Annotated in this window: 54 protein-coding genes (1 of these 54 only partly in view); 25 read left to right on the top strand and 29 right to left on the bottom strand. The window is 71.6% G+C overall.

The window, feature by feature from the left end; all coding sequences use genetic code 11:
• Window positions 1-37: 37 nt before the first annotated feature.
• The 5 genes from ACFPYL_RS01030 to dnaA all read right to left on the bottom strand — a co-directional run bounded on the left by ACFPYL_RS01030 (window position 38) and on the right by dnaA (window position 5628).
• Entirely contained in the window at window positions 38-577 is a 540-nt protein-coding gene (locus ACFPYL_RS01030) for a DUF721 domain-containing protein (protein ID WP_379149460.1), read from the bottom strand.
• The gene (recF, locus tag ACFPYL_RS01025) at window positions 567-1721 is read right to left on the bottom strand and encodes a DNA replication/repair protein RecF (RefSeq protein ID WP_379149458.1); all 1155 of its coding nucleotides are present in this window, start codon (window positions 1719-1721) and stop codon (window positions 567-569) included. The genes ACFPYL_RS01030 and recF overlap by 11 nt, the downstream gene beginning before the upstream one ends.
• A gap of 12 nt (window positions 1722-1733) precedes the next feature.
• Window positions 1734-2642: a phosphogluconate dehydrogenase (NAD(+)-dependent, decarboxylating) gene (gene gnd, locus ACFPYL_RS01020; RefSeq protein ID WP_379149456.1), complete on the bottom strand. Its 909-nt coding sequence runs from the start codon at window positions 2640-2642 to the stop codon at window positions 1734-1736.
• A 23-nt stretch (window positions 2643-2665) separates the two neighbouring features.
• On the bottom strand, window positions 2666-3802 hold the full coding sequence (dnaN, locus tag ACFPYL_RS01015) for a DNA polymerase III subunit beta (protein ID WP_379149454.1): 1137 nt from the start codon (window positions 3800-3802) through the stop codon (window positions 2666-2668).
• A 371-nt stretch (window positions 3803-4173) separates the two neighbouring features.
• Window positions 4174-5628 carry a chromosomal replication initiator protein DnaA gene (dnaA, locus tag ACFPYL_RS01010; protein WP_379150144.1) on the bottom strand — a complete coding sequence of 485 codons (1455 nt, stop codon included), beginning with the start codon at window positions 5626-5628 and terminating at the stop codon, window positions 4174-4176.
• A 501-nt stretch (window positions 5629-6129) separates the two neighbouring features.
• Here dnaA and rpmH point away from each other — a divergent pair.
• From rpmH to ACFPYL_RS00970, 8 genes are all read left to right on the top strand, one after another.
• Window positions 6130-6267: a 50S ribosomal protein L34 gene (gene rpmH / locus ACFPYL_RS01005; RefSeq protein ID WP_056156542.1), complete on the top strand. Its 138-nt coding sequence runs from the start codon at window positions 6130-6132 to the stop codon at window positions 6265-6267.
• Between the two features lie 30 nt (window positions 6268-6297).
• Window positions 6298-6654 carry a ribonuclease P protein component gene (gene rnpA, locus ACFPYL_RS01000; RefSeq protein ID WP_379149452.1) on the top strand — a complete coding sequence of 119 codons (357 nt, stop codon included), beginning with the start codon at window positions 6298-6300 and terminating at the stop codon, window positions 6652-6654.
• Complete coding sequence (gene yidD / locus ACFPYL_RS00995; RefSeq protein WP_379149450.1) at window positions 6651-6917, top strand: membrane protein insertion efficiency factor YidD; 267 nt, start codon at window positions 6651-6653, stop codon at window positions 6915-6917. The genes rnpA and yidD overlap by 4 nt, the downstream gene beginning before the upstream one ends.
• Before the next feature lie 36 nt (window positions 6918-6953).
• Window positions 6954-7919: a membrane protein insertase YidC gene (yidC, locus tag ACFPYL_RS00990; RefSeq protein ID WP_379150142.1), complete on the top strand. Its 966-nt coding sequence runs from the start codon at window positions 6954-6956 to the stop codon at window positions 7917-7919.
• Window positions 7912-8460 (top strand): Jag family protein, encoded by a 549-nt coding sequence (locus tag ACFPYL_RS00985; RefSeq protein WP_379149448.1) that lies wholly within the window; start codon window positions 7912-7914, stop codon window positions 8458-8460. The genes yidC and ACFPYL_RS00985 overlap by 8 nt, the downstream gene beginning before the upstream one ends.
• A 2-nt stretch (window positions 8461-8462) precedes the next feature.
• Window positions 8463-9206 (top strand): 16S rRNA (guanine(527)-N(7))-methyltransferase RsmG, encoded by a 744-nt coding sequence (gene rsmG / locus ACFPYL_RS00980; protein ID WP_379149446.1) that lies wholly within the window; start codon window positions 8463-8465, stop codon window positions 9204-9206.
• A 293-nt stretch (window positions 9207-9499) separates the two neighbouring features.
• Complete coding sequence (locus ACFPYL_RS00975; RefSeq protein WP_379149444.1) at window positions 9500-10330, top strand: ParA family protein; 831 nt, start codon at window positions 9500-9502, stop codon at window positions 10328-10330.
• Window positions 10327-11295, top strand: coding sequence for a ParB/RepB/Spo0J family partition protein (locus ACFPYL_RS00970; RefSeq protein WP_379149442.1), 969 nt, complete (start codon window positions 10327-10329; stop codon window positions 11293-11295). The genes ACFPYL_RS00975 and ACFPYL_RS00970 overlap by 4 nt, the downstream gene beginning before the upstream one ends.
• 47 nt (window positions 11296-11342) lie before the next feature.
• On the opposite strand, the gene ACFPYL_RS00965 is transcribed toward ACFPYL_RS00970, so the two are convergent.
• Window positions 11343-12107 carry a lysophospholipid acyltransferase family protein gene (locus tag ACFPYL_RS00965; RefSeq protein ID WP_379149440.1) on the bottom strand — a complete coding sequence of 255 codons (765 nt, stop codon included), beginning with the start codon at window positions 12105-12107 and terminating at the stop codon, window positions 11343-11345.
• A 13-nt stretch (window positions 12108-12120) separates the two neighbouring features.
• Window positions 12121-13335: a pyridoxal phosphate-dependent aminotransferase gene (locus ACFPYL_RS00960; protein ID WP_379149438.1), complete on the bottom strand. Its 1215-nt coding sequence runs from the start codon at window positions 13333-13335 to the stop codon at window positions 12121-12123.
• Between the two features lie 61 nt (window positions 13336-13396).
• Here ACFPYL_RS00960 and ACFPYL_RS00955 point away from each other — a divergent pair, with 61 nt between their 5' ends.
• A complete protein-coding gene (locus ACFPYL_RS00955) occupies window positions 13397-14038 on the top strand; it encodes a GNAT family N-acetyltransferase (protein WP_379149436.1) in 642 nt (213 codons plus the stop codon).
• Between the two features lie 5 nt (window positions 14039-14043).
• On the opposite strand, the gene trxA is transcribed toward ACFPYL_RS00955, so the two are convergent.
• The 7 genes from trxA to ACFPYL_RS00920 form a co-directional block, all read right to left on the bottom strand.
• Window positions 14044-14370 (bottom strand): thioredoxin, encoded by a 327-nt coding sequence (gene trxA, locus ACFPYL_RS00950; protein ID WP_345521479.1) that lies wholly within the window; start codon window positions 14368-14370, stop codon window positions 14044-14046.
• Between the two features lie 87 nt (window positions 14371-14457).
• Window positions 14458-15453, bottom strand: a complete 996-nt coding sequence (gene trxB, locus ACFPYL_RS00945; protein WP_379149433.1) for a thioredoxin-disulfide reductase — start codon at window positions 15451-15453, stop codon at window positions 14458-14460.
• A gap of 91 nt (window positions 15454-15544) precedes the next feature.
• Window positions 15545-16219: a hypothetical protein gene (locus ACFPYL_RS00940; RefSeq protein ID WP_379149431.1), complete on the bottom strand. Its 675-nt coding sequence runs from the start codon at window positions 16217-16219 to the stop codon at window positions 15545-15547.
• A 54-nt stretch (window positions 16220-16273) separates the two neighbouring features.
• Window positions 16274-16975, bottom strand: a complete 702-nt coding sequence (gene sigM / locus ACFPYL_RS00935; RefSeq protein WP_379149429.1) for an RNA polymerase sigma factor SigM — start codon at window positions 16973-16975, stop codon at window positions 16274-16276.
• Entirely contained in the window at window positions 16972-18855 is a 1884-nt protein-coding gene (locus ACFPYL_RS00930; protein WP_379149427.1) for a protein kinase family protein, read from the bottom strand. The genes sigM and ACFPYL_RS00930 overlap by 4 nt, the downstream gene beginning before the upstream one ends.
• A gap of 70 nt (window positions 18856-18925) precedes the next feature.
• Window positions 18926-20623, bottom strand: coding sequence for a murein biosynthesis integral membrane protein MurJ (murJ, locus tag ACFPYL_RS00925; protein WP_379149425.1), 1698 nt, complete (start codon window positions 20621-20623; stop codon window positions 18926-18928).
• A 7-nt stretch (window positions 20624-20630) separates the two neighbouring features.
• Entirely contained in the window at window positions 20631-22787 is a 2157-nt protein-coding gene (locus ACFPYL_RS00920) for a DUF6049 family protein (protein WP_379149423.1), read from the bottom strand.
• 69 nt (window positions 22788-22856) lie between these two features.
• Here ACFPYL_RS00920 and ACFPYL_RS00915 point away from each other — a divergent pair, with 69 nt between their 5' ends.
• Both ACFPYL_RS00915 and ACFPYL_RS00910 read left to right on the top strand, forming a co-directional pair.
• Window positions 22857-24314 carry a CCA tRNA nucleotidyltransferase gene (locus ACFPYL_RS00915; protein WP_379149421.1) on the top strand — a complete coding sequence of 486 codons (1458 nt, stop codon included), beginning with the start codon at window positions 22857-22859 and terminating at the stop codon, window positions 24312-24314.
• Window positions 24311-25264, top strand: a complete 954-nt coding sequence (locus ACFPYL_RS00910) for a pyridoxal-phosphate dependent enzyme (protein WP_379149419.1) — start codon at window positions 24311-24313, stop codon at window positions 25262-25264. Before ACFPYL_RS00915 ends, ACFPYL_RS00910 begins: the two co-directional genes overlap by 4 nt.
• Window positions 25265-25267: 3 nt before the next feature.
• Here ACFPYL_RS00910 and ACFPYL_RS00905 read toward each other — a convergent pair whose 3' ends face one another.
• The 3 genes from ACFPYL_RS00905 to ACFPYL_RS00895 all read right to left on the bottom strand — a co-directional run bounded on the left by ACFPYL_RS00905 (window position 25268) and on the right by ACFPYL_RS00895 (window position 30906).
• Window positions 25268-28894, bottom strand: a complete 3627-nt coding sequence (locus ACFPYL_RS00905) for a PKD domain-containing protein (protein WP_379149417.1) — start codon at window positions 28892-28894, stop codon at window positions 25268-25270.
• 270 nt (window positions 28895-29164) lie between these two features.
• Complete coding sequence (locus ACFPYL_RS00900; RefSeq protein ID WP_379149415.1) at window positions 29165-30250, bottom strand: inositol-3-phosphate synthase; 1086 nt, start codon at window positions 30248-30250, stop codon at window positions 29165-29167.
• A gap of 14 nt (window positions 30251-30264) precedes the next feature.
• Window positions 30265-30906: a PadR family transcriptional regulator gene (locus tag ACFPYL_RS00895; protein ID WP_379149414.1), complete on the bottom strand. Its 642-nt coding sequence runs from the start codon at window positions 30904-30906 to the stop codon at window positions 30265-30267.
• Window positions 30907-31079: 173 nt separating this feature from the next.
• Between ACFPYL_RS00895 and ACFPYL_RS00890 the strand changes: the two genes are divergently transcribed.
• Both ACFPYL_RS00890 and ACFPYL_RS00885 read left to right on the top strand, forming a co-directional pair.
• On the top strand, window positions 31080-33389 hold the full coding sequence (locus tag ACFPYL_RS00890; protein ID WP_379149412.1) for a transglycosylase domain-containing protein: 2310 nt from the start codon (window positions 31080-31082) through the stop codon (window positions 33387-33389).
• Between the two features lie 29 nt (window positions 33390-33418).
• Window positions 33419-34831 (top strand): glycosyltransferase family 87 protein, encoded by a 1413-nt coding sequence (locus tag ACFPYL_RS00885; RefSeq protein WP_379149410.1) that lies wholly within the window; start codon window positions 33419-33421, stop codon window positions 34829-34831.
• On the opposite strand, the gene ACFPYL_RS00880 is transcribed toward ACFPYL_RS00885, so the two are convergent.
• The 4 genes from ACFPYL_RS00880 to ACFPYL_RS00865 are packed head-to-tail and all read right to left on the bottom strand — an operon-like array spanning window position 34792 to window position 38155.
• Window positions 34792-35847 (bottom strand): alanine racemase, encoded by a 1056-nt coding sequence (locus tag ACFPYL_RS00880; RefSeq protein WP_379149408.1) that lies wholly within the window; start codon window positions 35845-35847, stop codon window positions 34792-34794. The genes ACFPYL_RS00885 and ACFPYL_RS00880 overlap by 40 nt on opposite strands.
• A complete protein-coding gene (locus ACFPYL_RS00875) occupies window positions 35847-36995 on the bottom strand; it encodes a lipid II:glycine glycyltransferase FemX (RefSeq protein WP_379149406.1) in 1149 nt (382 codons plus the stop codon). Before ACFPYL_RS00875 ends, ACFPYL_RS00880 begins: the two co-directional genes overlap by 1 nt.
• A 33-nt stretch (window positions 36996-37028) precedes the next feature.
• On the bottom strand, window positions 37029-37811 hold the full coding sequence (locus tag ACFPYL_RS00870; protein WP_379149404.1) for a hypothetical protein: 783 nt from the start codon (window positions 37809-37811) through the stop codon (window positions 37029-37031).
• A 20-nt stretch (window positions 37812-37831) separates the two neighbouring features.
• Entirely contained in the window at window positions 37832-38155 is a 324-nt protein-coding gene (locus ACFPYL_RS00865) for a hypothetical protein (RefSeq protein ID WP_379149402.1), read from the bottom strand.
• A gap of 204 nt (window positions 38156-38359) precedes the next feature.
• Between ACFPYL_RS00865 and ACFPYL_RS00860 the strand changes: the two genes are divergently transcribed.
• From ACFPYL_RS00860 to ACFPYL_RS00840, 5 genes are all read left to right on the top strand, one after another.
• A complete protein-coding gene (locus ACFPYL_RS00860) occupies window positions 38360-38974 on the top strand; it encodes a sigma-70 family RNA polymerase sigma factor (RefSeq protein ID WP_379149400.1) in 615 nt (204 codons plus the stop codon).
• Window position 38975: 1 nt separating this feature from the next.
• On the top strand, window positions 38976-39437 hold the full coding sequence (locus tag ACFPYL_RS00855; protein ID WP_379149398.1) for a hypothetical protein: 462 nt from the start codon (window positions 38976-38978) through the stop codon (window positions 39435-39437).
• Between the two features lie 6 nt (window positions 39438-39443).
• Window positions 39444-41072, top strand: a complete 1629-nt coding sequence (locus tag ACFPYL_RS00850) for a S8 family peptidase (RefSeq protein WP_379149396.1) — start codon at window positions 39444-39446, stop codon at window positions 41070-41072.
• A 4-nt stretch (window positions 41073-41076) separates the two neighbouring features.
• Window positions 41077-43527, top strand: a complete 2451-nt coding sequence (locus tag ACFPYL_RS00845) for a CHAT domain-containing protein (RefSeq protein WP_379149394.1) — start codon at window positions 41077-41079, stop codon at window positions 43525-43527.
• 89 nt (window positions 43528-43616) lie between these two features.
• A complete protein-coding gene (locus tag ACFPYL_RS00840; protein ID WP_156391139.1) occupies window positions 43617-43931 on the top strand; it encodes a hypothetical protein in 315 nt (104 codons plus the stop codon).
• Between the two features lie 3 nt (window positions 43932-43934).
• Here the strand turns inward: ACFPYL_RS00840 and ACFPYL_RS00835 are convergent, their stop codons facing one another.
• From ACFPYL_RS00835 to ACFPYL_RS00820, 4 genes are all read right to left on the bottom strand, one after another.
• Entirely contained in the window at window positions 43935-45161 is a 1227-nt protein-coding gene (locus tag ACFPYL_RS00835) for a glycosyltransferase (RefSeq protein WP_379149392.1), read from the bottom strand.
• On the bottom strand, window positions 45158-47161 hold the full coding sequence (locus tag ACFPYL_RS00830) for an ArnT family glycosyltransferase (protein WP_379149390.1): 2004 nt from the start codon (window positions 47159-47161) through the stop codon (window positions 45158-45160). Before ACFPYL_RS00830 ends, ACFPYL_RS00835 begins: the two co-directional genes overlap by 4 nt.
• A gap of 63 nt (window positions 47162-47224) precedes the next feature.
• Entirely contained in the window at window positions 47225-48016 is a 792-nt protein-coding gene (locus ACFPYL_RS00825) for a deoxyribonuclease IV (protein WP_379149388.1), read from the bottom strand.
• Between the two features lie 9 nt (window positions 48017-48025).
• Window positions 48026-48409: a DUF4406 domain-containing protein gene (locus tag ACFPYL_RS00820; protein ID WP_379149386.1), complete on the bottom strand. Its 384-nt coding sequence runs from the start codon at window positions 48407-48409 to the stop codon at window positions 48026-48028.
• 68 nt (window positions 48410-48477) lie between these two features.
• Between ACFPYL_RS00820 and ACFPYL_RS00815 the strand changes: the two genes are divergently transcribed.
• A complete protein-coding gene (locus ACFPYL_RS00815; RefSeq protein ID WP_379149384.1) occupies window positions 48478-49236 on the top strand; it encodes a DeoR/GlpR family DNA-binding transcription regulator in 759 nt (252 codons plus the stop codon).
• A gap of 6 nt (window positions 49237-49242) precedes the next feature.
• On the opposite strand, the gene ACFPYL_RS00810 is transcribed toward ACFPYL_RS00815, so the two are convergent.
• Entirely contained in the window at window positions 49243-50163 is a 921-nt protein-coding gene (locus ACFPYL_RS00810; RefSeq protein ID WP_379149382.1) for a serine/threonine-protein kinase, read from the bottom strand.
• 169 nt (window positions 50164-50332) lie between these two features.
• Here ACFPYL_RS00810 and rpsF point away from each other — a divergent pair, with 169 nt between their 5' ends.
• The 4 genes from rpsF to rplI all read left to right on the top strand — a co-directional run bounded on the left by rpsF (window position 50333) and on the right by rplI (window position 52179).
• Window positions 50333-50623 carry a 30S ribosomal protein S6 gene (gene rpsF, locus ACFPYL_RS00805; RefSeq protein WP_028643766.1) on the top strand — a complete coding sequence of 97 codons (291 nt, stop codon included), beginning with the start codon at window positions 50333-50335 and terminating at the stop codon, window positions 50621-50623.
• A gap of 111 nt (window positions 50624-50734) precedes the next feature.
• The gene (locus ACFPYL_RS00800) at window positions 50735-51286 is read left to right on the top strand and encodes a single-stranded DNA-binding protein (RefSeq protein ID WP_379149380.1); all 552 of its coding nucleotides are present in this window, start codon (window positions 50735-50737) and stop codon (window positions 51284-51286) included.
• 195 nt (window positions 51287-51481) lie between these two features.
• Window positions 51482-51718, top strand: coding sequence for a 30S ribosomal protein S18 (rpsR, locus tag ACFPYL_RS00795; protein ID WP_008355445.1), 237 nt, complete (start codon window positions 51482-51484; stop codon window positions 51716-51718).
• Window positions 51719-51732: 14 nt separating this feature from the next.
• The gene (rplI, locus tag ACFPYL_RS00790; protein ID WP_379149378.1) at window positions 51733-52179 is read left to right on the top strand and encodes a 50S ribosomal protein L9; all 447 of its coding nucleotides are present in this window, start codon (window positions 51733-51735) and stop codon (window positions 52177-52179) included.
• A 70-nt stretch (window positions 52180-52249) separates the two neighbouring features.
• On the opposite strand, the gene ACFPYL_RS00785 is transcribed toward rplI, so the two are convergent.
• Window positions 52250-53581 (bottom strand): MATE family efflux transporter, encoded by a 1332-nt coding sequence (locus ACFPYL_RS00785; protein ID WP_379149376.1) that lies wholly within the window; start codon window positions 53579-53581, stop codon window positions 52250-52252.
• Window positions 53582-54070: 489 nt separating this feature from the next.
• On the opposite strand from ACFPYL_RS00785, the gene dnaB reads away from it, so the two are divergent.
• Complete coding sequence (dnaB, locus tag ACFPYL_RS00780) at window positions 54071-55444, top strand: replicative DNA helicase (RefSeq protein ID WP_056156552.1); 1374 nt, start codon at window positions 54071-54073, stop codon at window positions 55442-55444.
• A 10-nt stretch (window positions 55445-55454) separates the two neighbouring features.
• On the opposite strand, the gene ACFPYL_RS00775 is transcribed toward dnaB, so the two are convergent.
• Window positions 55455-55586, bottom strand: a complete 132-nt coding sequence (locus ACFPYL_RS00775; protein WP_379149374.1) for a hypothetical protein — start codon at window positions 55584-55586, stop codon at window positions 55455-55457.
• A 59-nt stretch (window positions 55587-55645) separates the two neighbouring features.
• Here ACFPYL_RS00775 and ACFPYL_RS00770 point away from each other — a divergent pair, with 59 nt between their 5' ends.
• Complete coding sequence (locus ACFPYL_RS00770) at window positions 55646-56296, top strand: GNAT family N-acetyltransferase (protein ID WP_379149372.1); 651 nt, start codon at window positions 55646-55648, stop codon at window positions 56294-56296.
• Here ACFPYL_RS00770 and ACFPYL_RS00765 read toward each other — a convergent pair.
• Window positions 56293-56660: the 3' portion of a GNAT family N-acetyltransferase gene (locus ACFPYL_RS00765; RefSeq protein ID WP_379149370.1), read on the bottom strand. It continues 217 nt past the right edge of the window; the window shows 368 of its 585 coding nt (coding positions 218-585); the start codon falls outside the window, past its right edge — the gene reads right to left on this strand; it ends in the stop codon at window positions 56293-56295. The two genes, ACFPYL_RS00770 and ACFPYL_RS00765, sit on opposite strands and share 4 nt — an antisense overlap.

Here is a 56660-nt window from a genome sequence, read left to right as displayed (position 1 = left end):
GGCCCGCCAGATCGTCCCTGGACGAGTCCTGGGCGCGTCAGCCGTAGGTGTCGCGCGGGCCGCGGCCGTCGCGGACGGACCGGGGGCCCTTCTTCCAGGTCGGCCCGTGCGGGCCGAGCACCTCGATGACGGTCACGGTGCCGTGCCCGAGCTCCTCGTTGAGCCGGCGGACCACGGTCGGCGCCAGCAGCCGGAGCTGGGTCGCCCAGGCGGTCGAGGCGGTCCGCACGACCAGCCGTCCGTCGTCGAAGCTCTCCGGCGTGCAGTGCTCGGCGACCTCGGCGCCGACCAGCTCGGCCCAGCGCCCGAAGACCCCCTGGACCCGCAGGTCGAGGTCCCACCCGTGGTCGGCGACCAGGCGCGAGAGCGTGTCGTCGAGCAGCTGCGGATCCCGGTCGTCGGGGTGCGACCCGGTGACGCGGCTCCGGTTCCACTTCGAGTCCTGGCGCTTGGGCTTGCGTGCCTTCGGCGTCGACTTCGCCGTCGCCCGGGTCAGTGCCCGGGCGAGGTCGAGCCCATCCGGGTCGTGGTCCGGCGGTGCGTCCGGCCGGGCGTCCGGCGGCGGCTCACTGCTCACGGACGACCTCGCCACCGCCGACGGCGTACCGCACGCCGGCCAGCGCCTCGGGCACGTCGGCGCCGACGGCCGCGGTGACGAGCACCTGCTCGGCACCGGCGACGAGCTCCGCCAGCTGGGCACGCCGCTCCGTGTCGAGCTCGGCGAAGACGTCGTCGAGGATCAGGATCGGGTCGTCACCGTCGGCACGCAGCAGGTCGTACGACGCGAGCCGCATCGCGAGCGCGAAGGACCAGGACTCCCCGTGGGACGCGTAGCCCTTGACCGGCAGGCGGTCCTGGTCGGGACCGTGGCCGAGGCTGAGCAGCAGCTCGTCGCGGTGCGGCCCCACCAGCGAGATCCCGCGGTCCAGCTCGTCCTTGCGGCGCCGCTCCACCTCGGCGAGCAGCGCCTCGGTGAGCTCCTCGCGACCGGTACGGCCCTCGAGGTCGAACGACGGGCGGTACTCGAGGTCCGCGTCGTCGCGGCTCGCGCCGCGGGCCACGGTCTCGTACGCCTTGCCGACGTACGGCCGCAGCGCCTCGACCAGGGCGATCCGCTCGGCGAGCAGCTCCGCGCCGACGCGGGACAGGTGGTCGTCCCAGACGCCGAGCGTGGAGAGGGCGCCCTCCTGGCTGGAGGACCCGCGCCGCGCGGCGCCGGCGGTCTTCAGCAGGGAGTTGCGCTGCTTGAGGATCCGGTCGTAGTCCGAGCGGACGCCGGCGAGGCGCGGCGTGCGCAGCACGAGGAGGTCGTCGAGGAACTTCCGGCGGTCGGACGGGTCGCCCTTCACCAGCGTCAGGTCCTCGGGGGAGAAGACGACGGTGCGCACCAGGCCCACCAGCTCGCGGGCCCGGGGGAGGGGCGACCTGTTCACCCGGGCGCGGTTGGAGCGGCCCGGGTTGATCTCCACCTCGAGCACGGCGGTGCGTCCGTCGCGCACGACCGCGGCACGCACCACGGCCTGCTCGGCACCGGACCGCACCAGCGGCCCGTCGCCGGAGACCCGGTGCGAGGCCAACCGCGAGAGGTAGTCGATCGCCTCGACCAGGTTGGTCTTGCCCTGGCCGTTGCGGCCGATGAACGCCGTGACCCCGGGCCCCAGCTCGACGTCGGCGGTCGCGTAGGACCGGAAGTCGTGGAGCGTGAGGTGGGCGACGTACACGGACGGGGACGGTCAGGCTGGGCCGGCCGCGTCCCCACCGGCCGGCGGCTCGGTGTGGACGGCGTGCCCGCCGAACTGGTTGCGCATCGCGGCGATGGCCTTCATGGCCGGGCTGTCGTCCTGGCGTGAGGTGAAGCGCGCGAAGAGCGAGGCGGCGATGACGTTCATCGGTACGGCGTTCTCGATCGCGGCCTCGACGGTCCACCGGCCCTCGCCGGAGTCCTCGGCGTACCCGGCGATCTTGTCGAGGTGCTCGTCCTCCTCGACGGCGGCGACCAGCAGGTCGAGCAGCCACGAGCGGATCACCGTGCCGGAGCGCCACGAGTCGAAGACCTCGGTGACGTTGTCGACGAGGTCGACCTTCTCGAGCAGCTCCCAACCTTCGGCGTAGCTCTGCATCATGGCGTACTCGATGCCGTTGTGGACCATCTTGGCGAAGTGGCCGGCACCGGGCTTCTTGCCCGCGTGGACGAAGCCGCCCTCCTCGGGCTTGAGGGCGTCGAGCGCCGGCTGCACCTTGGCGACGTCCTCGTCGGAGCCGCCACACATCAGGGCGTAGCCGTTCTGGAGACCCCACACGCCGCCGGAGACGCCGCAGTCGACGAAGCCGATGCCCTTCTTCGCCAGCATCTCGGCGTTGAGCTGGTCGTCGGTCCACTTCGAGTTGCCGCCGTCGACGACCAGGTCACCCTCGCCGAGCAGCTCGCCGAGCTCCTCGATGGTGCCTCGGGTCGGGTCGCCCGCGGGCACCATGACCCACACGACCTTGGGTGACGGGAGCTGCTCGACCATCGCGGCGAGACTGTCCGCGTCGGCGAGGTCCGGGTTGCGGTCGTAGCCGATGACGGTGTGGCCGGCGTCGCGCAGACGGGTGCGCATGTTGCCGCCCATCTTGCCGAGCCCGACGAGTCCGATGTCCATGACCCCAGCCTAGGACCTGTCGCTCAGGACAACAGTCGGCGCGGCATCAGGAGGTAGCGGAACGCGGTCTCCGCCTCGCCCTCCGTCGAGCCGCTGAGCACCACGGGCTTGGAGGCCTGGGTGAAGGCGAGCTCGATGACCTGCTGGTCGATGACGGTGAGCCCGTCGAGCAGGAACTGCGGGTTGAAGCCCGTGGTGATGTCCTCGCCCTGGATGCTCGCCTCGATCGACTCGGACGCCTGGGCCTCGTCGCCCGAGCCGGCGTCGAGCGTGAGCACCCCGTCGCTGAACGCGAGCTGCACGGCGGTGTTGCGCTCGGCGACGAGCGAGACGCGACGGACGGACTCGATGAGCGCGGTCTTGTCGACGAGCGCGGTCGTCAGGTGCTCGGCCGGGAACAGGCTGCGGACCTTGGGGAACTCGCCGTCCAGGAGCCTGGTCGTCGTACGACGGCGGCCGCCGGGGGCATCGCCCTCGAACCCGATGATGCCCTCACCCGTGCCGGTCGTCGCCAGCGCGATGGTGACCTCGCCGCCGGCGGTCAGCGCCTTGGCGGTGTCGCCGAGCACCCGCGCCGGAACCAGCGCGGCGGCCGAGACGTCGGGGGTGTGCGGGCTCCACGCCAGCTCGCGGTGTGCGAGGCGGAAGCGGTCGGTGGCCAGCAGCGAGATCGTCGACCCGTCGATCTCGATGCGGACGCCGGTGAGCACGGGAAGCATGTCGTCACGGCCGGCGGCGGTGACGGCCTGGGCGACGGCGTGGGCGAAGCCCTCGCTGTCGACGGTCCCGGTCGCGGCCGGCATGTCGGGCAGCGCGGGGTAGTCCTCGACCGGCATGGTCTGGAGGCTGAACCGGGCCGAGCCACAGGTCAGCGAGACGCGCGCACCGTCCAGCACCATGTCGACCGGCTTGGCGGGGAGGCTTCGGCAGATGTCCGCGAGCAGCCGGCCGCTGACGAGGGCGCGACCCTCGTCGCTCACCTGGGCGTTGAGCGTCGCCCGGGCCGAGGTCTCGTAGTCGAAGGTGGACAGCACCAGCCCGTCGTCGTTCGCCTCGATGAGCAGGCCCGCGAGGACCGGGACGCTCGGACGGACCGGGAGGCTGCGAGCAGCCCAGGCGACGGCATCGGCGAGCACGTCGCGCTCGACGCGGAACTTCACGATGTGTCCTTCGGGTCGGACGGGTGGGGAGGTGAATCCTGCCATGCACGCACAGCGAGCGGGAGGTTCGGTGGGGATTCTGGGGGTTTGTCCCCAGGACGGGTCCCGGATGGATGTTGACGGGGGATCTCTAGGTCTAGAGGTACGGAGGAGTCATAGCAACGGTGGAAACTGTGGAGAACTCCTGAAGTCCCAGGTCAGGTCCCCAGTTCGAGATGCACAGGGGGTGTGGACGGCGACCGCGGAGCTGGGCGTGGGGTGTGGAGCGACGGCCGGGGTGCACACCGGTGGAGCAGCCGGTCCACAGGCGAGGCGGGTGAATGTCATTTCGACCCACACCTCGTCCACAGGCGGGGAAGCACACGAACCGGTCAGGACTGACGGGCCTGGAGCTTGATCCGGTTGGTCAGCTCGCTGACCTGGTTGAAGACCGCGCGGCGCTCGGCGAGCAGCTGGTTGATCTTGCGGTCGGCGTACATCACGGTCGTGTGGTCGCGGTTGCCGAACTGGGCGCCGATCTTCGGCAGCGACAGGTCGGTGAGCTCGCGGCACAGGTACATCGCGATCTGGCGGGCCATGACCAGGTGCCGGCCGCGGCTGGGACCGGTGAGCTCCTCGATGGAGAGCCCGAAGTACGCCGCGGTCTGCGCGATGATCAGCGCCGCGGTGATCTCGGGCTCGCCGCCCTCGGGGATCAGGTCCTTGAGGACGATCTCGGCCAGGGTCATGTCGACCTCCTGGCGGTTCAGGTTCGCGAACGCCGTGACCCGGATCAGCGCACCCTCGAGCTCGCGGATGTTGGTCTGGATCTTCGAGGCGATGAACTCGAGCACGTCCGGCGGCGCGGTGAGCCGGTCCATCGCGGCCTTCTTGCGCAGGATCGCGATCCGGGTCTCGAGGTCCGGCGGCTGGACGTCGGTGATGAGGCCCCACTCGAACCGGTTGCGCAGCCGGTCCTCGAGCGCCTCCAGCCGCTTCGGTGCGCGGTCGGAGGTGAGGACGATCTGCTTGTTCGCGTTGTGGAGCGTGTTGAAGGTGTGGAAGAACTCTTCCTGCGTCTGGGTCTTGCCCTCGAGGAACTGGATGTCGTCGATGAGCAGGACGTCGACGTCGCGGTAGCGCCGCTTGAACCGGTCCTGACGGTCGTCGCGGATCGCGTTGATGAACTCGTTGGTGAACTCCTCGCTGGACACGTACCGCACGCGGGCGGAGGTGTAGAGCGACCGGACGTAGTGGCCGATCGCGTGCAGGAGGTGGGTCTTGCCGAGGCCGGAGTCGCCGTACACGAGCAACGGGTTGTAGGCCTTGCCCGGCGCCTCGGCCACGGCGACCGCGGCGGCGTGCGGGAAGCGGTTCGACGAACCGATGACGAAGGTCTCGAACGTGTACTTGGGGTTGAGCCGCGTCTCCAGCGAGGTGGGTCGCGGTCCGACGTCGGCGGGCTCGGGAGCGGGCGGCGGCGCGCTGACGGTCGGATTGGTGTCCATCTGTGGATTTATCGACAAGTCACTTTGTGGCTCTGGGATCTCCTCGACGGCCGCCGGGGTCATCTCCGTCTCGAGGGCGGGGTTGACGGTGACGGCGATCCGGATCTCGCGACCGAAGCGGAGGCTCAGGGCGTCCTCGAGCTGCGCGCGCAGCCGGCCCTCGAGCTGGTTGCGGGTGAAGTCGTTGGGCACCGCGACGATGGCGGTGCTCTCGTGGAGCGTCACCGGCTCGCTGGCGCTGAGCCAGGCGCGCTGGTTCGGTTGGAGGTCGTCGACCACGCCCCGCCAGGCGACGCCGAGGTCCGAGGTCTGCTGCTCCACCGCTCCCGCTTTCTTGATGCTGGTCTTCAGGCTCGTGCCCGAGTTGCGTCCACAACTTTGTCCACAGGTTGTGAACCCGACGCTCTCGCTGTGGAGAGAGTAGGCCCGAGACACATCCCAGATCCGGAGAACGTGCTGTTTTCGCAGGTCAGAGGCTCATTGCGCCCAATGTGGCGGGCGTCACACGACCTGCGGGGAAGCTCTGGATCACGGGCGGCGGGGAACCCCGGTGCTCCGGAACGTAACAAGGTTGGGAGGCTGCGGGCAACCCGTCATCCACAGGTAGCGTGGAGACCGGCCCGCGCGGGTTTGACCCTGTGGAATGCCAGCGCGTACCGTTGCTCGGTCACCCGGTGTCGACCGGTGCCGCATGTCCACGAAGAGCAGCTGATCCGACCGGATCGTCGTCGTGGGTGGGCGGTGCCAGCCGAAAGGCGATCCGACCTCCTCGAGGTCGGTGATCGGTACCGACCGTCCCGGCCCGGTGTGGCTGCCCTGAACCACTACGGAGAGAACCTCGTGAGCAAGCGTACGTACCAGCCGAACAACCGCCGCCGTCACAAGGTGCACGGCTTCCGCCTGCGGATGCGCACCCGCGCGGGTCGTTCGATCCTGTCCTCGCGCCGCCGCAAGGGCCGCAAGAGCCTCGCGGTCTGACGGCCGCGTCCCGCCTCCCCAGGCCGGCACGTGCTGCCGTCGGAGAACCGTCTCACTGACGGCGCTTCCTTCCGGCAGACCGTGCGCAGCGGTCGGCGGGCCGGAAGCCGGACCGTGGTGGTCCACCTCGTCGAGGTGGACCCCGCGCTCGACGGCTCCGGTCCCCGGATCGGCTTCGTGGTCAGCAAGGCGGTGGGCAATGCCGTGGTCCGCAACCGCGTGAAACGTCGACTCCGACACCTCGCCCGGGAGCACGTCTCGTCGCTCCCGGGCTCTGCTGTGCTCGTGGTCCGTGCGCTGCCGGCCTCAGCCGGTGCGCCGGCGCGGGAACTCGCGGCCGACCTGAGCCGTTGTCTTGCTCGGGTCCAGCCGGAGGTGACCGCGTGAGGTACGACCCGCTGCGGTGGCTGTTGATCGGGTTCCTGCGGACCTATCGGCTGCTGATCAGCCCGCTCTACGGCCAGGTGTGCCGCTACCACCCGTCCTGCTCGGCGTACGCGCTCGAGTCGGTGACGACCCACGGGAGCCTCCGGGGCACCTGGTTGGCGGTGCGTCGCTTGGGTCGCTGTCATCCTTGGGCCGCCGGTGGGTACGACCCGGTCCCGCCCCGCCATGAAGTTGCACCGCACTCATCCCAGCAAGGAGCCTGATTCGTGGGAGCCATAGGCGATCTCGGCCACCTCATCATGACGCCGCTGTACTACGCGATCTCGGCGGTCCTGGTGGCGTGGCACTGGATGCTCACCACCCTGGGTCTCGACCCCGACGGCGGTGGAACGTGGGTGCTGGCGATCATCGGCCTCACCCTGACCGTCCGGGCGCTGCTGATCCCGTTGTTCGTGAAGCAGATCAAGTCCAGCCGGAACATGCAGCTGATCCAGCCCAAGGTCAAGGAGCTGCAGAAGAAGTACGGCCACGACCGGGAGCGTCTCGCCCAGGAGACGATGAAGCTCTACAAGGACAGCGGGACCAACCCGTTCGCCTCGTGCCTGCCGATCCTGATCCAGATGCCGATCTTCCTGGCTCTGTTCCGGTTGCTCGATCACCACGCGGCGCAGGGCGACGGCATCGCCTTCCTGACCAAGGACATGGCCGAGAGCTTCGGCAACGCGAAGCTGTTCGGCACGATCCCGATCACGGCGACGTTCCTGAAGTCCGACGGCCTGCTGTCGGTGCAGATTCTCGCGGCCGTGCTGGTGGTCGCAATGACCGCGACGACGTTCACCACGCAGCGCCAGCTGATGAGCAAGAACATGCCGGCCGACGCCCTGAGTGGGCCGTACGCGCAGCAGCAGAAGCTGCTGCTCTACGTGCTCCCCGTCGTCTTCGCGGTCGGTGGCATCGCGTTCCCGATCGGCGTCCTCTTCTACTGGACGACGTCGAACCTGTGGACGATGGGCCAGCAGTTCTACGTCATCCGCAACAACCCCGCTCCCGGCACCGCGGCCGCCACGGCCAAGGCGGAGCGTGACCGGGCGAAGGCCGCGAAGCACGGCAAGCCCGTGGAGACCGTGGTCGAGCCCGTCGTCGAGGACGTGAAGCGCCCGCCGACCCGGCAGCAGCCGAAGAAGCAGTCGAAGGCGCAGCGCAAGCAGAGCCCGGGTCAGCGACCCGCCCCGAAGCCGAAGCCCGAAGGAGGCACCGATGAGTGACGAGACCGACGAGACGACCGAGACCGGCCCCGAGCAGGTCGACCAGGTGGAGGGCGACGGGACGACGAAGACCCGGACGTCCCGCCTGGAGGAGCTCGAGCAGGAGGGCGACATCGCCGCCGACTACCTGGAGGAGCTGCTCGACATCGCCGACCTGGACGGTGACCTGGACATGGACGTCGACGGCGACCGCGCCGCCGTGTCGATCGTCGGTGCCGAGCTGTCGCAGCTCGTGGGCGACAACGGCGAGGTGCTCGAGGCGCTGCAGGAGCTGACGCGGCTGGCCGTCTACCGCGAGACCGGTGAGCGGACCCGGCTGATGCTGGACATCTCGGGCTTCCGGGCGCGCAAGCGCGAGGAGCTGATCCGGATCGCCGACGAGTCGGTCGCCAAGGTCCGCGAGTCCGGGGAGCCGCTGTCGCTCTCGGCGATGACGCCGTTCGAGCGCAAGGTCGTCCATGACGCCGTTGCCGCCGCCGGCCTGACGTCGGAGTCGGAGGGCGCCGAGCCCCGCCGGTTCGTCGTGGTGCTGCCGGGCTGACGATGGACCCCGACGTTTCACGTGAAACGCCCTCCACGCCCGAGGTGGCGCGGAGGGCGTTTCCGTCCGACCGTCTGCCCGTCGCGGAGCGGTACGCCGAGCTCCTCGCGAGCGACGGGGTGGTGCGCGGCCTGATCGGGCCGCGCGAGGCCCCGCGCCTGTGGGACCGGCACCTGGTGAACTGCGCGCTCCTCGGTGAGCTGCTGCCGGACGGTGCGAGCGTCTGCGACATCGGTTCGGGCGCCGGCCTGCCCGGCCTGGTGCTGGCGATCGCACGGCCGGACCTGACGATCACCCTCGTCGAACCGCTGCTGCGGCGCACCACCTTCCTGGAGGAGGCCGTAGGCGCTCTGCAGCTGAGCAACGTCGAGGTGCATCGCGCTCGGGCTGATGCCCTGCACGGTGTGCGGACGTTCGACGTGGTGACGTCGCGGGCGGTCGCCCCCCTGGGCCGGCTGCTCGACTGGTCGATGCCCCTGGTGGCACCGACCGGTGCGCTGGTGGCGATGAAGGGCAGCTCGATTGGGGACGAGATCGAGGGCGCCCGCGCCGACCTGCAGCGGTGGGGCTGCGCCGAGCCGGAGGTGCACGTACTGGGTGAGGACTGGCCGGTGTCGCCCACGGTGGCCGTCCGGGTGGCCTGGTCGGACCCGGGCCGGGTATCTTGGCCGCTTGCGTCGAGTCCGGCTGCGCGAGGCACCGCTGGTCGCGGTCGGTCGACAGGAAAGCGGAGGCGGAAGTCGTGACGGAGAGCGCCGATCCCGGGGCCCAGGACTCCACGAGAGCAGAGTTTTCCACCGGGTCGGGGACCCTTGGTGAGCGGGATTATCCACAGTCCTCACCCAGTTCTCCACAGGGTGACCAGGTTTCGCCGCACGCCGATGTTTCACGTGAAACCGGCACCGACGCCCCCGGTCAGCCGTTCCGGGTCCGGACCGCGGAGGACATCGCGGTCGCGGCACCGACCTTCGACGACGACCACGCGACGCCCCTGGCCCGGGCCGCCGAGCACATCGTGCTGGCCCGCCAGGGCGCCCGGATGCGGCCCCCTCTGACGCGTCCCAGCAAGACCCGGATCTTCGTGGTGGCGAACCAGAAGGGTGGGGTCGGCAAGACGACCTCGACCGTGAACGTCGCCGCCGCCCTGGCTCAGCTGGGCCAGCGCGTCCTGGTGATCGACCTGGATCCGCAGGGGAACGCCTCCACCGCCCTCGGTGTCGAGCACCGCCGGGGTGTGCCCTCGACGTACGACGCCCTCGTCGACGGCGAGCCGCTCATCGACGTGATGACCCAGTCCCCCGAGGTCGACAACCTCTGGGCCGTGCCGGCCACCATCGACCTCGCCGGCGCCGAGATCGAGCTCGTGTCGGTGGTCGCCCGTGAGAGCCGACTGCGCAAGGCCGTGCACGGTCACCCCTGGGTGGGCACCGCGGACGAGGCCGGCGAGGACCGGTTCGACTACGTCCTCATCGACTGCCCGCCGTCCCTGGGCCTGCTCACCCTCAACGCCCTGGTGGCCGGGGACGAGATGCTGATCCCGATCCAGGCCGAGTACTACGCGCTCGAGGGGCTCGGTCAGCTGCTCGAGACGGTCGAGATGGTGCGCGCGCACCTCAACCAGGGGCTCGAGGTGTCGACGATCCTGGTCACGATGTACGACGCCCGCACCCGCCTCGCGTCGGGCGTCGCCGAGGAGGTGCGCGAGCACTTCGGCGACCAGGTGCTCAAGACCAGCATCCCGCGGTCCGTCCGCGTCTCGGAGGCCCCGTCCTACGGGCAGACCGTGATGACCTACGATCCGGGTTCGCCGGGTGCGCTCTCCTACCTCGAGGCCGCACGTGAGATCGCCATCCAGGGAGCCAGCAGATGAGTGCGAACCGTCCTCCGCAGCGTCGAGGACTGGGCCGCGGCCTGGGTTCGCTGATCCCGACGGGTCCACCGGCCGACGAGCCCGGCGCCGACGCCACCAGCTCGGAGGCCGAGGACCGCGGGCAGCTCGACGTGGCCGGCCTGGCGCCCGTTGCGGGCGCCTACTTCGCGGAGATCCCGGTCGGGCAGATCCAGCCCAACCGGGTGCAGCCGCGGCAGGTCTTCGACGAGGAGGCGATGGCCGAGCTGGTGCACTCGATCAAGGAGATCGGGGTGCTCCAGCCCGTCGTCGTACGACGGCTCGCGCCGGAGGAGTACGAGCTCGTGATGGGGGAGCGGCGCTGGCGGGCCTCCCAGGAGGCCGGCCTGGAGCTGGTGCCGGCCATCGTCCGGGAGACCGACGACGTCGACATGCTCCGGGATGCGCTCCTGGAGAACCTGCACCGTTCGCAGCTGAACCCCCTCGAGGAGGCAGCTGCCTACGCGCAGATGCTCGACGACTTCGGCTGCACGCACGAGGAGCTGGCCAGCCGGATCGGTCGCTCCCGGCCGCAGATCAGCAACACCCTCCGTCTGCTCAAGCTGACCCCGGCCGTGCAGCGCCGGGTCGCCGCCGGCGTGCTGTCAGCCGGGCACGCCCGCTCGCTGCTGGCCATCGAGGACCCCGAGGTCCAGGACCGGCTCGCGGCTCGGGTGATCGCCGAGGGCATCAGCGTCCGTGCCCTCGAGGAGATCGTCGCCATGCGCGACGTCGACCAGGCGACCCCGCGGGTGGTGCGCAAGAAGCCGGTGGCGCCCGGGCTCGTGGACCTCGCCGAGCGGCTCTCCGACCGGTTCGAGACCCGGGTGAAGGTCGACCTCGGGCGCAGCAAGGGCAAGATCACCGTGGAGTTCGGCTCGATCGACGACCTGCAGCGCATCGTCGACATCATGGATCCGCGCAACCGTGCCGACCGCCCGATCTAGCGACGAACCGCTTCAGCCATAAGTCACTGAAGCAATAAGCCAACAAGTCACTTTGTCGACTTGTTGGCCTTTCGCTCGGCTCGTCGGCGCCGCTCCTCCTCGTCGAGGCGCAGTGCCTCCTCGGGCGTCGGCGCGCTCCCGCCGTACGACGCGGGCAGCCACCAGGAGCCGGGCGGCTGCTCGTCGGCGGGGTAGTCGCGGATGGTGCGGTCCAGCAGCTCGGTCATGGCGGCGCGCAGCGCGGCGGTCTCGGCGACCGGGTCCGCGCCCGTGGGGTGCAGCGGGGCACCGACGCTGATCGAGATCGTCTTGCCGCGGGAGAAGTCGCGCGGGTGGTCCTTGGTCATCATCCGCTGGGTGCCCCACATCGTCACCGGGACGAGCGGGACCCCGGCCTCGGCCGCAATACGGACAGCACCAGTCTTGAACTCCTTGAGCTCCATGGACCGGGAGATGGTGGCTTCGGGGAAGATGCCGACCGCCTCACCCTGGCGCAGGAAGTCGACGGCGGTCCGGAAGGACGCCTCCCCGGCGCCGCGGTCGACCTCGATGTGGTGCAGCGAACGCATCAGCGGCCCGACCAGCTTGTGGTCGAACAGCTCGCGCTTGGCCATGAACCGGACCAGCCGGCCCGACGGGTTGGCCGCGAGGCCGCCGTAGATGAAGTCGACGTAGCCGATGTGGTTGCACGCGAGCAGCACGCCGCCCGAGGTCGGGACGTGCTCGGTCCCCGACATCTGGAAGCGCTGGCCGAGCAACCGGAACGAGGTCTTCGCGGCGACGATGATCGGGGGGTAGGTGATGTCGCGCATGACGCTCCTCGGCTCAGCGGCGGGTCTCGAGGAAGTCGGCGATCCGGCCGATCGCCTCCTCGAGGACGTGCAGGTCGGGAAGGGTCACCAACCGGAAGTGGTCGGGACGGGGCCAGTTGAAGCCGGTCCCGTGCGTCACCAGGATCTTCTTGGCGCGCAGCAGCTCGATGACGAACGCCTCGTCGTCCTCGATCGGGTAGACCTCGGGGTCGAGCCGCGGGAAGCAGTAGAGCGAGCCCTGCGGCTCCACGTTGCTGACGCCGGGGATCTCGTTCAGCAGCCGGCTGGCGGTCTTGCTCTGCTCGTAGAAGCGCCCACCGGGGACGATCAGCTCCTCGATCGACTGGTAGCCGCCGAGCGCGGTCTGGATCGCGTGCTGGGCCGGCACGTTGGCGCACATCCGCATGTTGGCCATCAGGGTCAGGCCCTCGAGGAAGTCCTCCGCGAGCTCCTTGGGGCCGGAGATCATCAGCCAGCCGGCCCGGTAGCCGCACACCCGGTAGGCCTTGGAGAGCCCGCTGAACGTCAGGCAGAGCACGTCGTTGCCGGCGTACGTCGCGGCGTGGTGGTGCACGGCGTCGTCGAAGATGATCTTCTCGTAGATCTCGTCGGTGAAGACGACCAGGTCGTGGCGCCGGGCGATGTCGACGAGGCCCTTGACGACCTCCGCGCTGTAGACGGCACCCGTGGGGTTGTTGGGGTTGATGATCACGAGGCCGTGCGTGTTCTCGGTGATCTTGGCCTCGATGTCGGCGAGGTCGGGGTTCCAGTCGTTGTCCTCGTCGCACTCGTAGTGCACCGCCGTACCACCGGCGAGGGTGACCGCGCCGGTCCACAGCGGGTAGTCGGGCGCCGGGATCAGGATCTCGTTGCCGTCGTCGAGGAAGGCCTGGAGCACCATCGAGATGAGCTCGGAGACGCCGTTGCCGATGAAGACGTCGTCGACGTTGACGTCGCGCAGGCCGCGCGCCTGGTAGTACTGCGCGACGGCCGTGCGGGCCGGGTAGATGCCCTGGCTGTCGCTGTAGCCCTGGGAGTCGGGCAGGTGGTGCACGATGTCGGCCACGATCGCCTCGGGGGCGTCGAAGCCGAACGGTGCGGTGTTGCCGATGTTCAGCTTCAGGATGTGGTGGCCCTCGGCCTCCAGGCGCTGTGCCTCGAGCAGGATCGGACCCCGCACGTCGTAGCGGACGTTCTGCAGCTTGCGGCTCTGTCGGATCTTGCGCACCCCGCCATCCTGACAGGCCGGTGCCTACGATGGTCTCGGGGTTTCATCCGTCGGAGGTGTGATGTCGCGCAAGGTCGTCCGGCTGACGCTCGATCATCTCGAGCAGTTCGACGCGCCCTGCCGCTCCTGCCTCTTCTGGGAGCTCGACCCCGTACGCCGCGACCGGGTCGCCGACGCCTGCCCCGAGAAGGACGCCTGGGTCTCGGAAGTCCTGCGGGAATGGGGGTCCTGCGGCCGCGTGGTGCTGGTCGACGACGTCCCGGCGGCGTACGCCGTCTACGCGCCGGAGGCGTTCGTGCCCGGCGCTGCGGCCTTCCCGACGGCGCCGGTGTCGGCCGACGCGGTGCTGCTGACGACCGTGCACGTCGAGCCGGCGTACCGCGGCGGGGGACTCGGGCGGATGCTCGTGCAGGGGATGGCGCGCGACCTGATCGAACGCGGCGACGCGGGCGCGATCGAGGCCTTCGGCGACCCGGCCGGCCGCGGCGGACGCTGCCTGCTGCCGGTGGAGTTCCTGGGCAGCGTCGGCTTCAAGACCTACCGACCGCATCCCTTGGCGCCGCGGATGCGGATGGAGCTGCGCTCCGCCGTGAGCTGGCGTGACGAGTTCGAGTCGGCGTTCGGCCGGGTCCTCGGCGCGATGCGCCCGAAATCAGCACGAGGCCCGGCGCCGAAAGCGACGCGGGCCTCGCGAGAGAGCTGATCGGGTCAGGCAATGAACTCCGAGAGCTCGTCGAGCAGCTTCGCCTTGGGGCGGGCGCCGACGATGCTCTTCACGACCTCGCCGCCCTGGTAGACGTTGATGGTCGGGATGCCGGTGACCCGGTACGACGACGGCGTGACCGGGTTCTCGTCCACGTTCATCTTGAAGAAGGTGACCTTGTCACCGTGGGCGGTCGCGATCTCGTCGAGGATCGGGGCGACCTGGCGGCACGGGCCGCACCACTCCGCCCAGAAGTCCACGAGGACCGGCTTGTCGGACTTGAGGACCTGCGCCTCGAACTCGGCGTCGGTCACGGCACTGATGTTGCCCACGGATTGATTCCCTTCTAGGTGAACACAGAGGTCTGATCACACTCAACACCACGGTGGGGCCCGATGTTCCCCGCCGCTCCGCAGCGATCAGGCGCCTGCGACGAGCTCCGCGTCCGCGCGGTCCTGGGCGTCCTGCGGTGAGGACGCGACGTGGTCCAGCTCGGCCAGGTAACGCTCGGCGTCGAGGGCCGCTGCGCAGCCGGTGCCGGCGGCCGTGATGGCCTGTCGGTAGTGGTGGTCGACCAGGTCACCGGCCGCGAACACACCCGGCAGGTTGGTCCCCGTGGACGGGTGCTCCACGAGCACGTAGCCGTTGTCGTCGAGGTCGACCTGGCCGGGCAGCAGCTCCGAGCGCGGGTCGTGGCCGATGGCGATGAAGAGGCCGGTCGCGGGCAGGTTGCTGGTCGCGCCCGTGACGGTGTCCTCGAGGGTCAGCGACTCGAGACGGTCGGCACCGTTGATCTCCTGGACCTTGGAGTTCCAGATGATCTCGAGCTTCGGGTCGGCGAACGCGCGCTCCTGCATGATCTTCGAGGCGCGCAGCTCGTCGCGGCGCACGATCAGGGAGACCTTGGAGCCGAAGCGGGTGAGGAAGGTCGCCTCCTCGATGGCGGAGTCGCCGCCGCCGACCACGGCGATGTGCTGGTCGCGGAAGAAGAAGCCGTCGCAGGTCGCGCACCACGAGACGCCGCGGCCGGAGAGCTCGTCCTCGCGCGGCAGCTCGAGCTTCTTGTAGCCCGAACCCATCGCGAGGATCACGGCGCGGGCCTGGTAGGTGTCGGTCGCGGTCTTCACGATCTTCACGTCGCCGGTCAGGTCGACCTCGACGACGTCGTCGGCGACCAGCTCGGCACCGAAGCGCTCGGCCTGGGCCCGCATCTCGTCCATCAGGGCCGGACCCATGATGCCGTCGCGGAAGCCGGGGAAGTTCTCGACCTCGGTGGTGTTCATCAGCGCACCGCCGGCCGTCACCGAGCCCTCGAAGACGAGCGGGTTCAGGTTGGCGCGGGCGGTGTAGAGCCCGGCGGTGTAGCCGGACGGGCCGGAGCCGATGACGATGACGTCACGAACGGTGTCGGACATGGAGTGTGGGTCTCCTCGGGACGAGTGGGTCTGCGACCAGTAGAACCGATCGTAGGCGAGGAAACTTCCCGGGTCCGGGGCGGACCGGGACTCAGCCCGCAGGGACGGTGGTCGAGCGGGTGGGCGTGGTCTCGCCGCAGAGGAAGAGGTCCGCGTCGCGGGAGCCTCCCGAGGGCCGTCGGAGCACCAGGACGCCGGGCTGCCCGTCGTACCGGACGGCGATGCGCAGCCCCCGCCCCCACGCGGGGTCGTTGCACCAGCCAGCCGGAGCGTCGAGGCTGGAGTAGCTGTTCAGGCCGCCGTCGACCTGGTCCTGGGCGCGCTCGGCGAGCGCCGCGAGCTCCGGGCCGGCGCCCAGCCGGTCGAGCTTGCTGTCGAAGTCCTCCGACGTCAGCCGGAGAACCCGGCCGTCAGCCGCGGCGCTGGGTGCGGCGGCCTCCCCGCCGGCGTCGTCGCGCTCCTGGAGCGCGGACGAATCGGCGCTGCCGGAGTCGGCGTCGCCCGAAGCGCCGAGGTCGACCCGGCTGATCCCGACGCCGACGACCACGACGGCCGCGGCGGCGACGAGCACGTTGCGGGCGACATGTCGTCGCCGGCGGGCCGCCAGGTCGACGACGGGGCCCGTCTCCGTCGCCTCCGCGCCGAGGTCGGCGAGCACCCCGTCGAGCCGGGCGGCCACGTCGTCGGGCAGCGGCTGGTCGTGGCGTGCGTCGGCGAGGAGCCGGCGTACCTGCTGCTCCTCGGGGGTCAGGTCGGGGTCGGACACAGGTGTTCACCTCCTCGGCGGTGGGAGTGGGGGTCGTGGGTCGTGGGTCGTGGGTCAACGATCCACGACGGGTGGTGGGCCGCGCGGTGCGTCCGTGGGTTCGACGGGCGACGGTGGGAGCGGGTTCCGTGCGGGCGTGTCGTGCGGGTCACGCTCGGCGGGGTCCAGGAGCGGCGCGAGCAGCTCGGCCAGCCGGGCCCGACCGCGCGAGCAGCGCGACTTCACGGTCCCGACGGCGCAGTCAAGGACCTGCGCGGCCTCCGCGACCGGGTAGCCCTCCATGTCGACCAGCACCAGCGCCGCGCGCTGCTCGTCGGGCAGGGTCCGGAGCGCGTCGAGGACCAGCGTGCGTCGCTCCGTGCGAGCGGCGTGGTCGGCGGGGTCGGTCGTCTCGTCGGTGGCGGAGCGGAGGGATCCGCGGTCGCCGTCGTCCAGGTCGTCGGGCAGCGCGTCGGTACGGCGTACCTTGGCGGCCCGCAGGCGGTCGAGGCACGCGTTGACGACGACCCGGTGCAGCCAGGTGGTGACCGCCGCGTCGCCCCGGAACGTGCCCGCACGTCGGTACGCCGCGACCATGCCGTCCTGGAGACCGTCCGCCGCGTCCTCGCGGTTGCCCGTCGTGCGCAGCGCGACCGCCCAGAGCCGGTCGCGGTGCCGCGCGAACAGCAACCCGAACGCGTCCCGGTCGCCGGCGACGTGGGCGGCGAGCAGCTCCGCGTCGGTGGGCCCGTCGTCGGACCCGTCGACGGCGCTCATCCGCGCACCGTCACCTCGGCGACCTCGCCGCGGAAGTCGGAACCGACCGTGGGCACCGAGGTCAGCCAGACCACGAGGTAGCGGCCCTGCACCGGCTGGTCCAGCGTGATGGGCTGGGTGCCGGTCACGGTCGCGGTCGCCGCCGGGGTGAGCCCGTCGACCGAGGTGGGTGCGGTGTCGGCGAGGTAGAGCGAGACCCCGGTGGCACCGCCGCCCACCGTGACGTCGACCGACGACACGTCCTGCACCGAGTCGAGGTCGAGCAGCAGGCCCACGCCCGACTTGAGCCCGCCGGGCCCGAAGTTCTGCTTGTAGTCCATGGTGTGCCACGACGTGGCCGGGTCGCCGTCGACGGCCAGCGGGGCGAGCTCGGGGTACTCCTCGGGCGGGTCGCCCTCGGGGTCGAAGTCGGTCGCGCGGACGCCGGTGATGGGTCCGGCGGACGCGGAGGTCGAGGGCTTGCCGGTCGCCGCCGGCGTGGTGGGGTCGCTGTCGTCCGGCACCGCGCCGAGCGGCGTACGACCGCGACCGAGGTTGTAGGCGACGACCACGGCGACCAGCAGCAGCACGGCGACCGCGATCACGGCGGCGAGGCGCAGCCAGCTCCGGCCCGGCACCTCCTCGTCCGGCCCGTCGGTCGCCGGGATCGTCCCGGTGCCGGTGTCCCAGGGCCAGAAACCGCCGCGACCGGCCACCGCCGCGGCCGCGACCGGCGGGGCCGGCTCGGGGGAGGGAGCGGGGCGGGCGCCGGGCCGCGGCGTGCGGGCGGGTGCGCCGCTCGCCGGTGCGGGCGCGAAGAGCGGGCGCTCCGGGGGTTCCTCGAACGGCGGCGGGGGCGGGGCCGCCTCGCCGGGCGCGTCCAGCCAGGACACGTCGTCGGTCTCGTCGTCGAAGATCGGGAGCCCGGCCTGGGTCGGCAGCTCGACGGGTTCCGGCTCCGGCTCCGGCTCGGGCTCCGGCTCCGGTTCCGGCTCGGGCGGCGGAGGAGGCGGCGGTGGTGCCGGCGCGGCGTCCCGCACGGGCGGGTCGGGGATCGCCGGGAGCACCACGATCTCGGTGTCCTCCCGGTGCCCGGCGGCGGCCTCGGCCTCGACCAGCCCGGCCGGGTCGCCGACGAAGACGGAGAGGTAGTCGGCGATGCCCTGGGCCGACGCGACGTCGTGGACCTCGCGGAGCCGGGCGCCGGCCGGCCCGGAGTAGGGGTTGACCACCTCGTCGCACAGGGTGTCCAGCGGGCGCGGGATGCCGGCGCGGACCTGCCGCGGCCGCAGCACGCGTCCCTGCTCGAGCGGGGCGTCGACCAGGGCGGAGGAGGAGACGCCGGGCCACTTGCCGGTCAGGGCGCTGTAGAGGAGGCCGCCGAGGTCGGCGACGTCGGTCGAGACCCGGCCGGGGGGCAGCCCGTGCATGGCCGCGTCCACGGCGTACCCGATCAGGCGTACGGCGCCGGTGCTGTCGACGAGGACGTTCTCGGGGATCAGCCGCCCGTGGCAGACGCCGAGCTCGTGTCCTGCGGCGACCGCGCCGGCGACCTCGGAGACCAGCCAGGCGGCGCGACGCGGACCCAGGGGACCGGACGCGAGCATGATGTCGAGCGAGTCGCCCGAGCCCCACTCGTTGATGACGTAGCAGAGGCCGTCGGCCTTGTCGGCGTCCAGCACCCGCAGCAGCCGCCGGTCGTGGATGGTGGCGGAACGGCGGGCGGCCTCGAGGAGCGCCGCGGCCCGCTCGTCGTCCTCGGCGATGACGTGGAGGGCGACGTGGCGCTCGAGGACCCGGTCGTGGGCTCGCCAGAACCGGCCGCCCCCGCTCTCGGTGAGCAGGTCGACCAGTCGGTACCGGTCGGCGAGCACGTCGCCCGGCCGGATCGAGCTCGGCACTCAGCTCCCCTCGTCGGATTCACGGGACTTGACCGTCGCTCCGGTGGCCCAGGGCCATCGTAGGGCGCCGTCAGTGCCTTCGTGGGAGGGGCAGCCGGCGGGCTAGTGTGTCGATGATCGAGGTGAGCTCGGTGAGCCGGAGCGTGCGGGCGGTGCCCACCAGCACCAGGCCGCCCGCGAGGCCGGCGACGACCAGCGTCAGCGCGGCCGCGACCCAGCTGCCGCTGTCGAGCACCTCGTGGAGGAGGTACGACGAGCCGCCCGCCGCCGCGACGGCCAGCCCGGTCGCGACCGCAAGCCGCAGCAGGAAGCGGAGCAGGGTCGCGGTCTCCAGGCCGCCGACCCGCCGGGCGAGCATCGCGTAGGAGAGCGTCGCGCCGGCGGCGTACGCAGCGGCGTACGCGAGCACCAGGGCGGAGGCCGTGCCGAGCTCGTCGACGCCGTGCACCAGCGCGATGGCGGCGACGATGTTGACGACCGCCACGACGCACTGGATCCAGAAGACCTGCGCGTTGCGCTCGAGGGCGTAGAAGCCGCGGAGCACCAGGTAGTGGATGGTGAAGAAGACCAGTCCGATGCCGAACAGCGCGAGCGGCGGCGCGAAGAGGTCGTAGTCGTCACGCCCCGCGCCGTACCCCCAGAGCAGGTGGGCCGAGTCGGTCGCGACCACCGGCAGCAGCGCGGCGAACGGGATGACGAGCGCCAGCGCGCTGCGCATCGTCGACGACAGGGAGCGCGACATCGCCCCGAGGTCGCCGTCGGCGGCGCGCGCCGCGAGCCTCGGTAGGATCGCGGTCGCCAGCGAGACGGTGATGATCGAGTGCGGGACCATGATGATCAGGAACGTCATCGAGTAGACGGTGTAGCCCGTCGCGCTGCCCGCGCTCGCGCCGTCGCAGGCGATCGCCGAGGTGCCGCTCGACGCCAGCCGGACCACGACCGTGTAGGCGACCTGGTTGACGATCACGAAGAGGACCGTCCAGACGCCGAGCTGGAACGTCCGGGCCAGGCCGGTGCCGATGAAGTCGAAGCGGGGCCGGTAGTGGAAGCCGGTCGCGCGCAGGTAGGGCACCAGGATCAGGAACTGCGCGGCGATGCCGGCGGTCGCACCCAGCCCGAGGAGCAGCTCCTGCCCGGGGGTGAAGGCACCGAAGAGCTCCAGGCCGCTGGCCGGGCCGAAGACGACCAGGTAGATCACCAGCACGACGACGGAGATCGCGTTGTTGGCGATCGGCGCCCACATCATCGGGCCGAACCTGCCGCGGGCGTTGAGCACCTGCCCGATCAGCACGTACATCCCGTAGAAGAAGACCTGCGGCAGGCACAGCCGGGCGAAGTCGATGATCGAGTCGCGCTGGTCGCGCAGGCAGTCGCGTCCGAACGCCGGGTCCAGGAAGACCGACATCACCCACGGTGCGGCGACGACGAGCAGCACGGTGACGAGCCCGAGGAAGAGCCCGGCCAGGGTGATGATCCGGTTGGCGTAGGCGTCGCCGCCGTCGGGGTCCTGCTTCATGGTCCGCACCAGCTGGGGCACGAGCACGGCGTTGACCACGCCGCCCGCCAGCAGGATGTAGAGCATGTTCGGGATCGTGTTGGCGATGTTGAACAGGTCGGCGTGCAGCGAGCCGCCGAGCGCTGCGACCAGCAGGGCCGAGCGGATGAAGCCGCTGGCGCGGGAGAAGACGGTGCCGACCGCCATCACGGCGCTGTTGGCGAGGACGCGCTCGCGCTCGTCCTCGGGCCGCTCGTCGTCGAACGCGCTCACGACCTGATCACGACCTGGCCGCGGCACGGATCCGGCGGAAGAGCCGGACCAGGATGGTGCCGAAGAGCAGGGCCACGCCGGTGCCGAGGATCAGCCAGATCACGCTGCTCACCCGGTTGGACCGGATCGGCAGCGAGTCCGACGACCCGAGGGGGGTGCCGTCGGTGTCGGTCAGCAGCAGGGTGGCGTTGCGGACCCCGGCCGCGCGAGAGGAGGCGTTGAGCAGGATGCTGGTCCGGCTGCCGGGCCCGATCTGTATGTCGGCGTCGGGCACCGAGATGCGCAGCAGTGGGTCGGTGACGGCCGAGAGCCGTACGGTGACCGGCTCGTCGAGCGTGTTCGTGAGGGTCGCCGAGAAGCGGCCGCTGCCGCTCGAGAGGATGACCGCCTTCGGTGCGGTCACCTCGACGGCGCCCAGCCGCTGGTCGATCCAGAAGCGCGAGCGCGCCGCCGACGTACGGCTCACGACGGGCAGGCGGCGGTTGCCGTAGGAGAGGTCGGTCATCGCCTCGTCGCTGACCACGCCGCCGACCTGGTCGTTGAGCGTCAGCAGGTTCTGGAGCGTGTCGCCCGCCCGGGTCAGGGCCGATGCCGAGGAGAAGTCGATGGCCTCCAGCTCCCCGTTGCTCTGCGCCTCCGGGTAGACCAGCCGGTCGGGGTCGACGGAGCGGCCGCCCTGGGCGGAGATCGCGTTGACCGTCGTCAGGTGCAGCCAGGGGAGGTCGAGCCCGTCGAAGAAGCCGGCGCTGGAGGACGGCGCCCACGCCGTCGGCAGCATCACGACGAGGGGCGGCTGGTCGCGGCTGAGCAGCCGGAGCGCCGCCTCGCTGACGATCCGCTGCCGGACGTTGACGAGCGACATCGGGTCGTCGGGGCCGGGGCCGCCCGTTGCCGCCTCCGACGAGGCCACGACCAGCGTGTGACCGTCTGCGTCCGCCACGGACGGGGCTCGGCCGCGGAACATCTTGTCGTCGACGACGACCTGGGTGCCCGGCTCGGTCATCTCGATCGCGGCCGGGGACAGGTAGCCGGAGGGTGCGGCGACGGCGGGGGAGACCGGCAGTCCCCAGGGTGCGAGCTCGCTGCCGGTGCGGTCGCGCGCGTCGGCGTACGTCGCGGGGCTGTGGGTGGCCGCGGCGGAGACGTCGAGGTCGCCGTACGGCAGGCCGAGGATCTCGCTGCCCTCGAGCCCGGTGTGCAGCCGGTCGAGCCACTCCGAGCCGGCTACGGTGGCCGCCGCGAGGTCGGCATCCTCCGGCTCGTCGTCGCTGCTGCCGTCGTCGGCCGACGCGCCGGGCTCCTCGCTCGGCTCCTCCGACGGGTCGGCGGACGGGCTCGCGGACTCCTCGTCGTCCGGTGCGTCGGGGTCGATGGTCGGGGCGAGGGACCGGGCCGGGTTGCCGTTGGTGATCGCGCTGACGGCGTCGGTGACCGCCGGGTCGACCAGCCACGTCAGCGGGCGGTCGCCCGCGGCGATGCCGAGCTCGGTGAGCGCGCGGAGGCGCCCGCCGTCCGAGAGCGCCCGCGTCCAGTCGGACAGGTCGGAGATCCGGCCGTCCGGGTCGTGGCGCACGACGTGGCGGATCGGCAGCACCAGGGCGGTGTCGACGGTCTTCGTGGTGCTGGCCGGCACGAGCGGCAGGAACGTGCGGGCCCGGCCGTCGGCGCCGTCCACCCGACCCTCGTCGGAGGTGCCCAGCGCGTGCACGCCGAACCAGTAGACGCCGGGCGCGCTGGCCTCGATGCGACGCCGGGGCACGGAGAACGAGTACTGCACGGTGTCGCCGGGCGCGAGCTCGTCGATCGTGCGGTAGGGACCGGGTTCGGTGATCCGCTGGCCGACGTCCGCGTCCGGGTCGGTGTCGGCCTCCTCGGCGAGCTCGGCCGTGCTGGTGATCGGGTCCGAGGAGATGAACGGGTAGAGGTTGATGTCCGTCCAGGTCTGGTCGTCCACGTTGGTGACGAATCCGCTCACCCGGATCGGGCCGGTCTTGGGCAGCGCGGACGGGGTCAGCTTGTCGATGGTGATCGCGAGCGGTCCCTCGGCGGCTGCGTGATGTCGGGCCGTGGCGTGCGCCTCGGCCGCGGGGGCGCCGACCGGCGCCAGCAGCACGGCCGCGAACGCCGTCGCCACGAGGGCAGACAACAGCGACGGGCGTGGCACGGGCCGACTCTACTGGCCGCTCCTGTGCGAATCGGGCCCCCGGGCCCGCAGCGCCTAGACTCAACTCCCGTGCCTGACGCCCTGCTCCCGCCTCTGCAGATCGCCGAGGTCCAGCGTTCCGTCACGACCGAGCTGGACCGGATCGCCCCGGTCATCGACGACCTCGGCCGGCGGTTCGCGGAGGCCGGTCACGAGCTGGCGCTGGTCGGCGGGCCGGTGCGCGACGCGATGCTCGGGCGCCACCACAACGACCTCGACTTCACGACCTCGGCACGACCCGAGCAGACCGAGCGGCTGCTGAAGGGCTGGGCCGACGCGATCTGGGACATGGGCCGCGCGTTCGGGACGATCGGGTGCCGCAAGGGCGAGTGGCAGGTCGAGATCACGACGTACCGCTCGGAGGCCTACGACCCGTCCTCGCGCAAGCCGGACGTCGACTTCGGCGACACGCTCGGCGGCGACCTCGGCCGCCGCGACTTCACGGTGAACGCGATGGCGGTGCGGCTGCCGGGCCGCGAGATCGAGGACCCGTACGGCGGCGTGGTCGACCTCGCGCACCGGGTGCTGCGGACGCCCGGCCGGCCGGAGGACTCCTTCTCCGACGACCCGCTGCGGATGATGCGCGCGGCGCGCTTCGCCGCGCAGCTCGGCTTCAGCGTCGACCCGGCCGTCGTCGAGGCGATGCGGGCGATGGCCGGACGGATCGAGATCATCTCCGCCGAGCGGGTGCGCGACGAGCTGGTCAAGCTGGTGTGCGCGCCGTACCCCCGGCTGGGCCTGACCCTGCTCGTCGAGACCGGGCTCGCCGAGATCGTGCTGCCCGAGCTCCCGGCGCTGGCGCTGGAGCGCGACGAGCACCACCGGCACAAGGACGTCTACCAGCACACGCTGACCGTGCTGGAGCAGGCGATCGACCTCGAGGACCGGCTGCCCGGCGGGGGCCCCGACTTCGTGTCCCGGTTCGCGGCGCTCATGCACGACGTCGGCAAGCCGCGGACGCGTCGGTTCCTCGACGACGGCACCGTCACGTTCCACCACCACGACGTGGTCGGCGCCAAGCTGACCCGCAAGCGGATGAAGGCGCTGCGCTTCTCCAACGAGGAGATCGACGCGGTCAGCGAGCTGGTCGAGCTGCACCTGCGCTTCCACGGCTACGGGTCGGGCGAGTGGACCGACTCCGCCGTACGCCGCTACGTGCGCGACGCCGGCGACCAGCTCGAGCGCCTGCACATCCTGACCCGCGCCGACTCGACGACGCGCAACCGCAAGAAGGCCGAGCGGCTCCAGCGGACCTACGACGACCTCGAGGCGCGGATCGAGAGGCTCTCGGAGCAGGAGGAGCTGGCCTCGATCCGACCCGACCTGGACGGCAACCAGATCATGGAGATCCTCGGGATCGGCGCCGGTCGCGAGGTGGGCGAGGCCTACAAGTTCCTCCTCGAGCAGCGGATGGACCACGGCCCGCAGAGCGAGGAGGCGGCCACGGCCGCGCTGCTCGCCTGGTGGGCGGAGCGCCCCCAGAAGTGACCCGGCTCGCCGACCTCGTCGACCTGCCCCGTGTTCCTCTCGGCACGGCACCGACGCCGGTCCGCCGCCTCGACCTCGAGTACCGCACGGACGTGTGGGTCAAGGACGAGTCGGCGTACGGCGACGGCAAATGGGGCGGCAACAAGGTCCGCAAGCTGGAATGGATCCTCGGGGAGGCCCAGCGGCGCGGCAGCTCGACGATCCTGACGGTCGGCGGCATCGGAACGCACTGGGGCCTGGCGTGCGCGCTCTACGGCGGCGACCACGGCGTGCGAACGGTGCTCGGGCTGGTGGACCAGCCGGTCGACGACCACGTGCGTGAGCAGCTGCGTCGGTTGGAGCGGTCGGGCGCCGTGCTGCACCGCTACTCGTCGAGCGTCCGGCTGCGGCTGGCGGCGCCGTACCTGATGGCGCGCTACCGGCCCTGGTACGTCCCCGCCGGTGGCTCCCACCCCGTCGGCGCCCTGGCGTACGTCGACGTCGCCCTCGAGATTGCCGACCAGGTGGCCGCGCGGGCGCTCCCAGAGCCGGCCGTGGTCGTCGTCCCGGTCGGGTCCGGTGGCACGGCCGCCGGGCTGGCGCTCGGGCTGCGGCTCGCCGGGCTGCGCACGCAGGTCCTCGGCATCGTGGTCAACGACCTGCTCCGCCTCGACCCGGAGAGCGTCGCACGACTGGCCGGTCGTGCCGGGGCGGTGCTCAGGAAGGCCGGACTCCACGACGTGCCGACGGTGACGGCAGCGGACCTCGACCTGCCGCGGGTCTGGCTCGGCGGCGGGTACGGCGTCCCCACGCCGGCCGGGACCGCCGAGGTCGCCCGGGCCACCGCGATCGGGCTCAGCGTGGAGCCGGTCTACAGCGGCAAGGCGCTCGCGGCGATCCGCGACCTCGACGACGCGGGCGAGCTGAGCGGGCCGGTGCTCTGGCTGTCGACGCACGGTCCGCGTGGCTAGTCGCTAGAACACGAAGCGGTCGACGTACGCGCGTCCCTTCGTCACGACCAGCCGCACGGTGTGCTTGCCGGCGCCGAGCCCGGTGAGCCTGCGGTGGAACGAGATCGACGGCTTGCGGCGCTTGCCCGCGAAGCTCAGGGTGCCGACCCGCTTGCCGTCGACGACGACCGCCGCGCGACCGCCCTTCATGCCGTGGCCGAAGAAGAGGTCGAGCCTCGGACCGGTGAAGGCGAGCCGCATCGTGTCCTTGCCCTTCCGCTTGCCGAGGTTGTCGCAGTAGCTGCCGCCCGGGGCCGACCTCGCCTTGACCACGCGCCAGCTGCCGGTCCGCTTCACCTTCGAGGAGGCGCACCCGACGGTGGTCGCCCTGGCCGACGGCGGCGGCGTGGTCGCCGCCTTGGTGACCGTGACGGCGACCGTGTCGGTGTCGGTCGCGCCGGACGGGTCGGTGACCAACAGGCTCACGTCGTACGTCCCGGCCGTGCCGAAGGTGTGGTGCGCGACCGGGCCGGTGGCGTCCTTGGCGGCGCCGCCGTCACCGAAGTCCCAGGTGTAGTCGAGGTTGCCGGGGGTCTCCGCGTCGGTGCTGCCCGTCCCGTTGAGCGTGACCTCGGTGGCCGTGGTGGGAGCGGTGGGAGTCGCCGTCGCGTCGGCGGTCGGCGCAGTGTTGGCCGGGGCGCTCACCGGGAGGTAGCCGTAGTCGAAGGCACCGCAGCCGTCGCCCATCGTGAATGCGACGGAGCCGGTCAGGTCGCCGTCCGAGGTCGCCGGACCGTCGGCGTTGCCCGTCATCGACTGCACGTCGAAGCCGAGGCAGTCGTAGCCGAACTCCCAGTTGCCGGAGGCGGTGGACGGGTCGGCGTAGTTGTCGACGTGCGGGCTGGTCGAGGCGTCGGAGTACGACGAGCGTCCGGCCGCCGCGGTGAACGCCGCGTCGTTGAGGTCGGGCGTCGCCGAGCCCGGCTCCGGGGTGGAGTCGAGCGGGGACTGCGCCGGCGGGTCGTCGGTGCCGGCGTTGCCGTAGCCGTGCGCCTCGTCGGTGTAGGACAGGTAGAGCCCCGCCTGCCACCCGATCGGGTCGCGGTCGATCTGGCCGTGGCCGTCGAGGTCGAAGCCGGAGCGGTCGCGCATCTCGAGGTAGTAGGCGTGGTCCTGCGGCGACTCGGCACCGGCCTGGAGGTACTTCCAGCCCTGGGTGCACTGCTGCGCCGTGGACAGGTCCTCGCGGCACCCGCCGTTGAAGATCCGCGGGTCATCCGGGCCGCCGTCCGACTCGAGGTCGGTGTCGAGCAGGACCTGGTCGCCGGACGGGGTCGTCGCGGTGACCGTGAGGTCGTCGATGAACCAACCCGGCCGGGCCAGGCCCGGGTCGGTGGCGTAGCTGAACCGGAGCGCGCCGTTCGCGGCACCGGCGAGGTCGCTGATGTCGTAGCTGTCCTCGACGAAGACGCCGGCCGGCGTGTTGCCCAGCTTGCGATCGGTGACCTCGGTGCCAGCGGCGTACGAGCCGCTCGTGCCGGTGAGGCCGTTGTCGTACGTCGCCTGGCAGGTGTTCTGGTTCGGGTTGCCGGCGAGCGGGTCGGTGTTGGACGACGTGTAGCCGTTCTCCGAGGCGTGCGAGGTGTAGGTGTCACCGCCGTCGGTGGTCGTCAGCACGAAGCCGTAGTCGAAGTCCCACTCGATGTCCCAGTCGGACTTGAAGGAGAGCTTGACCGTGCTGCCGGGCGGCAGGCTGGCCAGCTGGGGGATGGACACGTCGAGGTTGTGCCCGCCGGTGGGCGCGCAGCCGAAGTCGTTGCCCGACCCCGACCACCAGGCGTGTGACTTGGTCGCGGTGTCGCCGGTGTCGAAGGTCGCCGGGTCGAGCAGCTGCCGGCCGGGGAGCTTGGCGACGAACATCTCCGAGTTGTGCACGGTCCCGTCCGGACCGTTGGTCAGCGTGTACGGCGTGCCGTCCGGGCGCTGCCAGGTGATGGCGCCCGTGTCCTGCTTGGAGTCGGTGATGCCGGAGACCGTCGTGCTCGCGTCGAGGACCTGCGGGACGACCCAGCCGAGCTCCTGGCGGGAGAAGGCGTCCATGTCCTGCGACTTGTCGGTGGCCATCAGGTTCCAGTCGCCGTACGTCTCGCGGCTGCCGGTGGAGTAGAAGTCCGGGAGGCCGAGCGAGTGGCCGTACTCGTGGGAGATCACCGACGCCTTGTCGATCGCGGTCTCGGGGTTCACGTTGTAGGGGCCGACCCGGACGAACACCTTGAGCGCGTCGCCGGTGTCGGTGGTCGTCATGTCGCCGTAGCTGTCGTCGGTGTACCAGAGCGGCCGGCCCTCGAGGTCCTTGAGCTGGTCGTCGGTCGTGTAGCCGGCGAGCCCGGTGACCGGGTCGGAGTAGTAGTACTCCAGCGACGAGGAGTGCGGCCACACGTTGTCGTAGGGCAGGCCGGTGTAGTCGCACCCGGCGACCGACAGCTGCGAGGAGCCGTTGCCACCACAGCCGGCGAAGACCGCCATGAAGAAGTCGACGACGCCGTCCTTGTCCGTGTCGTAGTCGGAGTAGTCGATCTCCGGGTCGGCGATCGCGGCGGCGTCGTACACGAGCTTGCCGGCGGAGCCGCAGCCCGAGTCGATGTTCTGGAGCGCGCCGACGCCGGCGAGCGAGCCGATGATCGCGGAGCCGTTGGCGTCCGCGCCGTAGTAGGCGGTGTTGCCGGGCAGGTTGTAGACGCCGTCGGTGATCCGCTCGGTGTAGGTCAGGCCGCCGACCGTGCCGGGCGCCGGGACGCCGCCGGTCTGGGTCAGGCCACCGGCGCAGGTCTGGCCGAGCTGGACCTGGCTGAAGTCGAAGCCGGGACCGTAGGTGAAGTCCTTGCTCGCGATGCCGGCCGACGGGACGGTGCCCTCGGGGAAGAGCTGACCGAGCGACATCTCCTGGTAGAGGTTGTACGTCGAGCCTGCGTTGTCGGGGTCGTTGATCACCGACTCCAGCGAGTTGCCGTCGTGGCCGGTCTGGTAGGCCCGGTCGCGGTACTCCACCGGGACGACCGGGAACGGCCGGTCGCCGTACCGCGCGGTGTCGTAGGTGTCGGACGGCGGGATCACCTTGGGCCCGTGGCTGGTGGCCGACTGGGTCGTCGCGCCGACCGTGACGTCGGCGGTGGTGGAGATGTCGCGCCAGACGACCTCGGGGTTCTGCGTGGTCGTGTCCGCGACGTTCTCCAGGACCAGCGTGCGGGTCTCGCCCGCCGGGACCGCCGGCACCGTCCACGTCACCTCGTCGGCGGCGAGGGTCCGGCTGGTCCCGGCCGGGGCGCTCGCGGCACTGAACGTGGTGCCGGTGGGTGCGGCCACGTCGACCGCGACGGCTGCCACGGGGGACGCGGTCGGGTTGCGCAGGATGATCCGCGACGGGTAGGTGTCACCGGGCTTCACCCAGCCCACCGACGACACGAAGCTGTTCTCGACCTCCAGGCCGCCGACGGTGACCCGGCTGATCGCGGGTGCCGCGGCGGCGGGTGCGGCGGCGGCGCTCGCGGCGTTCGAGGCGGTGGCCGCGGGCAGCGCGACCAGGACGATGGCAAGGCCGGTGACCAGCGCGGTGGTGACCGCTGCGGTGCGAGACCAGACGTGGTTGCTCATGGGCGGGTGCGCAATCTCGGGAGGGTCGCGGGTAGCGACGCGGTGCCACCCCAACGACGGCCTCAGCGGGTGGTGACGAGCACGTACCCGCAGGTCAGAACGGACATAGCGGGTCCGATGACTGGTCTGGACCGGCCGGTCGCTCGTCCTCGTCGTACCTGACGGACGGGTCGCGATCCCGCCCAGGTCAGGACACTTCCGTCAGGTACGACGAGACCCGGCCAGGCAATGCCTGACCGGGTCTGGGTCGTGGTGCTCAGCGGAGCGAGGTCACTCCTCGCCGGCGATGAAGGCCTCGACGCGGCGGCGACCCTCGTCGTCGGGGAGCTGCACCGGCGGGGACTTCATGAGGTACGAGGACGCCGAGATGATCGGGCCACCGATGCCGCGGTCCTTGGCGATCTTCGCGGCGCGGAGCGCGTCGATGATGATGCCGGCGGAGTTCGGCGAGTCCCAGACCTCGAGCTTGTACTCGAGGTTCAGGGGGGCGTCGCCGAAGGCGCGACCCTCGAGGCGGACGTAGGCCCACTTGCGGTCGTCGAGCCACTCGACGTGGTCGGACGGGCCGATGTGGACGTTCTTGTCGTGAACCTTGCCGGCGAGCTCGCCGGTCAGGTTGGACGTGACGGCCTGCGTCTTCGAGATCTTCTTGGACTCCAGGCGCTCGCGCTCGAGCATGTTCTTGAAGTCCATGTTGCCGCCGACGTTGAGCTGGTAGGTGCGGTCCAGCACCACGCCGCGGTCCTCGAACAGCTTCGCCATCACGCGGTGCGTGATGGTGGCGCCGACCTGCGACTTGATGTCGTCGCCGACGATCGGGACGCCGGCGTCCTCGAACTTCTTGGCCCACTCGGGGTCGGAGGCGATGAAGACGGGCAGCGCGTTGACGAAGCCGACGCCGGCGTCGATGGCGCACTGGGCGTAGAACTTGTCGGCCTCCTCGGAGCCCACCGGGAGGTAGGACACCATCACGTCGACCTGGCGGTCACGGAGGACCTGCACGACGTCGACCGGCTCGGCGCCGGACTCGTCGATGGTCTGGCGGTAGTACTTGCCGAGGCCGTCGAGCGTCGGGCCGCGCTGGACCTCGACACCCAGGGTGGGGACGTCGGCGATCTTGATGGTGTTGTTCTGCGAGGCGTTGATGGCCTCGGAGAGGTCCTTGCCGACCTTCAGGTCGTCGACGTCGAACGCCGCGACGAACTCGACGTCCTTGACGTGGTAGTCGCCGAAGGCGACGTGCATCAGGCCGGGGACCGAGCCGGACGGGTCGGCGTCCTTGTAGTACTCAACACCCTGGACGAGGGAGCTGGCGCAGTTGCCGACTCCCACGATTGCTACGCGAACCGAACCCATCGGGATTCCTTCCTTCACTTCGTGTGCTCAGCCGCGGGGGTCGCGGGTGGCTGGTTGGACGGCGTGCCGAACGTGTCGGGGGCCGTCGCGGTGGACGTCTGCTGAGGCGTGCCGTTGCGCTCCGCGTTGATCAGGCCCGAGAGCCACTCGACCTCACGCTCGACCGACTCGACGCCGTGCCGCTGGAGCTCGGCCGCGTAGCGGTCGACCTCCTTCTGGGTCAGTGACAGCTGGCTCTGGACCCGCTCGAGGCGCTCCTGGAGCCGGGTACGCCGGCCCTCGAGCACCCGCAGGCGGATCTCCATGTCGGTCGAGGAGAAGAACGCGAACCGGATGTCGAAGTTGTCGTCCTCCCACGCAGTGGGACCGACCTCCGACATCAGGCGCTCGAACTCTCGCGTGCCGGCCTCGGTGACCTGGTAGGTGATCCGGGGCCGCTTCGACACCGGGGTGCCCGGTGTCTTGGTCGAGAGCGTCTCCTCGATGAGGGACGCGCGGAGCATCTTCTTCAGGGTCGGGTAGAGCGACCCGTAGGAGAGCACCCGACCCCACCCGAGCATCAGGTTGAGGCGCTTGCGGAGCTCGTAGCCGTGCATGGGAGCCTCGTGCAGCAGTCCGAGGACTGCCAGCTCGATGGTCTCTGCGCGACGTGCCATGAGACCTATCGTAGCGATATATCCGCGCGTTGCGAACTATGGACCTGTCACGGAGCACGACGAGGCGCGTCCGAGGACGTGGCGAACGGCACGGGAGCGTCGTCTTGGGCCGCTCTGGACGCCCCCCGTACCCTGACCAGGATTCGTGATCCCTGACCAGCGGAGCCTGTGACGTGAGTGGTAAGCGCAAGGCCGCCGGGCCAGCCGACAAGAAGACGGCGGGCCGGCCGACCAAGCGACCCCGCACCCGCAAGCAGAAGGTGTGGCGCTTCGCCCGCTGGGTGCTCGTGGCCGGCCTGGTCGGGCTGCTCCTGGTCACCGGCGGGTTCGTCTACCTCTACCGGTCGACCGACATCCCGGACCCGAACAAGGACTTCGAGACCCAGACGTCGTTCGTCTACTACGCCAACGGCAAGGACGAGGTCGGCAGCTTCGCGACCCAGAACCGCGAGTCGATCTCGCTCAAGGAGATGCCCGACGACCTCCAGAACGCGGTCGTCGCCGCGGAGAACCGCACCTTCTGGAGCGACAGCGGCATCGACCCGCGCGGCATCCTGCGCGCGGCGTTCAGCAACGCCAAGGGCAACTCGACCCAGGGCGCGTCGACGATCACCCAGCAGTACGTCAAGATCCTCTACCTCACCCAGGAGCGCTCCTACAAGCGCAAGGTGAAGGAGGCGGTCCTCTCCCTCAAGCTGCAGCGCACGAAGTCGAAGTCCGAGATCCTCGAGGGCTACCTCAACACGATCTACTTCGGTCGCGGCGCGTACGGCGTGCAGGCGGCGTCGAAGGCCTACTTCGACAAGGACGCCAAGGACCTGACCCTGCGGGAGTCGGCGGTCCTGGCGAGCGTGCTCAACAACCCGACGCGCTTCGACCCGGCCAACGGCAAGGACTCGCGCGCCGCGCTCAAGGAGCGCTACGACTACGTCCTGGACGGGATGGCCGACGCCGGCAACATCACCGCCGACGAGGCCGAGCAGGCGAAGCGCAAGCTGCCGAGGTTCCCGAAGATCCAGGCCGAGAGCAGGTACGGCGGCCAGAAGGGCCACATGCTCACGATGGTCCGCGACGAGCTGCACAAGCTCGGCTTCGAGGACCAGCAGATCGACGGCGGCGGCCTGCGGGTCACCACGACCTTCACGAAGCAGGCGATGGCGGCCGCGGAGGAAGGCGTGAAGGAGCAGCGTCCCGAGGGCAAGGAGTTCTCGGACAAGCACCTCCACATCGCCGTCGCGACCGTCGAGCCCGGGACCGGCGCCATCCGCGGCATCTACGGCGGCCAGGACTACGTGGACTCCCAGATCAACTGGGCGACCGCCGGCGGCCAGGTCGGCTCGACGTTCAAGCCGTTCGCCGTCGCCGCCGGGCTCAAGGCCGGCTTCTCCCTCAAGGACACCTTCGACGGCAACTCGCCCTTCTACTACAACGAGGAGGGCACCGGCGACCGGGTGCGCAACGAGGGCACCGGCTCCGACGGCCTCGGCACCGACTACGGGTCGGCGATCAGCCTGCTGCGCGGCACCGAGGACTCGATCAACACCGTGTTCGCGGACCTCACCGTCTCGATGCCCGACGGCCCCGACAAGATCCTCAAGGTCGCCAACGACCTCGGCATCCCCGCCTGGAACAAGAACAAGGGCGGCTACAACAACCTCGACAACAGCCCGGGCCTCGAGCCCGTCTCGGGCATCGCGCTCGGCTCCGCGACGATCGCGCCGGTCAACATGGCCAACGCCTACGCGAGCATCGCGAACGGCGGCAAGGCCGCCCAGGCGCACGTCGTCACCAAGGTGACCGACAAGGACGGCAACAAGCTCTACTCCTACAAGCAGCACACCGATCGCGCCATCCCCGAGGACATCGCCGTCGACACGTCGTACGCGATGCAGCAGGTCGTCAAGGTCGGCACCGGTACGGCGGCGCTCAACCTCGGCCGCGAGGCCGCCGGCAAGACCGGCACCGCGACCAACGGCAACGACGAGGTCTCGTCGGCCTGGTTCGTCGGCTACACCCCGCAGCTGGCGACGGCCGTCATGTACGTGCGCGGCAAGGGCAACGAGCAGCTCGACGGCTGGCTGCCCGAGTACTTCGGCGGCTCCTACCCGGCGCGCACCTGGACCGACGTCATGGGCAGGGCGCTCGAGGGCACCGAGCCCGAGGACTTCCCGCCGGCGGCCAACGTCGACGGCGACGCTCCCGACGACGGCCACGCGCCGTACACCCCGCCGCCGAAGCCGACCAAGAAGCCCAAGCCCACCAAGACGCCGTCGAGCACGCCGTCGAACACGCCGACCCCGTCGGACACGCCGACCCCGTCGGACACGCCGACGCCGTCGGACACCCCGACCTGCACCCTCATCGGTGGCTGCGAGACCCCGACCGACCCCGCGTCGCCGCCCGCGAGCACGCCCCCCGCCACGGCGGGTGCCGCTGAGGGCGTGCGGCAGCGGCACGGTCGGCGGCGGGTCCGGCTCGGCTGATGGCCGGGCCGGTGGGGGATCGCGCCTGGGTGGACCCCACCGTCGACGACCCGGTCGTCGGCACCCTCAGCGAGGTCGTCGGCGGACCCGTCGGCACCCGCGCCGGACGGCACCCCTGGTGGACGCCGGTCCGGGTGCTGCTCGCCCTGACCGCGATCTGCATGGCGCTCGGGATGGTGCAGAAGGGCAACTGCTACGACGACACCTGGCAGGACGGCCAGGCCCGCTACAGCCACATGTGCTACTCGGACCTGCCCTACCTCTACACGGGCCGCGGCTTCGCCGAGCTCAACTGGCCCTACAGCGACGACGCCCAGGTGCGGGCCCGCTTCTCGGTGATGGAGTACCCGGTCGGGATCGCGTACTGGGCCTGGGGCACGTCCTGGGTGACGCACTGGCTCAACGGGTCGCCCGACCTCGAACCCCGGTACGGCGCCCCGACCGACCAGGTCGCGGGCTGGCCGAAGGTGCACCGGGAGATGCGCATCTTCGTGATCGTCAACGCGCTCGGCTTCGCCGTCCTGGCCCTGCTGACGACCTGGCTGCTGGCCGGCGTGAACCCGCGCCGGCCCTGGGACGCGGCGGCGTTCGCGCTCTCGCCCGCGCTGCTGCTCACCGGCCTCGTGAACTGGGACCTGCTCGCCGTGGCGTTCGTCGCCGGAGCCTTGTGGGCCTGGGTCCGGGACAGACCGGTGCTGACGGGCGTCCTGATCGGGCTCGGCACGGCGACCAAGCTCTACCCCCTCTTCCTGCTCGGTGGGGTCCTGGTCATCTGCCTGCGCCAGCGGCGCTACCGCACGTTCGGGGTCACGGTCCTCGGTGCCGGCGCCGCCTGGTTCGTCGCCAACCTGCCGGCCCTGCTGACCGGGCCGTCGGAGTGGAAGGTCTTCTGGTCGTTCAACTCCGACCGGGGGGCGGACCTCGGCTCGATCTGGCTGGTCGTGCAGCAGGCGCTCGACACGACGCCGGACCCGTTCACGTTCGAGCCACACACGATCAACGTCGTGTCCTGGCTGTTCTTCGGGCTGTGGTGCCTCGGGGTGGCGGCCCTCGGCCTGACCTCGCCGGCGAACCCGCGACTCGCGCAGCTCGGCTTCCTGGTGGTCGCGGGCTTCCTGCTGATCAACAAGGTCTACTCGCCGCAGTACGTGCTCTGGCTGCTGCCGCTCGCCGTCCTGGCCCGGCCGCGCTGGCGCGACCTGCTGATCTGGCAGGCGGGCGAGATCTTCTACTTCGCCGCGGTGTGGTGGTACCTCGGTGGCTACCTCGCCCCGGCCGCGGGTGGTGACGCCGGTTTCTACTGGGCGGCCACGCTGGTCCGGATGGCGGCCGAGCTCTACCTCGTGGCCATGGTGGCGCGGGACCTGTGGGACCCGCGCCGCGACCCGGTCCGGCAGAGCGCTCAGGCAGTGACGATGCGGTCGAACGCGGTGGCGGTGTAGCGCACCCGGACGTCGACGGCGTCGCCGACCGCGGGGACCCGCGCACCGTGGGGGAGGAACAGCATCGAGGCCTGCATGTGCGGGGGCTCCGCGAAGAGTCGCTGCTTGCCGTCGATCGAGAACGGTGAGCGCACGAAGCCGGCCGCGTCCATGCCGCCGCGGGCCAGGGTCGCGGCCCGACCCTTCAGGCTCGCGTCGCCGAGCGGGGCCTCGAGGCCGATGCCGTGGGCGGTGCCGCCGCTGACGACCAGGACGTGCCCGGCCTTCGGGGCGGTCCGGTGCCGGTAGCCGAAGCCGTCGCCACGCTCGACCTCGTGCACGTCGAGCACGGTCGCGGTGACGTGCAGGGCCGAGCGGTCGCCGAGCCACAGGTTGGTGCCGATGCGCGGCCGGAAGGTGAAGTCGGGGTACGCCGTGCGCAGGGCGCTCAGCTCGGCGCTGCTCAGGTGGCTGACCCACACGGTGTCGAGCGGGAGCTCGGTCGCGACGACCTCGGTCATCAGCCGGTGCACCTCCGAGAGGTGCGCCCCGTTGGCGAGCGGCAGGTGCAGCGCTACCCCGGCGACCCGGGCCTTCGGGTGGTCGCGGACCACCTCGGCCGTCGACCACAGCTCGCGCGCGGTCATGCCGTGGCGCAGCATGCTGGTCGAGCGCTCGAGGACGACGCGCGCGTCGGGTTGGCGGCCGAGCAGGTCGCCCAGGTCCGCGATCCGGCTGACGGTGTGGATGACGCGGCGTGCGAGCGCGGGGTCGAGCTCGGTCGCGGCACCGAACGGACGCCACGGGGTGAGCACCAGCAGGCTGCCGTCGTACCGGCTCGCGACCTCGGACAGCTCCTCGTAGGTGCCGACGGCGACCGTGTCGACCCCCAGCCACTGCGCCTTGCGGGCCAGGCGGCCGAGGGTGAAGCCGTAGCCGTTGCCCTTCGCGACCGGGACCAGGCCGGGCTCGGCGTCGGCGATCGACCGCAGGTGGGCGCGCCAGCGGTCGCCGTCGATCGTCAGGGTGAGGGACATCAGCCGCGCCGCCTCATGTAGACGTCGAACGCCTTGTACAGCGCCTTGTTGAGCGGCAGGTCCCACTCGCCGACGTACTCGACGGCCTCGCCGCCGGTGCCGACCTTGAACTGGATCAGGCCGAGGTGCGGGTCGTCGGAGGCGAGCGTGTCGGTGATGCCGCGCAGGTCGTAGACGTCGGCGCCGGCGGCGATCGCGTCGCGGATCATCTGCCACTGCACGGCGTTGGAGCCGCGGACCTCGCGCTTCTCGGTCGACGAGGCGCCGTAGGAGTACCAGGCGTGCGCCCCGACCCGGATCGCGATCGTGGCGGCGACCAGCGTGCCCTCGTGCCGCGCGGTGTAGAGCCGGATCCGGTCGGTCTCCTCGGAGCCGAGCGCGTCGACCATGGTGCGGAAGTAGGAGAGCGGCCGCGGCGTGAAGTGGTCGCGCTCGGCCGTGTGCACGTAGAGGTCGTGGAAGGTCTTGAGCTCGGGCTCGATCGCCGCGCCGTCGTACGACGTGACCTCGACGCCCTCCTTGGCGGCCTTCTTGATGTTGCGGCGCCAGAGCTGGTTCATCCCGGCCAGCACGTCGTCCTCGCTGCGACCGGCGAGCGGGACCTGGAAGACGTACTGCGGCTGTCCGGCGGCGAAGCCGCCCTCCACCGCCTGCGGCCGCCAGCCGAGGTCACGCAGCTGCGCGACCACGCGGGCGCCACCGTGGCTGCGCTCGGTCGGCGCCAGGTCGCCGAGGCGGTGCACCGCGTCGTCCGCGATGCCGGCCTTCACGGTGGCGGCGTCCCAGCGACGGGTGACCACCGGCGGCCCCATCCGGACACCGAAGGCGCCCGCACCCTTGAGGTGGGTCGCCAGCGGACGCAGCCACGCGGCGAGGTCCTCGGACTCCCAGTCGATGGACGGTCCCTCGGGCAGGTAGGCGAGGTAGCGCTTCACCCGGGGTAGCTGGCGGTAGAGCACCAGCGCGGCCCCGACCAGCTCGTCGCCCCGGAACCAGCCGACCGACTCGTGCCGCCACTCCGCCTTCACCCGACCCCAGGCCGGGGTCTGGAGGAAGCTCGCCGAGCGCTGGCGGCGTACGAAGGCCAGGTGCTCGTCGGCGGTGATCCCTCGGACGTCGAGGCGGGTCGAGAGGATCGGGGAGGTCACGGGTCGAGGCTAGCGAACGCCCCGCACGGCCGATCAGTTGCTCTTGCGGACCTGCAGCTCGGTGCTCTGTGCCTCCACCGGCACCCGCTGGCAGGTCGCGGTGACGGTGGAGCAGCGCACGACCCACGGCGTGGGGTACGTGGACGACTCCGAGGCATCGCTGTAGACCCCGTCGCCGACCGCGTGCAGCAGGAGCGACGTCGGCGACTCCCAGATCGGCTGCCAGGTCGGGTAGGCCCAGCCGAAGTTGCCCGTGAACGTCGCCTGCAGCCGACCGGTGCGCGCGTCACGGACTCGCACGGTGCCGGCCATCTCGCCCCAGGGCGAGTCCTCGTTGAAGTACGTGCGGTCGATGGTCGCGACGCGGCGGTCGTCGGGGGAGAACGACGAGACGCTCTCGCCACGCACCCACCACAGGCGACGCTGGGTCCTGCTGTCGAGCATCAGCGAGCCACCGCGCGCCGTCCCTCGCGGGACGGAGTAGAGGTGCGCCGCCGAGCTGCCGACGCCGGGCGTCACGGTGTACAGGGCGCGCTGTCGGCTGAGCACGCGGACGGCGCCGGTGCGCGGCGTCCACGACGACGTGGTCACCGTGAACCTCCCGTGGCTGCGGGTGGTCGTGCGCACCAGGACGTGGCCATCGCCGGCGGAGAGGACCACGGGGCCGAAGGTCGGCGACGAGAACCGGTGGGCTCCGATGGTGTGCCCGTCACTGATGCGTACGGCGCGCAGCTGGCCGCCGGCCGCGAGGTCGACGTACCAGCGTCCGTCGGCCGACACGGCCTCGAGGTAGACCTTGGCCCGGCGTCCGACCACGTGGGCGCGGCCCGACGTGCTCAGGAAGGTGACGGTGGTGCCGAGGTCCCGTCCGCGGTCGTCCGAGACCTCCTGGGGCAGCAGCCAGCCGCCGCGGGCGTGCCGGAGCTCCCCGGAGTAGTAGTACCCGTCGGTGCGGAGCGGCCTGGTCGAGACGGTGCGGCCCCAGGCACGTGGATCTTCTCGGCCTTCTCGACCAGGTACGGCAGGCCCGGCTTCGCCCCCACCGGCAGCGCGCCCGGGTCTATGTCGCGGTGCGGCGCCGCGGTCGCGGCGGCGGGCGCGACCAGGCCCAGGGTGGCGGCGAGCAGCGCGCCGAGGACGGTGTGGACGGTGCGGTTCATACCCGACACAGCGCCGATCGGGCCGCCTGCGTTACAACGGCGACCGGGCATTCGACGCGAATCACCTGCGCACTCACCCGGTCCGGGCGAGGATGCACGACGGATCTCCCCCGAATATGTGTGGCAGGGAGGTATCAGGACCCCCGCCCCGCACTCCTCATGGGCGTGATCCTGATCGACGAACACCGGGGAGCGACGCGTCGCATGACCAGGAGCGGTGGCCCGCGGGCCGACGACGACCGGTCCGGCGACGCGCGCCCAGGGGTCGTGTGGGCCGAGGCGACCGACGGCTTCAACCGCTGGGTGGCCGGGGAGGCCGCCGGCCTCGACGACCTCGTCGCCGTGATGACCCCCGTGCTCTGGCACGTCGTGCGTGCCTACCGGCTGCCGGAGTCCGCGGCCGAGGACGTCATCCAGAACACCTGGCTGGCGCTCGTACGCCGCCGCGCCGCGATCCTCGACCCGGTGGCCGTCGGCGGCTGGCTGACGACGACCGCGCGCCGCGAGGCGTGGCGCAGTGCCGGGGCGAAGACCACGCCGACGCCGGTCGAGGACGAGGACCTGGCGCTCGCGCTTCCGCGTCAGCGGTCGGCGGAGGAGAGTGTCGTCCAGCACGACGAGGGCGATCGCCTCTGGGCCGCCGTCGACGGGCTGCCGGAGCGCTGTCGCCGGCTGCTGCGGATCGTCGCGTTCGAGAACCGGCCCGACTACCGCGAGCTGGCCACCGAGCTCGGGATGCCCGTCGGCAGCATCGGCCCCACCCGGGGACGGTGCCTCGCCAAGCTGCGCGTGGCGCTGATCGAAGCAGGGGGAATCTGAGATGTCCGAGCTGAGCAGGGACGCACTCCTCAACATCGTGCGCGACGCCTACGAGCGCCACGACCCGGTGCCGGACCACCTCGTCGCGACCATGCAGGCCGCGGCCGCGATGGCCGCCTCGGACCTCGACCTGGAGCTGATGGAGCTCGTCGAGCGCTCGACCGAGCTCGCCGGGGCCCGCGGCTCCACGTCGTACACGCTGCGCTTCGTGCACGGCGACACCGACCTGCTGCTGCGGATCGCCGTCGACAACGGCCGGTCCCGCGTCGACGGCTGGATCGTGCCGGCCGAACCCATGACGATCCGTGCGCTGCCCGGCGAGGAGCCGGTCACGCACGAGGCGGTGGTGAGCGACTCGGGACGGTTCGCGCTCACCGACCTGCCGGTCGGGCTGATGCGGCTGCGGCTGGAGCCGCACGACGGGTCGCGCCCGGCCTTCGCCACCCCCACCTTCGAGATCTGAGGACCCGTGACCGACTCCCCCGAGAAGAAGCCCCGTCCCGAGCGTCCCGTCCGCAAGCCGCTCGACCGCGACCCCCGTCCTCCGCACCCCGGCGCGATCGCGCCCGCGCAGGGCCGCTTCCTCGACCCGGCGACCGCGATCGTCGTCGACGGCGTCGTCCCCCGTCCGACCGTGTACGTCGGCCCGCGGCTGCTGGTCTCGAAGTCGGTCGACGTCGCCGCGGCGGTCGAGGTGCTGCGCTACGTCGCCGAGCCCCTCGGCTGGAGCGTCGAGCCGGAGGACGAGGACCCGCGCACGGTCAACCTGAAGTTCGGCTACGTCCCGCTCCGGCTCGGCGTCGCGTCCAACCGCGCCACCATCGCTCCCGACGCCTGGACGCTGCTGCAGCAGACCCGTGCCCAGTTCGGCGTCTCGGCGGTGAAGGGTGTGAGCCTCGACCACCTGGTGGTCCCGGCCATCGACTCCGACCCCATGCACGACTCGAGTCCGATGCACGACTCGAGTCCGATGCACGACTCGAGCCCGATGCACGACTCGAGCCCCATGCACGACTCGAGCCCGGCGTCCGACGCGCGCGGCTCGCGGGCGATCGCGACGTACCTCCAGATCGGCTCCGGCGGACGTCAGCCGATCGCGTACGTCGGGTCGGCCCCGCGGCGCCGCCAGGACCAGGCGATCAAGGGCCGGCGGCCGGTGGTGGCCGTGCTCGACACCGGCTGCGGCGAGCACCCGTGGTTGGACGGTGTCGTGACCACGACGGTGACGCTCGACGGCGTGACGATCGGCTACTCCGACGCGACGTCGGTGTCCCCGGAGGACGAGGGCGACCAGTCCGGTCCGCTCGACGGATCCATCGACCCGATCTCGGGACACGGGACCTTCATCGCGGGGCTGATCCGGCAGCGCTGCCCGGACGCCGACATCCTGGCGTGGCGAGTCGTGCCGTCCGACGGCCCGATCGTCGAGTCCGACCTGGTCGCCACGCTCGCCCAGATCGCCGAGCTGGCCAGGCGCCACCGCGCCGGGGAGCCGGGCGGACACCCGATCGACGTGCTCAGCCTGTCGATGGGCTACTACCACGAGACCCCCGAGGACGCGCTCTTCGACCCGACGATGTACGCGATCCTCGAGGAGTTGGCGCGCGCCGGCGTCGTGGTTGTCTGCTCGGCCGGCAACGACGCGACCAGTCGACCCTCGTTCCCCGCAGCCTTCGGTCGATGGGCCGACGACGGTGGTCCGATTCCCTTCGACCCGACGATCGCGCCGATCCTCTCGGTGGGCGCAAGCAACCCCAACGGCACCGACGCGCTCTTCAGCAACGCTGGTCCGTGGGTGCGCTCCTACGGGCCCGGCGCCGCGGTCATGAGCACGATGCCCGCGTTCCGTGGCGGTTACGAGCCGGTCGCTCGCACACGCGCCTTCGGACGGGTGCGCGAGGCGATCGACCCCGATGACTTCCGCGGCGGCTTCGCCGTCTGGAGTGGTACGTCGTTCAGCGCGCCGGTGCTCGCGGGCACCGTCGCGGCGGGCCTGGTGGGCGCGCTGGAGCCCGTCGACGACGTCAGCGACCCGCAGTCCGCCGTCGACCTGGCCTGGGAAGTGGTGACATCCACGACGGGTTTGGCACGATCATGAGGTCGTGACCTCGCCGCATGACCTGCACACGCGGGGTGTCAGCGCGCTCAATCGCGGGCGCCACCGGGAGGCCCGGCGCCTGCTCGAGCGGGCACGTGAAGAGGCCGGGGAGGCCGCAGACGCCGATCTCGACGCGCGGATCGCCGGGAGCCTGGCCTACGTCCTGTCCGAGACGGGGGAGCACGACGCGGCGATGGCGCTGTGCCGCGAAGCGCTCGGCCGCAGCGGGCTCGACCGTCACACCGAGGGCATCCTGCACGCCCAGCTCGGCCTCCTGCAGATGCTGCGCGGCGAGACGGCGGCGGCGATGGCCGACCTGGACGCCGCCTCGCGGCTGATGGACGACCCGACACACCTGGCGCGGATCCACCTCAACCGGGGCAACGTCCACCTTCAGCGCAAGCAGCTGCCGGAGGCTCTGGCCGGCTTCGAGCAGTCCCACATGGCCTATCGACAGGTCGGTGACGAGTACGGCGCCGCCAAGGCCGTCCACAACCTCGGCTACGTCCACTTCCTCGAGGGTGATCTCGTGGCCGCCCTCCGGCGCCTCGACGAGGCCTACCCGTCGTTCGAGGCCGAAGGGCCCGTGATGACCGCGATGGCCGATCAGGACCGGGCGGAGGTCCTGATGGCGGCCGGGCTGTACGAGCAGGGTGCCACCGCGCTCGCGGCGGCGGCCGATGCCTATGGACGCCGCCGGTTGCATCAGCGTCGCGGCGAGGCCGAGCTCGCGCTCGCGCGCAGCCTGGTGCCGCGCGATCCCGCCGGTGCCGGCACCGCCGCGCGGGACGCGCTGCGTCGCTTCCGTCGTACCGGTGCGGGAGCGTGGCAGGTCCGGGCCGACGCCACGCTGCTCAGCGCGCAGGTGGAGGCCGGAGGCACCGGGCCCGCGCTCGCCCAGCGCGGTGTGGCGATCGCTGAGGCACTCGCCGAGCAAGGACTGCGCTGGGAGGCCGCCCTCGCCCGCATCGACGCGACCCGCGTGCGCATCCGGCGCGGTGACCTCGACCGGGCTCGCACGGACCTGCGCGACGTCGGGACCGTACGCCGGGCGCCCCTCGGCGTACGGCTGCTGGACCGCGACGTGCGGGCCGAGCTGGCCGCCGCGTCCGGTCGGCGCGCCGACGCCCTCAGGCACCTGCGTGCCGGACTCTCCGACCTGCACGCTTGGCAGAGCTCGTTCGGCTCGCTCGACCTCCAGACCGGGGTCGCGGGCCACGGCACCCGGCTGGGCGTCCGGGGCCTCGCCCTGGCCGTCGCGTCGCGACGGCCGGAGGTGCTCCTCGAGTGGTCGGAGCGGGCCCGGATGCTGGCCAGCCGGGTGCAGCCGGTGCGACCGCCCGAGGACGAGCAGATCGCCGGAGACCTCGCCGAGCTGCGCGAGCTGGCCGCCGACCCGGGTCGCGACCCGCGCCGCGAGGGCGAGCTGCGCCAGCGGGTCCGCGAGCGCGCCTGGCAGCACCGGGGCTCCGGCGAGGTCGCCGACCCCGTCACCCTCGACGCCCTGCGGGACGCGCTCGACCAGGACACCGCCCTGGTGGCGTACGTCGTGACCGCGACCGCCGTCGTCGCCCTGGTCGTCACCACCGACGAGGTGACCTGGGTCGACCTCGGCCACCGCGACGAGCTCGACCAGCTCATCGGCGGGCTGCTGCCCGACCTCGACATGGCGGCCACCGACCTCCCCGACGCGATGGGCTCCTTCGTCCGCACCGAGCTCGCCCAGCGCCTCGACACCCTGGCGGCGCTGCTGGTCGCACCCGTCTTGGACGCCGTCGGCGACCGGCGGGTGGTGCTCACGCCGTCCGGCGTTCTGTCCGGGATCCCGTGGACGCTGCTGCCCGGGTACGTCGGTCGCCCGCTGACCGTCGCCCAGTCCGCGACCGCCTGGCTGGCGCGACGTACGACGCCGCTGCGGACCGCCAGCGCCGGGTTCGTCGCCGGACCGCGGGTCGCGCGGGCCGAGGACGAGGTCGTGGCCGCGGCCAAGGAGTGGCCGGCGGCGCGGGTCCTGCTCGGCGACGAGGCGACGGCGGCGGCGGTGTCGGCGCTGGCCGACGACGTCGACGTCCTGCACGTCGCCGCGCACGGTCGGCACAGCGCCGAGAACGCGATGTTCGCCGGTGTGCAGCTCGTCGACGGGCCGTGGTTCGGCTACGACATCGACCGGCTCAGCCGGGTGCCCGACGTCGTCCTGCTCTCCGCGTGTGAGGTCGGCCGGTCGACGGTGCGCTCCGGCGAGGAGCTGATCGGGATGACGACGGCCTGGCTGCACGCCGGCGCCCGCTGCGTGATCGCCTCGCCCGCCGCGATCAACGACCAGGCGGCGTACGGCGTCCTCCTCGCCGTCCACGAGCGCCTGGCCGCCGGGGTCGACCCGGCCGCCGCCCTGGCGGAGGCCGTCGGGGCGGTCTCGGCGGGGACGGCCCCGGTGCCCCTCGTCTGCTTCGGCTAGTCACCGGATGGCCCGAACGGGTATCTGACCCCTGGGGTGCTGCTCCTGAGTCGTGTCAGGGAGACCGCTCGAACTCCGAGGAGCACGGCATGTCCGTCATGACTTCACCGACCCGCACCACCCCCGTCCACGTGATCCAGGACCCGCAGCCCGGTCAGCACGTGGTCGTGCCGGCGGGCGCCCGGCTCGCCGTGCGCTTCCGCCGCCGCGGGCTCGGCCTGAGCCGCTGGCAGGTCGTCGACCGGCCCGGCAACCTCCTGCCGCTGGAGGAGGGACCGCACGGCTTCCTCTTCCTCGTCTTCGACGCCGACGCGACGGAGGACCAGCCCCTGCGGCTGATCCGGCGCCGCGTCGACCGGTCGGGGCCGGGCGAGGTGCGCGACCTGACCGTCCGGGTCAGCTGAGGGTCAGCTGACCTCGACCGGCCGCCGTGGGCGGCGGGCGAAGACCCAGGCCCGCATCGCCACGAACCGCAGCACCGTCACGACCAGGTTCGCCACCGTCAGCACCGCGACCTCCACCCCGCGGCTCGGCGACCCGCTCGCGTGCAGCAGCCACAGCGAGCCGGTGGTCACCCCGAGGCCGACCGCGAAGACGATCAGTCCCCGCAGCTGGTGACCCCAGGCTCCCGCCCGGCCGCGGACCCCGAAGGTCAGCCGTCGATTGACCGCGGTGTTGGCCACGGCCGTCAGCAGGAGCGCCAGCAGGTTGGCCGTGAACGACGACGTCCGGGTGCTCAGCAGCAGGAAGAGGACGGCGTACGCGACCGTCGACGCGACGCCCACCAGGGCGAACATCGCGACCTGCAGCCCGAGTCGACCGCCGCCGGCGTCGGCCGATGCGCGGCCGAGCCGTTCGGCCACGTCGGAGACCGGCAGGCGGCCGGAGACCAGGCCGCGGCCGACCCGGACGATGCCGCGGACGTCGGCGAGCGCCGTACGCACGATGTCGACCGAGCTGTCCGGGTCGTCGACCCAGTCGACGGGGACCTCGTGGATCCGCAGGCCGGCCCGCTCGGCGAGGACGAGGAGCTCGGTGTCGAAGAACCACGCGTCGTCCTCGACCAGTGGCAGCACCTCGCGGGCGACGTCGCCGCGGATCGCCTTGAACCCGCACTGGGCGTCGGAGAAGCGCGCGCGGAGCGTGCCGCGCAGCAGCAGGTTGTAGCCGCGCGAGATCAGCTCCCGCTTCGGCCCGCGCTCGACCCGCGACCCGCGGCCCAGCCGGGTGCCGATCGCCAGGTCGGAGTGCCCGCTGATCAGCGGGGCCACCAGCGGGAGCAGGGCGTTGAGGTCGGTCGAGAGGTCGACGTCCATGTAGACGAGGACGTCGGAGTCCGACCGGCTCCACACCCGCTTGAGCGCCCGGCCGCGGCCCTTCTCCGCGAGGTGGACGACGTGGACGTCGTCGTGCGCGTGCGCCAGGCGGCGCGCGATCACGGCGGTCCCGTCGGTGCTCGCGTTGTCGGCGATGGTCACCCGGAAGGTCCACGGCAGGGTCGCCAGGTAGCGGCGGACCCGCAGCACCGACGCGGCCAGGTCGCGCTCCTCGTTGAAGACCGGGATCACCACCTCGAGGGTCGTGGTCGCGGTGTCGGCGGCCGCGCCGGGCGGATCCCACGGCTCGGCGGTCACGACGCGCTCCCGGTGGTCAGGTCGTAGACCGTGACGCCGTCGACGGTGGTGGCGGTGAAGTTGTCGGCCACCCAGGCGGCGATCTCGCTGCTGCTGTTGCTGCCGCCCATCGACTGGCCGAAGTTGCTCCCGCTGCCGAGGAAGTAGTGGATCTCCCCGTCCTCGACGTACTGCTGGAACTGCGCCAGCGTCGGGCTCGGGTCCGACCCGTTGAAGCCGCCGATCGCCATCACCGGCTCCTCGGTCGCGAGCTGGTAGCCGGAGGCGTTGTTGGAGCCGACCGCGGCCGCGACCCAGGTGTAGTCCGACGCGTCCGCCTCGAGCAGCGCCGCCAGCTCGGCTCCCGGCTCGCTGCTGTTGAGCAGCCCGCCGGCGCCGCCTCCCTGCATCTGGCCCTGCATCTGGCCCTGCATCTGGCCCTGGGTCTGGCCCTGTTGCATCTGGGGCGGCGCCTGGCCGCCACCGGGGCGACCGCCACCACCGCCGGGGCCGCCGCCGAAGCCGTTGCCCGCGACGGTCGGTCCGGCGGTCGGGATGGAGCCGGTGTGCGCGGTCGACGCGGTCTGCACGGCGTACGCCGTGGGGCCGGCCAGCGAGGCGACGATCGCCACCGTGGCAGCGGCGACCGCGAGTCGGCGGGGCAGCCAGCGCAGTCCGAAGAGCGCGGCGGCGGCGAGCACGCCGACCACCAGCACCACCCAGCGCAGCCAGGGCAGGAAGTCGGTGCTGCGGCCCAGCAGGAAGAACGCCGTGACCGTGGTGATCGCGACGGCGACCGCCGCGACCGGCCCGGCCTCCCAGGACCGGCGGTGCTGCCGGACCAGGTGCGCGCCGATGCCGACGAGGGCGGCGACGGCGGGCGCGAGGGCCACGGTGTAGTAGGCGTGGAAGATGCCGGCCATGAAGCTGAAGGTCAGCCCGGTGACCAGCAGCCAGCCGCCCCAGAGGATCAGCGCGGCGCGCACCCGGTCGGTGCGCGGCCGGCGCGCGGTGAACCAGAAGCCCGCGACGAGCAGCACCAGCGCGGCCGGCAGCAGCCACGCGATCTGGCCGCCGATCTCGCTGTTGAAGAGCCGCCCGATCCCGGTCTCGCCCCACATCGACCCGCCGGCGCCGCCCGCACCGCCGCCGCCGACCGACCCGGTCTCGTCGCCGTTGAGCCGGCCGAGGCCGTTGTAGCCCAGCGTCAGCTCGAGGATCGAGTTGTCCTGCGAGCCACCGATGTACGGCCTGCTGGCGGCCGGCCAGAGCTCCACGATCGCGATCCACCACCCGGCGGCGAGGATCATCGAGCCGAAGGCGACCAACAGGTGCCCGATCCGCTTGAGGACCCGGGGCTGGCCCGCGACGAGGTAGACGAGCGCGAACGCCGGGAGCACCAGGAAGACCTGGAGCATCTTGGTCAGGAAGCCGAGCCCGACCAGCGCGCCGGCCAGGGCGATCCACCGCGCCGGGTGGCGGACGCCGTCCTCGACGGCACGAAGCACGGCGTACGCCGCCGCGACCATGAGCAGCACGAGCATCGCGTCGGGGTTGTTGAAGCGGAACATCAGCACCGCGATCGGCGTCAGCGCGAGGGCCGCGCCGGCGAGCAGGCCGGCCCACGCCGCTCCCGTCGTACGACGCACCGTCGCCGTCAGCAGCCACACGGCGAGGACGCCCTCCACCGCCTGGGGCACCAGGATCGACCAGGACGACAGCCCGAAGACCTTCACCGACAGCGCCATCGGCCAGAGCGCGAGCGGCGTCTTGTCGACGGTGATGGAGTTCGACGCGTCGGAGGAGCCGAAGAAGAACGCCTTCCACGACTCCGAGCCGGCCTGGACGGCCGCCGAGTAGAAGCTGTTGGCCCAGCCGGACGAGCTCAGCCCCCACAGGTACAGCACGGCGGTGCCGAGCAGCAGCACGGCGAGCGCCGGCCGGTAGTGGTCGCGGCGCGCGCGTGGCGGCGGCGCTGCGGGTGGGGCTGTGGTGTCGGGCGGCGTCAGTGTGGCGGTCATGCCTCCACGGTGGGGCGGGGTCTTGGCCGGACCCCGTGCCCGTTCTGTGGGCCTCCTGTGAGGCTAGAGGCCGCGCTCCCTCAGCCAGTCGGCGTCGGCGGTGTGCTCGCTCGCGCCGCCGGGCGTCTCCAGGACGACCGGCGCGCCGGCGTCGCGGACGACGGCGGCGAGCAGGTCGGGGTCGACCTTGCCGGCACCGAGGTTGGCGTGCCGGTCGGCGCCGGAGTCGAACTCGTCGCGGCTGTCGTTGCAGTGCACGAGGTCGATGCGGCCGGTGATCTTGAGGACGTCCTCGACCACGGTCTCCAGCGAGTTGCCGCCCGCGTGGGCGTGGCAGGTGTCCAGGCAGAAGCCGACCAGGTCGGCCTGCTCGGTGGGCGCGATCGCGTCCCAGACCCGGCCGATCCGCTCGAGGTAGCGGGTCATCGCGTTGTCGCCGCCGGCGGTGTTCTCGATCAGCAGCGGCAGCTTGAGGTCGGTCGCCTCGATGGCCTTGCGCCAGTTGTCGAAGCCCTTCTCCGGGTCGTCGTCCTTGTTGACGTGGCCGCCGTGGACGATCAGCCCGCGGGCGCCGATCGCGGCAGCGGCGTCGACGTGCTGCTGGAGCAGCTTGCGGCTCGGGATCCGGATCCGGTTGTTGGTCGTCGCGACGTTGACGATGTACGGCGCGTGCACGTAGAGGCCGATCCCCGCCGCCTCGGCGTCGGCCCTGAGGCCCTCCGCGCCGCCGGCGTACTGGAGCTCGGGGCCCTTGTATCCCTGCGGGTCGCCGAGGAAGAACTGCACGTGCGGGGCGTTGCGGGCCTGCGCCTCGGCGATCGGGTCGGCCTGGTCGACGTGGGCTCCGATGTCCATGCGGTCAGACTAGGCGGCCCCACCGACGGCGTACCCGGGCACGTCCTCGATCCGGTGCCAGACCGGGAGCCCGCGCTCCTCGGCGATCCGGACGTCCTGGTCGGCGCCGCGCGAGGCGCCCGGGAGCCGGAGCACCCCGTCGCAGTGCTGGAGCAGCCGCTCGGCGGTCGGGTACATCACCTGCTCCGCGAGCGGGTCGGCCAGGCCGTCGGCGCCGGCGCTGCGGAGCACGGGGAGCGCCACCCACTCGCCGATCATCGGCACGTGGCCGGCGCGGAAGAGCGGCCAGGCAGCGGACTCGAGGGCGGCCAGGTTGGCGGCGAGCAGGTCGGGGTCGTCGCCGGTCCCGGAGCGGTAGGGGCCGGCGATCAGGATCATCAGGGACGAGGTCATGGCCCGACATTAACGTGCAGAAACGTGAAAAAACAAGCAAGAACGTGCAGAGCGGTTAGAGTGACGCCGTGCTCGCCGCCCAACGCAAGGACCTGATCGTCACCACGCTGCGCGAGGACGGCAGGGTCGTCGCGAAGGAGCTCGCGGCCCGGCTCGACCTGTCCGAGGACACCATCCGGCGCGACCTGCGCGAGCTCGCGGCCGACGGCCTGCTGCACCGGGTGCACGGTGGCGCCCTGCCGGCCTCGCCCGCCGTCGCCGACTTCACGGCGCGCACGTCGATCGGCACCGGTGCGAAGGCGGAGGTCGGGCGGACGGCGGCGGCGCTGGTGCGCCCCGGGCAGACGGTCGCGATCGACGGCGGGACGACCGCGCGCGAGCTCGCCCGGGCGCTGCCCGCAGACCTGCGGGCCACCGTCATCACCCACAGCCCGACCATCGCTGTCGAGCTCTCCACCCACCCGACGGTCGAGGTGGTCATCGTGGGTGGGCGGCTGTTCAAGCACTCCGTGGTCGCCGCAGGCGCCCTGGCTCACGAGGCGATCGGCCGGGTGAGCGTGGACGCGTTCTTCCTCGGGGTCACCGGCATCCACCCGGTCGAGGGCCTCACCACGGGCGACGCCGACGAGGCCGCGATCAAGCGGGCCTGGAGCGAGCGCGCCGCCGAGACCTACGTCCTCGGGAGCGGGGAGAAGATCGGGACGGCCTCGGCGTTCGAGGTGGTGCCGCTGTCCTCGGTCGCGGCCGTCGTCACCGACGCGGCCGCGCCGGCCAGGGGCGTCGCCGACCTCCGCGCCGCCGGGGTGCGGGTGCTCGGCACCGACTGACCCGGCTCACGTCAGCATCAGCACGCACGCCGCCGCACAGGCGGCGATCACCGCCACCGAGACGGCGATGACGACGGACGGCCAGCGCTGACCATCCTCCGACATCGGCTCGCCGAGGCGGTCGGGCACGGCGGGCCACGGCCCGTCGACCGGCACGTCCAGGCGGCGCAGCCGCTCCAGGGCGGCGCCCGCGGTCGGCGGTCGCAGCTGGGGGTCGGGGTCGACCAGCGCCTCGACGAGCGGGCGCAGCGGGCCCTCCGGGACCATCGGTGCCCGGCCGGGCCGGGGCGGTCGCCCGGTGAGCAGCTGGGTGGCGACGACGCCCGCGGCGTACAGGTCCTGGCGGGGCTCGGGCGCCGCGCCCGCCGCCTGCTCGGGTGCCATGTAGCCGTCGGTACCGACCGCAGCCGGACCCCGGGTGAGCCGCACGTCGGCGACCGGCACCGCGACGCCGAAGTCGCCCAGCCGCAGGAAGGGAGGGCCGTCGCCCGTGGGCTCGAGCAGCAGGTTGGCCGGCTTCACGTCGCGGTGCACGACGCCGGCCGCGTGGACCGCCGCGAGCGCCTGGAGGAGCTGGTCGAGCAGGAGGACGACGTACGACGGTGGGAGCGGCCCGTGCTCGGTCAGCAGCTCGTCGACGGACCCGCCACGGACGAGGTCCATCGCGATCACGACCCGGTGGTCATCGGCGGCCCAGCCGGTCGGCGTGAGCACGTGCGGGTGCCGGATCCGCAGCGACTGCTCGCGCACGAAGCGCAGCAGCATGGCGCTGTCGTGGGCACCGAGGACCTTGGCCGCGACCACCTCGTCGCGGCTGCGGTCGTGCGCCCGCCAGACCGAGCCCATGCCGCCGGTGCCGACCTGGTCGAGCAGCTCGAAGCGGCCGGCGATCGGGGCCGTCGGACGGGGGTTGGTGGCGGGTGGCATCGTGGGGTTCCTACCCGCGGGAGCCGCGTTTATGACCGCAGGTCAGGGCGCTGTTAGCCTGGGGCGTTCTCTGCGTCGACCATCCGGGCCGACGTCGAGACGAAACGCATTTCCCTCCTGCCACGGAGAGTCCGTGGCCGCCCTAGCCCATAGGAGGTGGAGAACGAACATGCGTGCCTACGAAGTGATGGTCATTCTTGACCCGAGCATCGAGGAGCGGACCGTCGAAGGTTCGCTCGACAAGTACCTCAACGTGATCCGCAAGGACGGCGGCTCTGTCGAGTCCGTCGACGTGTGGGGACGCCGCCGGCTGGCCTACGAGGTCAAGAAGAACGCCGAGGGCATCTACGCCGTCATCACGCTGAACGCCGAGCCGGCCACGGTCAAGGAGTTCGACCGCCAGCTCACCCTCAACGAGTCCATCCTCCGCACGAAGGTCATGCGCCCCGACGCTCACTGAGCGCCGGACACCCTTCCTGTGGACGACCACTACCGCCTGTCGGCGCTTGCCGCGACGATGGGCCCACGTGGTCGGACGACTCTGATCAGAACCAACGCTTAGGGAGCATCCATGGCAGGCGAGACCGTCATCACGGTGGTCGGCAACCTCGTCGACGACCCGGAGCTGCGCTTCACCCCCTCGGGTGCGGCCGTGGCGAACTTCCGGATCGCGTCGACGCCGCGCACCTTCGACCGCCAGACCAACGAGTGGAAGGACGGCGACGCGCTGTTCCTCTCCTGCTCGGTGTGGCGGCAGGCGGCTGAGAACGTCGCCGAGTCCCTCCAGCGCGGCATGCGTGTCGTCGTGCAGGGACGCCTGAAGCAGCGCAGCTACGAGACCCGCGAGGGCGAGAAGCGCACTGTCGTGGAGCTCGAGGTCGACGAGGTCGGCCCGTCGCTGGCCTTCGCCACCGCCAAGGTCACCCGCGCCTCCCGCTCCGGCGGCGGCGGGGGCTACTCCGGCGGCGGACAGGGTGGCGGCCAGTCCCGCCCCCAGCAGTCCGGCGGCAACGACCCGTGGGCCACCCCGGCTCCCCAGGGTGGCGGCGGGGGCGGCCAGTCCGCTCCGGCCGGTGACCCGTGGGGTGCGCCCGGCGCGGGCTCCGACGAGCCTCCGTTTTAACGCCCCGTTGCCTCGCAAAGCGAGGCAACGGACCAGGCGGGAAGGTCGAGTAGCGGCACGGCTGAGCGAAGCGAAGCCGTGACCCGCGTATCGAGACCCCCGGGTTCTGATCCCAGCAACATCTGTCCGAAACACCCTCAACCATTCCGGCGCAACCCACTCGTGGGGCCGGGCTTCTAGAAAGGGAGCACCACAATGGCCAAGGCAGTGATTCGCAAGCCCAAGAAGAAGGTTTGCCAGTTCTGCAAGGAGAAGGCGACCGGCGTCGACTACAAGGACGCCACGCTGCTCCGCAAGTTCATCTCCGACCGCGGCAAGATCCGCGCGCGTCGGGTCACCGGCAACTGCGTCCAGCACCAGCGGGACGTCGCGATCGCGGTCAAGAACGCCCGTGAGGTCGCGCTGCTGCCCTACACGTCCACCGGTCGCTGAAGGGAGCTGACGACATGAAGCTCATCCTGACCCAGGAAGTCACCGGTCTCGGTGCCCCCGGCGACGTCGTCGAGGTGAAGGACGGCTACGGCCGCAACTACCTCGTCCCCCGCGGCCTCGCGCTGCGGTGGACCCGCGGCGGCGAGAAGCAGATCGAGTCGATCAAGGCCGCTCGCTCCTCGCGGGCCGTCCGCGACCTCGGCCACGCCGAGGAGATCAAGACCAAGCTCGAGGCCCAGGCCGTCGCCGTCAAGGTGCGCGCCGGGGCCGGTGGTCGTCTGTTCGGTGCGGTGACCGTGGGCGAGATCGCCGACGCGCTCTCCGAGACGTCCGGCGAGAAGGTCGACAAGCGCACGATCGTGGTCACGAACCCGATCAAGGCGCTGGGCAACCACGAGGTCGCCGTGAAGCTGCACGATGGCGTGTCCGCCACCGTCGCGCTGAACGTCATCCCCGCCTGACCCAGCTCAGTCGCACAGCAGGGCCGTTCCTCCTCCGGGAGGGGCGGCCCTGTTGCTGTGCTCGGCCTCCTCAGGCCCCGGTCACCATCCACGCGTCGCCCCGGGCCCGGCGCACCAGCACGACGAGACGGGCACCCATGAAGACGGCCGAGAACGCGACCCAGATGGCGACCAGGCCCGCGTCGTACGCCGCGAGGAGCAGCACCACCGGCGCGTAGGCGACCAGGGTGACCAGCCCGGCGCGGGCCAGGTAGCGTCCGTCGCCGGCACCGATCAGCACGCCGTCGAGCACGAACACGACGCCCGCGACCGGCTGGCCGAGCGCGGCCACGAGCAGCACGGGCACCAACAGGTCCTGCACGTCCTGGTCGCCGGTGAAGAGTCGGCCGACGACGGGGCTGACGACGGCGAGCAGGACGCCGGTCACGACGCCGCTGACCAGCCCCCACGTCACCATCCGCCGGGTCAGCTCGCGGGTGCCCGTGACGTCGCCGGCCCCGAGCGCGCGGCCGGTGATCGCCTGGGCGGCGATCGCGATCGCGTCCAGCACGAAGGCCAGGAACGTCCACAGCGTCATCGCGAGCTGGTGGGCCGCGAGGTCGACCTCCTGGTCGCGCGCGCCCAGGGCGGCGAGCGTCACGGCGTACGTCGTCAGCAGCAGCGCGGCGCGGAGCGTCAGCGTGCGGATGACGAGCGGCACCCCGGCCCGGCCGGCGGCCCGGATCCCGGGGAGGTCGGGCCGCAGGGACGCGCCTTGCCGGCGGGCGGCCCGGACGACGACCACGACGAACGCGGCGGCGCTCGCCGCCTGGGCGAGCACCGAGCCGAGCGCGGAGCCGGCGATGCCGAGGCCGACGGGGTAGACGAGCAGGAGGTTGAGCACGATGTTGAGCGCGTTGCCGGCCACCGCGACGACCAGGGGGGTGCGGGTGTCCTGGAGTCCGCGCAGCACACCGGTCGCGGCCAGCATGAGCAGCAGCGGCACGGCGCCGAGGAAGGCGATCCGCAGGTACGTCGCGGCCGGGTCGGCAACCTCGGCGGAGGCGCCGAAGAGGTGCACGAGCGGGCTCGCGAGGAGCACGCCGGCGACGGTGACGACCGCGCCGATGGCGACCGCGAGCCACAGGCCGTCGATGCCCTGGGTCAGGGCGCCGCGCAGGTCGCCCGCGCCGAGGTGGCGGGCCACGCTGCCCGTGGTGCCGTAGGCCAGGAAGACGCAGAGGCCGACCACCGTCTGGAGCACGGCCGCCGCGATGCCCAGGCCGGCGAGGGACGCGGTGCCGAGGTGGCCGACGATGGCGGCGTCCGCGAGCAGGAAGAGCGGCTCCGCGACCAGGGCGAGGAACGCGGGGAACGCGAGCCGCAGGATCTCGCGGTCGCGCGCCGTCCCGGTACTAGTCATCGTAAGAGTCATGCCTTGTCTATGGTCCGTACCAGACTAGTTATCAACACCTGTGGATGAACTCGGGATAACCCACGCTCGGACGCTATGTCGACTTATGACCAGGTAACACCGAGGTGACGTGTCCATGAACCAAGATCGGCCCCGGACTATTTTCCATGCACAGCTGTGAATGAGTGTCTTCGCAGGTCAGACAGCATATCGGGGACCGAGATCGGGTTTCGTCCACAGGTCGGTCCCCAGGTTGGTGCACACCCGCTGGCGTGTCGTCCACGAGCTATCCCCGGTTATCCCCAGCGGCTGTGGATAAGGGGCTGTCGCCGCGCCGCTCGGTGCCCGTAGCGTCGCGCGCGGTGACGGGCCAGAAGCAGTGTCGGTCGCCCCGAATATGATCGAACGCGTGTTCGACGGTGACCGTGATCGACAGGGACTGAGGGCCAGCAGATGAGCGTCGCGGAGCAGGATTCTCGGGGGCTTCCGGAGCCGCCGATGGACGACTGGGGCGACGGTCCCGCGTCGTACGCGCCCGGTGAGCGGCCGACCACGCCCGGCGACCGGACCCCGCCGCAGGACATGGCGGCCGAGCAGTCAGTGCTCGGCGCGATGCTGATCTCCAAGGACGCGATCGCCGACGTCACCGAGGTGATCCGGGGCGCCGACTTCTACCGGCCCTCCCACGAGGTCGTCCACGACGCGATCATCGACCTCTACGGCCGCGGTGAGCCGGTCGACATGGTCACTGTCGCCGCCGAGCTCCAGCGCCGGGGCGAGCTGCAGCGGATCGGCGGCGCGCCCTACCTGCACACGCTCTCGGCCAACGTGCCGATCGCCGCGAACGCCGGCTACTACGCCGAGATCGTCCGCGAGAAGGCGATGCTGCGCAAGCTCGTCGACGCCGGCACCAAGATCGTCCAGATCGGGTACGCCGGGGAGGGCCAGGTCGACGACATCGTCGACCAGGCGCAGGCCGAGGTCTACAAGATCACCGACAAGCGCGCGACGGAGGACTTCGCGCCGCTGAGCGACATCATGGACGGTGTCCTCGACGAGATCGAGGCGATCTCCAACCGCGAGGCGGGCCTCTACGGCGTCCCGACCGGCTTCGCCGACCTCGACGACCTGACCAACGGCCTGCACTCCGGTCAGATGATCATCGTCGCGGCGAGGCCTGCGATGGGCAAGTCGACGCTGGCGCTGGACCTGTGCCGGGCGGCGTCGATCCACAACAACCTGAGCAGCGTCTTCTTCAGCCTCGAGATGACGCGCTCCGAGATCACCATGCGGCTGCTCTCGGCCGAGGCGAAGGTGCCGCTCAACCACATCCGCAACGGCAACATGAACGACGACGACTGGGCCAAGCTCGCGCGCAAGATGGGCGAGGTGTCCTCGGCGCCGATGTTCATCGACGACTCGCCGAACATGACGATGATGGAGATCCGGGCCAAGGCCCGCCGGCTCAAGCAGCGCCACGACCTCAAGCTGATCGTGATCGACTACATGCAGCTGATGAGCTCGGGCAAGAAGGTGGAGTCCCGCCAGCTCGAGGTCTCGGAGTTCTCCCGGCAGATCAAGCTGCTCGCCAAGGAGCTCGAGCTGCCGATCATCGCGCTCTCCCAGCTCAACCGTGGTCCCGAGCAGCGCGGTGACAAGCGCCCGATGATGAGCGACCTGCGCGAGTCCGGCTCGCTCGAGCAGGACGCCGACATGGTGATCCTGCTGCACCGCGACGACGTCTACGAGAAGGAGTCGACCCGCCCCGGCGAGGCCGACCTGATCGTGGCCAAGCACCGCAACGGCCCCACCCGCGACATCACCGTCGCCTTCCAGGGCCACTACTCACGTTTCGTCGACATGGCCCACTGAGCGTGCTACGTCAGCGGGTCGTCGCGACGGCCGTGAGCCGGTCGCGCACGGCCTGCTCGGCCCGCTCGTAGACCGTCCTATCCTGGGCGCCGGCGACGGTCTCGGCGATCAGGCCGAGCCACTCCTCGTCGAGTGCGGCCAAGCCGGCCCCGCGCGAGGTCCGCACCGTCGCGTGAGCCGGACTTCTGCGACCCTGGGGGAGTGCCCGAGATCGAGGTCCGTCCGTACGACGTCGCCGACCGCGCCGAGCTCGTCGACGTGGTCTTCCAGGCGGCCGCGGAGGGAGCACCCGGCTCGGAGGTCTGGGGACACTCGGCCTCGCTCGCCGAGATCTACCTGACGCCGTACCTCGACCTCGAGCCCGCCTCGACGTTCGTCGTGCTCGCCAACGGCCGCCCGGCTGGCTACCTGGCCGGCTGCGTCGACGACGCGTCGTTCCCCAGCGAGGAGGCGAGGACCAAGGCGGCGATCAGGAAGTACGGGCTCTGGCGCCGGTCCGGCCCGCGCCGGTTCTTCCTGCGTGCGGCCTACGACTCCGCCGTGTGCCGGGTGCGTCGGGTCCCGGTCGCCGGCGGCTTCCACGACCCGCGCTGGCCGAGCCACCTGCACATCGACCTGATGCCGGCCGCGCGCGGCACCGGCGCCGCGGCGCGCCTGATGGAGCTGTGGTTCGAGCGCCTCCGCGAGGTCGGCTCACCCGGGTGCTACCTCCAGACGTCGTACGAGAACTCCCGTGCGATCGCGTTCTTCGAGCGCGCCGGCTTCCGACGGTACGGCGACACCCCGGTCGTGCCGGGGTCGCGCTTCGAGGGCGGGCGGATGCACGAGCAGGCGATGGTCCGCGAGGTCTAGCGAGCGGCCCGCCACTCGTCGGCGAGCAGCGCGTAGGTCATCCCGTCGAGCCAACCCTTGGTGCGGTGCAGCGAGTCCCGCACGGCGTACTCCTCGCGGCGCATCCCGAGCCGCTCCATCAGTCGCCACGACGGGGCGTTGTCGGCGAAGCAGAGCGCCTTCACGCGACGTACACCGAGGTCCTCGAACGCGATGCGCAGCAGCTCCCGGGCAGCCTCCGTCGCCAGGCCCTGGCCCTCGCGCGCCGGGTCGAGGACCCAGCCGATCTCGGCGACCGAGCCCTTCGCCCGGTCGGCGACGTCGCTCTGCGCCCAGGCGTCGCCGACGTGGAGGTAGAGGTCGCCGATGACCTCGTCGTCGAGCT

This window comes from Nocardioides hankookensis, from assembly GCF_042658885.1.
GTDB classification, from domain to species: Bacteria; Actinomycetota; Actinomycetes; order Propionibacteriales; family Nocardioidaceae; genus Nocardioides; species Nocardioides hankookensis.
The sequence above is the reverse complement of the archived record's forward strand: the minus strand, read 5'-3'. Positions and strand labels throughout refer to the sequence as shown.

Excerpts from the sequence above, each read along its gene's own strand:
- gnd (WP_379149456.1), bottom strand. The coding sequence starts at position 2,642 with ATGGACATCGGACTCGTCGGGCTCGGCAAGATGGGCGGCAACATGCGC.
- yidC (WP_379150142.1), top strand. The coding sequence starts at position 6,954 with ATGACGCCGCTGTACTACGCGATCTCGGCGGTCCTGGTGGCGTGGCAC.
- ACFPYL_RS00985 (WP_379149448.1), top strand. The coding sequence starts at position 7,912 with ATGAGTGACGAGACCGACGAGACGACCGAGACCGGCCCCGAGCAGGTC.
- rsmG (WP_379149446.1), top strand. The coding sequence starts at position 8,463 with ATGGACCCCGACGTTTCACGTGAAACGCCCTCCACGCCCGAGGTGGCG.
- ACFPYL_RS00975 (WP_379149444.1), top strand. The coding sequence starts at position 9,500 with ATGCGGCCCCCTCTGACGCGTCCCAGCAAGACCCGGATCTTCGTGGTG.
- ACFPYL_RS00970 (WP_379149442.1), top strand. The coding sequence starts at position 10,327 with ATGAGTGCGAACCGTCCTCCGCAGCGTCGAGGACTGGGCCGCGGCCTG.
- ACFPYL_RS00965 (WP_379149440.1), bottom strand. The coding sequence starts at position 12,107 with ATGCGCGACATCACCTACCCCCCGATCATCGTCGCCGCGAAGACCTCG.
- ACFPYL_RS00955 (WP_379149436.1), top strand. The coding sequence starts at position 13,397 with ATGTCGCGCAAGGTCGTCCGGCTGACGCTCGATCATCTCGAGCAGTTC.
- trxB (WP_379149433.1), bottom strand. The coding sequence starts at position 15,453 with ATGTCCGACACCGTTCGTGACGTCATCGTCATCGGCTCCGGCCCGTCC.
- sigM (WP_379149429.1), bottom strand. The coding sequence starts at position 16,975 with ATGAGCGCCGTCGACGGGTCCGACGACGGGCCCACCGACGCGGAGCTG.
- ACFPYL_RS00905 (WP_379149417.1), bottom strand. The coding sequence starts at position 28,894 with ATGAGCAACCACGTCTGGTCTCGCACCGCAGCGGTCACCACCGCGCTG.
- ACFPYL_RS00900 (WP_379149415.1), bottom strand. The coding sequence starts at position 30,250 with ATGGGTTCGGTTCGCGTAGCAATCGTGGGAGTCGGCAACTGCGCCAGC.
- ACFPYL_RS00895 (WP_379149414.1), bottom strand. The coding sequence starts at position 30,906 with ATGGCACGTCGCGCAGAGACCATCGAGCTGGCAGTCCTCGGACTGCTG.
- ACFPYL_RS00880 (WP_379149408.1), bottom strand. The coding sequence starts at position 35,847 with ATGTCCCTCACCCTGACGATCGACGGCGACCGCTGGCGCGCCCACCTG.
- ACFPYL_RS00865 (WP_379149402.1), bottom strand. The coding sequence starts at position 38,155 with ATGAACCGCACCGTCCACACCGTCCTCGGCGCGCTGCTCGCCGCCACC.
- ACFPYL_RS00860 (WP_379149400.1), top strand. The coding sequence starts at position 38,360 with ATGACCAGGAGCGGTGGCCCGCGGGCCGACGACGACCGGTCCGGCGAC.
- ACFPYL_RS00855 (WP_379149398.1), top strand. The coding sequence starts at position 38,976 with ATGTCCGAGCTGAGCAGGGACGCACTCCTCAACATCGTGCGCGACGCC.
- ACFPYL_RS00840 (WP_156391139.1), top strand. The coding sequence starts at position 43,617 with ATGTCCGTCATGACTTCACCGACCCGCACCACCCCCGTCCACGTGATC.
- ACFPYL_RS00830 (WP_379149390.1), bottom strand. The coding sequence starts at position 47,161 with ATGACCGCCACACTGACGCCGCCCGACACCACAGCCCCACCCGCAGCG.
- ACFPYL_RS00825 (WP_379149388.1), bottom strand. The coding sequence starts at position 48,016 with ATGGACATCGGAGCCCACGTCGACCAGGCCGACCCGATCGCCGAGGCG.
- ACFPYL_RS00820 (WP_379149386.1), bottom strand. The coding sequence starts at position 48,409 with ATGACCTCGTCCCTGATGATCCTGATCGCCGGCCCCTACCGCTCCGGG.
- ACFPYL_RS00810 (WP_379149382.1), bottom strand. The coding sequence starts at position 50,163 with ATGCCACCCGCCACCAACCCCCGTCCGACGGCCCCGATCGCCGGCCGC.
- rpsF (WP_028643766.1), top strand. The coding sequence starts at position 50,333 with ATGCGTGCCTACGAAGTGATGGTCATTCTTGACCCGAGCATCGAGGAG.
- ACFPYL_RS00800 (WP_379149380.1), top strand. The coding sequence starts at position 50,735 with ATGGCAGGCGAGACCGTCATCACGGTGGTCGGCAACCTCGTCGACGAC.
- rpsR (WP_008355445.1), top strand. The coding sequence starts at position 51,482 with ATGGCCAAGGCAGTGATTCGCAAGCCCAAGAAGAAGGTTTGCCAGTTC.
- rplI (WP_379149378.1), top strand. The coding sequence starts at position 51,733 with ATGAAGCTCATCCTGACCCAGGAAGTCACCGGTCTCGGTGCCCCCGGC.
- ACFPYL_RS00785 (WP_379149376.1), bottom strand. The coding sequence starts at position 53,581 with ATGACTAGTACCGGGACGGCGCGCGACCGCGAGATCCTGCGGCTCGCG.
- dnaB (WP_056156552.1), top strand. The coding sequence starts at position 54,071 with ATGGACGACTGGGGCGACGGTCCCGCGTCGTACGCGCCCGGTGAGCGG.